This is a genomic window from Pseudoalteromonas sp. HF66 (genome assembly GCF_011806445.1).
Classification (GTDB): domain Bacteria; phylum Pseudomonadota; class Gammaproteobacteria; order Enterobacterales; family Alteromonadaceae; genus Pseudoalteromonas; species Pseudoalteromonas apostichopi.
Genome location: NZ_JAATOU010000007.1, coordinates 114919 through 172589 on the forward strand (window position 1 = coordinate 114919; position 57671 = coordinate 172589).

Consider the following 57671-nt stretch of genomic DNA (forward strand, 5'->3'; position numbering starts at 1 on the left):
GCTGATGATATGCGTGCCCCAGGCCGCCATATCGACCCACGTGTAATGATTGGTGATATGTCATCTAATCCTGCCGCTTATGCTGATGATCGCATGGAGCTTATCAATAAGTTATTTACTGAGCTTAAAGACAAAGCCACTGTTAATGGTGAGTCATACCAACAGCTTGTTACCTCCGCGAACATTTTATTTAGAAGCTACAGAACACAAGCCGGCGTAGTATCTCGTCAAATTGGTGGTGTTTATGTAGAACGTAATGTGGTGGGCGATGACAAAAATGGCGCACCATTTACGCCAGTGCCACTTGAGCGCCAGCAACATGCAATGCAAGTGTTAGCCGACAAAGTATTCTCGCCCAATGTACTTGCTAACATGCAACCGCTTTATAACTACCTGCTACAGCAACGTCGTGGTTTTAATCATTACGGTAAAAATGAAGACCCTAAACCACATGGCATGATTTTAGGCATGCAAAAGCTGGTACTAGCTCAGTTATTACACCCGGCTGTAATGCTGCGAATTTCAGACAGTGCAATGTATGGCAACGAGTACTCACTTAATCAATTTATGAATGACTTAACGGCAAGCGTTTTTGTAGATAGCAAAAAAGCAAATACTCTAAGTCACAATCTACAAGTTGAATATGTGAATCAGCTAATCGCGATTGCTGGTTTAGGTAAAGCGAGTAAGCACGACAACCTAGCCAAAGCTGCCGCGCTTTATCAGTTAAATCAAATTGCTGATATGAGCGTGCCATGGGGTGCAGACACCGCAGCAAAAGCGCATAAGCAATATATCGATCGCTTAATTAGTAAAGCCCTCGAAGCATAAGTAAAACAACACAAAAAAGGCTGCCAATTGGCAGCCTTTTGTTTTTAGGTAATTTAAGCCATTGCTGGGCGCGATTTATAATACTGAATACAACCTAATTGAGCGGCATTAGTTAGTAAAATCATTACAAAGGTCAGTATGTGAGACACGCTCGGTGTGGCCATTGAAAGCTCGGCAGCGAGGCCGCAGCTACCTGCAACAAATTGCAGACTAAAATAACGAGCACTTAAATTACTAATATTACCGCTTTTGATGGTTTTATAAGTTTGCGGCATAACACGAATAGAGCTCATCACTAAACCCACATAGGTTAGCCAGTTCAGCACCGTTGCTGTTTCATAATGAGGGTTAAGCAACAAACTAAAAGGCACGACCGACATGGCTAATAACCCGGCTAGTTGCATACGTTGCTTTCGCGCAGCATTGTAACGAACAAAGTAATAAAGAATCACACCACTTAGCATGCCTGTTACAACAAACGGCATGGCCATGTAAAAACGCTGGAAATACAGGTTAAAGGTGATGAAATACAAGCTTTGCGCGACACCAAAGCTCATCATTAACAGCGAAACGCCCGACACACTGCGATTTTTACGGATCTTATTTAAAAGCGGATAAAAGCTAAACGCCAAAATAAAGCATGAAATAATCGGCAAAAAGTGCGCCAAAACAGACCTCTCTCGTTACAATTTAGTTAATAAGTTAGCAGTTTATAAATCGCCCATAAAATCAAGGTAAACATTTGTTTTTTAAGCAATTTAAAAGAGTGCGGCATTGTAATGAGAGAATATTAGAATGCAATTAAGAATAAAAAATAAACAACAGTCTATTGGCAAGATATCCATACAGGCTGTTTAGAACTGATGACACTAATTACTAACTTGAATAATCAAAGTTAACTGGGTAAATTGATTAAATAGCACTCAATAGGGTAAAGCCATGAAGTCAGTTTTATATGCACTTGTTTTGAGTGCCTTTTTAGTTGGATGTAAGAGTACGAAACAACCTACGCCACCGCCTAGTGTGGGCAGCTTACTCAACGCCGCACATTTTACTCAAGTTGAACTAAGCGACCCTGAGCTATTTACACTCCCTGCGGATGAGCAAAAACGTTTTCTTGATTATTTTACCAAACGTCAAGGTGGTGATTTTAGAGATGACCAAATCCTTTATCACTATTTAGAAAAGAAGCTCACCAATTTTAATTACTTTAGTGCCACACTCAATGCCCAGCAGACTCTTCAAGGTCATCAAGGTAACTGTATTAGCTTGGCAATTTTGACCCATGCATATGCTCAACTAGCAGGACTTCAAACGGGCTTTCAAGCGGTCTCAAGTGAGCCTGTTTATAGCAAACAAAATAACATAGTGTATGTGTCAGGGCACTTTCGCACCAAAGTCTACGCCCCTTTAAATGAGGACGATAATTACTTGGTGCCGCCAGGTACTGTCATTGATTACTTTCCTGCTCGCGGCAGTTTTTACTCTGGCCGAGCTGAGTTAAAAGACTTAATTAGCCGTTATTACAGCAACTTGGCTGCAAAAGCATTGGCCTTGCAACAATTCGATTTAAGCTACAGCTATATATTAAAAGCCAATGAATACACCCCAAATGCTGCATCACTTTATAATCTAGCTGCCGTATTACATCGCCAATCGGGTGATTTAGCTGGAGCAAAACATATTTATCAAACAGCAATGCAGTATGGCTTTAGCGATACGAATTTACTACATAATTACGCAGTTCTGGCCGAGCAACTTAATGATCAGGTTTTGGCAGAGCAACTCAATTCACAGTTAGCGATGCTTGAACAAGATCCATTCGAGTTACTGGCAACGGCAATTAACGCCCGTAACAATGGTAAGCTTTACAAGGCAAAACAACAGCTCGAAGACGCGATTGCATTAGCCCCTTATTTATCTGAACCCTATATAGAGTTAGCGATTATTAGTTATCAGCAAGGAAATGAACAAAGCAGTAAAGAATGGCTAGAAAAAGCCATTGAGATAGAAAATAAAGACGAAAAGCTAGCGCTATACCACGCCAAGCTTTTCGCCTTAAAAGACCAACACTAGGCTATAACGAGTAATAGAAGCTTAGCCAAGCCCGTAAATCATTTTCAAAGTCGTCGCCTTCTACCCGGGCGACGCCAAAATCAAGGTTTACATCGTTCAAACCTGCAGGCCCCATACCAAAGCTAAAGTCTCCTCGCCATTTTAGCCCGTAACTTTGTGCATAAACTCGGTTATCGACTTGATGCTGTTGGTAGTAAAGCCAAGGTAATGAATCTTTGTAACTAATACCCCCGCCATAGCCTTTATAGCGGTTACCTAATTGGCTAATAAACGGCAGCTCAGGGGCAACAACAAAGCCGCTTTGCGTGTCTTTATTAATTAAGTTTGACTCATATCCTCCAAGCGTAAGGTTACTGTCATCGCGATATTGCTGAGCAAAATTAACATAAACAGGAATATCAAAGGCATAACCGCTCAATACTGTGGCAAAGTTATAGCCCTGCCAATTATTCGAGTCAGCATCACCGGATAGCCACTCGGCACTTACAGACTGAGCAAAACCATATCGTTGTCTGTCATGTTGCCATTTTTGTTCAAGTCCAAACTTTAACCATTGATCATCACCTTTACTAAAATCACTGTAGTTATAGCTCAAACTCGGTGTAATACTGAGCTGCTGAAACTGCAACGGGTAGCTCATGGCAAAATGTGCCCCTGTATTACTTATGTTCAGCGACGTTTGTGAATGGTACTGTTTTGCTGATTCGAGGTCGTAATCAAATAGCAGCGCTTTAAATTTTAAATCAAACGCAGAATACTTAGCGGCCGCGAACATCCCTTCTAGTGCTTTGTCATGTAAATCAGCACTATAGCCGGCTTGTAAATCGAGCTGTTTCAAGAAATCACTACTTTTCAGGCCAAGGGTAAGAAGCGATGATGAAGCCGAATAATACTGAGATGCCAACGAAAAGGTTGGTTTTTGCTGCCATATATCATAATTGATTGGCTCAGTTGGGCTTTGCGGGTAGATTTTCGCCTCAGGTAATACTTCGCTCGTTACCTGTCCTCGCGGTGGCGCTGCACTTTTAGCAAATTCAACAACCTCTAATCCTTGTGGTTGCTCAGCAAAATGCTTGATATTCGGCCCTTGTGCAGTGATCGATAAATACAAAAGTTCACCATTATGCATTGCCATTGGGTGCGCAACAGCTTCTTGGCCTTGTGTTAATTGGCGTAGTGAATTGCTATTAAGATCATAATGATACAAATCGAGAGCTTTATTTTTACCCGCGACAAAATAAATCCCTTTGCCATCTGCTTGCCAATTAGGTTGTGACACATATTGATAGCCTGCGGGCATAGGCACAGCGAGTGATTGCTGAGAGCTCACATCTTGTATATACAACTGCCAATTGGCATTCAATGTCGCTTTTAAATAAGCAAGTTGAGTTTTATTAGGGCTTAGTAATGGGTAGTCATAAACCGTTTCTAGGCTTTTCTCAAATAAAGGCGTAGCGACACCCGTATTGAGGTCAAGGCGCACTAGCTCAGAGAAGCCATGCTTAGTTTGCTCAGCATAAACAGTTTGTCCGTTATCACTGATACTAAAGCGGCGAAGCCCTGCATGATGCGTCAATGCGCTCACTTTTCCTGTGTCGATATCATAGCGGTATAGATCAGAAATACCTTGAATGGAGCCTTTAGCAACGGTTGTTGTGGCTGTGAAAAACAGTGTATTTTCATCTAACCACTGCGGGTTTTTTATACCCTGCCTATTAATTTGGTGAAGCACGTGTTTTTGCTTACGCTTAAAAACACTGGGGGCTTGATCAGCAATATCGACGGGATCATCATCAAGTAACGCTTGTTGCTGCTTTGCAAAATCATCGGCAGCCTGTTGATTGTCACCAGTACTGTAAATAACTAAACGCGTTTCACCATCTTTGTTTCGCTCAACGATGGCAAGCTTACTGTTATCTAAACTTAAAACAGGGTTCGAAGCATATAATTCAAGCTCTAACCAAAGCTTGCTTGTAAGTGCTTGCTCACTTACTTCTTTAGCCATTGCTTTATAGGTATACTCGGCAATAAAACGACGATAGAGACGCTCAGGAGAATTACCAAATACACCGCTGAAGGCTTCATTAAAATCACGCGATTTAACTGCTTGCATACGCGTCCAAACTGCATCAAGGGTTTGCGGTGAATGATTCTCTTCAAGCCAAGCAAGAAAGCGAGAGCCTATTAAATAAGCCATTGAGCCAGCTAAAAAACCGCCTTCGGTACTATTTAACTGGCTATATCGGGGCAATGCACCCTGCTGTGCAAATTCAACTAGTATTGCCTCTGATAGATTATCGTATAAACGGCCTCGGCCTGTCATTTTCGATTCAAGTAAGGTTGCATATCCTTCTGCAGCCCAGCGCGGCATGTCACTTTCGATTAAATCATAAATATCCCAACTATCGCGAATAGCTTGGCGCAAATCGCTACGAGTCGGTTGAGCAAGGTGCACTAAATGAATATATTCGTGCAAAATCAATAACTGCTGCCAGCTATCGGTGTTAGAAATCACGGTGTCAGATTGCGGAGGCGTTGTAAACAAGGCCATTAAAGGCTTATTCGTCACCGGCAAAGCGAACCCATTAGAAGCATTAAACGGGTCGAAAACCAGCACATCGACTACTTCATCAAGGGCACGGTTTTGCTGCTTTAATACCTTATCGCGAACAATTTCAAGCTCTGTAGCAGCAGAGCGTGCCCATTGTTGATTCTCAGTACTAAAATGCACGTTAAAGTGTTCAGTATGAATAGTTTGCCAAGTCTCTTGGCTTGAGACATGGCCAGCGGCAAGTAACGCCACTGATAACAGAGCTTTTTTCATCACAATCCTTGATTAGCAAGTTGCTTAATTTAAGAATTAGTATGCGATGCTTTTTTAAAAGGCTGAAGTTAAAAAGTGTAAGAAATTACTCGATTTTAATCGGGCGAACCAAGTCTAACAATTGATAAATAATAAAAATAGTCACGGCAAACATCAGGCTGCTTCTTAATGCACCGATCCCCGCGATGACTAAAGCTGCGGTTACAAGTAACGCTATTACTGTAACAGCGACACTCACACACAAGCCTTTACACTCTTGCTGAGAACGTGCATAACACAGTAAGGCAACAACACCTGAAATAGCTAAAATAGGTAGAAAATAAATCATTGAGCACCGTAGTTATTAACGTTGCGTTAGTATACCTCAATAACAATACGAATCAACGGTATTGATAATTATTTTCATTTAGAACCAGTTACGCTCGACACCTTCGATTTCATATAGCGCAAAATCAGTAAACCGCTCAGCCAACTCAGCATTTAAGTAAGGCATTGATACCGAACCAGAAGCCAGTTGTATATACAAGCTCTTAAGCTGCGATCTTCGCATTAAGTAAGTACTAGTTGTTGTGACGCTTTGCGCTTTGTAGATTTCAAAAACACGATATTGAACACCCAACATGCCCGTTTTAAATACAGCGAAGAAACGACCGTCGTGTTGATACATTGCCATACCGGTTTTTTGATAACTTAAAAACACACCGAGCATCAAAGTTAGTCCAACCGCAACACTCCAAAGCATCGTAGCAGCATCAAATAAGCTATTGAGAATTAGTGCTGAAAGTATGGTTGGCAACATAACATATAAAAGCGTATTTTTATAAAGTAAAGCCCGCTCAGGCTTAATAAAGTTAAGCGCCGTTAAATCAACAAACCAAGGAAATAACCAACGACACACAACTTGTATTTGCTCTTTAGTTAATACCGGCATTACTAAAGTTTGTTTACTTTTATGTGCGGCAACCCCTGCAGCCATACCGCCACTACTCACTTGCGGGCAAATTAAGGTAAAGCGATTAAGTAGCCGAGCAATAATATTTTGTTTAATTTGCACACTTTGAATTTTCGAAACACTTATCGAGAGTTGCTGACGCTCAAATAAACCAGCTACACGCTTAAATTTATCATCCTGAAAATAGAGCTGAAAATTAAAAAAGCGCACTAAAGCCATAACAACAGACAGTAAAATGGCACACAAAACAATTGTGATAACCATAATTAACACGGCTATTGCAGCAGCACTACCAACAAAGGCAGCTTGCTCATTCAGTATGGCCTCTAGGCGATTTATAATGGTTTTTTCGAGATACTCAAAAATCACATTCATAAATGGGGCAAGTGCAGCCAATGCTAAAATTGCCATGTTCGACATCAAACCAAATTTAGCAATTTCACCATTGCTGATCGTTAAGCTTTGCTGCTTGTCTGTTGCTTCACTCTGCTCAATAGGCTGCAGATCTTCTTGTTGTAACTGAGCTTTAAATGCCATGACTTGTTCGCGCACTTGCTCGGCATAGCTAAGCTTTACTCCCGGGATCACAGCTTCTTGAGCACTACTCCCAGCTGCATCAAAAATACAATTAACTAAATTAACCGGCTGAAAATAAAAAGGCTCAGCAATATTTACGTTTTGCACTCGAGCAAACTTTAAGGTTAATCGCTCTTTTTTAAACACCCCTTTATTTAGCAGTATTTCGTTGTCATCAGTAATTCGGTATTTAAAATTACGGTAATAAGCAAAGGCATACAGCACTAAAACTACAGAGGCTGCGGCAACTGCTATTTGCCCCCAAAACAGCTTTTGCTCAACTTGCGTGACAAATAACACTAAAATTGGCAGTAAGTTAAGTAAGCCATCTTTTATAAAGCGCAGTGCAAAATGAACAATAAAATACAGTAGTGCCCATGGCGACACGCGTTGCCATTGTTGATTATTCATCGGCAAGCTCATTATCTTGAGTTGTTGTATTATCACCATAACTTTGCACGAACTGTCGGACATCATTACATTGTTCGTCAGTTAAACCACTGATATGTAAATCAGCACTCATGCCACCGGCACTGTAGAGTCTAAGTGTTGCCAAGCCTAACTTTCGTTCAATTGGACCGCGATGAATTTCGGTGTGTTGCACGCGAGAAATAGGTAATAAGGTGATTTGTTGCCAAATTAAACCTCGCTTAAAAGCGATATCGTGCTCTCTTACTGCAACTCCTTTGGCGCGTATACTGTAGAGGTTGTAAACCATTGATAGGATTACCAGCAATGGCAAAACCAGCAGCCAAGGTGTAGCAATAGCTTCGCTAACGGCTGGATTAAAATGCCGTACAGCTATAATCACAGCCATGAGAGGCACATAAAACAGCAACCAATTTAGTTGTACATGCCATATCGCATTATCTGCAAGTGGTTGGAATTGAATAGTTTGATGCTTTGGAAGGGTTTCTATTTGTTGATTACTAAACACGGTAATTCCTTGTAAAGGCCAGCGGTGCCGGCCTTACGTGCTAACACTGAGTTGTTATATGTTATAAATTATACCCAGCGTAGTTTTGTTGCAAGTGTGTGGCTTGCTCCAGGTGCAAGTTCAACACTGTCATCAAGGACATTAGCCGCTTCTAAACACAGCATTACGTGGTATTCGTCATCAGCAAAATTAGAAAGGCGTTTTGATTTATCAATCCAAGGATTCCAAAGCACACACGATGTTGAGTTTTCGCGTCCCACTTCAATAATGCCATCAGGTGTGATGATACGCTGAGTATCTTTCGCTTCGGTGTAAACCATGTCTGTTTCACGAGCGAACGACACTAATTCATTCTGCTCAAATGGACCTTCAGCAAATTCAATGTATTTCGCACCTTGCAAACCATCTACTTTTGTTTCTTCAATTGCAGGTGTTGGGAAATACGTGTGCAGTGCTTGAGTAAACTGTACAGTTTGATTATCTAAGTTAGTGGTTGTTAAACGCAGTTCTAAACTAGAGGTTAATATAAACTCAGCTAACAACTTAGTTTTGTAAGGCCAATACTTTTCATCAACTTGCGTCATCGGCAGCGACAAACTGATATAAATAGAATCGTCTTGCTCTTTCACTTCTTCTGCGCGCCACAAACTTGTGCGAGCAACACCATGAGCAGGCCATCCTTCATTTTGGCTTACCCCGAACCATGGCCAACAAATCGGAATACCACCTCGCACACCTTTGCCTTCTTGGTAATCTTCTAGTTCAGAGACCCATAATAATGGCTTTTTATTGGTTGGCGTGAACTCAGTGATCTGCGCACCTTGCAGAAAAATAGTTGCGCTACAAAACTCACTAGCAACTTTAATAAATTCAAGCCCGGTTTCACTTTGCTCAATCGTAACTGATGGCGATAACTTCATAATTCGTCCCATTTAATGAAAGAAAAATCCACCATACCCAATGCAGTGGCTATTAGTAAATAATATTTAGTTATTTGTATAAATTGTTTTACTACAAAGTGATGATGTCACCTCGAGTAGCATTTTAAGTATTAACAACAATTACTCCATCTAATTTTTAAACTTTACCTTTTAATTTCTACTCTAATTAATCACCAAACACGATAATAAGCATTATCGCCGAAAATTATAAGCTACATAGTTATTATTTATTTGAACTCAATTTATTAGATGTGTAATATTTCGCGATTGCGGTTGCCTCATGCCGCCTTTTTTAAGAGACAGAAACATGCAAAAGTATGACGAGTTATTAGTGTCGCTGCGTAAAGTGATCAGAGCCATCGACCTTCATTCAAAACAGCTCAACAAAACCTCAGGCCTAACCGGCCCACAATTACTTATCATGAATGAGGTTGCACAAACCGATGGTATTACCGCCAGCCGCATCGCACAAAATGTAAACTTAAGCCCGGCTACGGTTACCAATATATTAGATCGTATAGAAAACCGTAATCTGATCACTCGTGTGCGTAGCCAATTAGACAAGCGTCGAGTTAGTTTGCATCTAACAGAAGCGGGAGAACAGCTACTAGAGCAAGCACCTCAGCCATTGCAAGAGCACTTCATCGAAAAGTTCTCAGCACTAGAAGAGTGGGAGCAAAGTTTACTACTATCATCAATGCAACGCATTGCTGCAATGATGGATGCGGATCAACTCGATGCTTCACCGCTGCTTGAGGTTGGCGCAATCACCAAGACATTAGAAGCACAGTAAAAATTAAAACTGATTGATTAATATTAATTTTCTGTGTCTAGGCTTGGGTTCGGCCTGAATATCAACTATTCTTAACAGTACCCATTCCAACACTAGCGAAAATTCATGCTTAAACTATCAAAGTTAGCCCTTGCTATAGCCTTGGGCACAACTTCAAGTCTTAGTCAGGCATCTGAAATTGATGACCTTCAAGAACAGCTGCAATTACTGAAACAGCAAATGCAGCAACTGCAAAGCAAACTTGATGCTGCCGAAGCAAAATCGCAGCAACAAGCCGAGAAACAAGCGCAAATTGATGCACAAGTAGCAAAACAACAAAAGCAACTTGAGCAGCAAACAGCGGCCGTAGAAGCACCTAAAAAAGAATCTGGCATTAAAGTCGGTGGGGCTGTACGTACCAACTTCAGCCATACGTCGTATAACGATGGCAATAAAAACCGCGGTGGTGACTTCGATTTTGACATCTTCAGGCTAAATTTTGCAGGCGATGTCGGTGATGTGCAGCTTAACGCTGAGATCCGTTTTTTCGATTACATGACCGCAGTTAAGTATGCCTATGCAGCCTATGACTTTGCCGAAGACTGGCAGGTGCAGGCAGGTATTACCAAAGTGCCTTTTGGTAACTGGCCTTATAACTCACACAACTACTTCTTTGGCACCACTTATTATATTGGTCTTGAAGATGACCATGACCTGGGTGTGCTATTCAAACGCAAAATTGCTGACAACTGGCAAATTGACCTTGGCTTTTTCAAAAATGATGAACTAGGTGGCGTTGACGGCTATGTGGACGACAGAAGCGACCGTTACTCATACGACGTAGTGGGTTTCCGCTCTGCAGGTGAAGGTGTATACGCCGAACCAACCAATGCGATTGGTGAATACAACACCTTCTCTGGTCGTTATGGTTATCACTTTGAGCATGATGGCGGCACCACCGAGCTAGGTGTTTCAGCCTTATCTGGCGGCTTACATGATGGTGAAGATAAAGCTGGCGACTACTACGCTTGGGCTGTGCACTTAAACAGCACAATTGGTCCATGGAATTTCCAACTTCAGCATGGTGAATATAACTACGATATCGACAACGTCGACCGTATGGCCGTGGGTGCTTATGCGTTTTACGATAGTATTGCCGCAGAAGCGACCATGACTAATGCTAATATCGCTTACAGCCTTCCTGTAGAATGGGGTCCGGTAACAAACCTACAGTTTTACAATGACTACGGCATTATTTATGACAAGTCAGACAACAGCGAAGATACATGGATGAATGTAACCGGTGTATCTGTTGCTGCAGGCGGCTTATTCACTTACTTTGATTTTGTACAAGCGAAAAACCAACCATTCGTTGGTGGTTCAATTGCTGGCGACAGCGATGAGACTGAAACCCGCTTCAATATCAATATAGGTTATTATTTCTAATAGTAATATACCCGCTTAATTTAGCGAGCTATTTAGAGGCAAGGAGATGTTCTCCTTGCCTTTCTTTACTTTACTCAAAAACTCACAATAATTTCACGATCTTCTTAGCTTGAGTAATAACTAGCTTAATTTATACCTTACTCCTTGATAGCCACTATGCTCATATTTCAGGTCCGTTCTGTACCTTTGCAAGCACGTTTTTCTGGCTATACAAATGTAAATCATTATTATATTTCGCCATTCTAAACATGGTTTATTGACAAAAGCTGTATGTAATTGAAGGATCGCAATTTTCTGCAGCTACATTAGGCAAAGAAGTTGAAGCTGAGCTAAAGTTAAATAATCAATGTGGTGCAAGCTACCTTGCTAAAGCCAGTGTGTACAAAAAGGGCTGTCAACTAAGTCATCTTATTGATAGCCTTGAGCTCTGTGAACAGCAACAAGCCACTTTGATAGAGGGTGCCGAGCAAGCACTGCAACGATTTAAGTTTTATCAGGCCCAACTTTATTGATGAATGTGAAAGCGGCGTTTACCGCCTATAAAAATGGCTGCTATCAATTACTCGGGTTATTGATGGTGGGTTTAGGTATCATAGGTATTGCATTACCTGTGATGCCTACAACTATCTTTTTTATACTAGCATTGGCGTGCTTTAGCCGCTCATCACCTAAGCTCTCTGCCTGGCTGCTACACCATCCAAAGTACGGCCAGCCTTTAAGGTTTTGGCAAGAATATAAGGTCGTTCCTACTCGCGCTAAGTTCTTAGCAGGTTTGGGCATGGCTATCGGGTATGCTTTTTTACTACAAAGTGCCGCGCCAATTTGGGTTATGTATTTGGTGGCGGTGATTGAATTAAGCGTTTTAGCCTATTTAATTAACCGCCCATCAGCGCCAAATAAACCAACCCTAATTCAAGTTAATATAACCACACACACCCGCTTAATGTTGCTTGCTTGTTTTCTCAGCTCGCAACTTGCGGTAATGGCTTATCTTGCTATTCATTTCTAACGCAAAGAAATGTAAAGAACGTAAACTTGCTTGTTATCACTAATGCAAATCATTATCATATGCGTATAACAAACAAATACACCTAATTATGTTTTCTTTAAATAAACGCAGCTTTTATAGTGTAAGCCGCGCCTTACACATATACCTTTCAACGGCCTTATTCTTTTTACTTATTTTATTTTGTGTCAGCGGCATCATTCTTAATCACATTAGTTGGCTCGAAAATGATAAACATAATGGTCAGAACCAACTACTTGTTTCTGCAAAGTTATTCGAAAAAGCACAAGCTAATCTCGACACGTTACCGAGCCTATACCCTGAAATAGAACAGTACATGCAGCAGCAATTTTCACTTAGTAATGTAAAAAGTATTGAGTGGGAAAAAGAAGATGCTTTGGTGATGCTCGACTATCCGCTGCCAGCAGGCTTTGCTTACGCCGAAATCGATTTTCAAACGGGCGAGCTCAATATTGATTATCAAACCGGCGGCTTTATGAGTCTGATTGGCGACCTACACAAAGGCCGCCATACAGGTAAAGCATGGAGCTGGGTCATTGATATCTCAGCTGTTTTGATGATTCTGTTTGCCATCACCGGATTAATTATTCTCTTTCAAAACCGTAAAAAACGGGCCGCAGGCCTTTGGTTAACGCTTCTTGGTGTTGCCACGCCTTTGGTCATTTATCTAGTTTGGGTGCCTCAACTTAAAGGAGTATCTTAATGAAACAAGCCCACTTAATCGCAGCTCTACTAATTGGCTGTTTATTCAGCCCACTGAGCTTTGCAAAAGATCCCAATCTAACCATTGAGTTCACTTTACCTGAGCTAGATGTTTCCCCATACCACCGCCCTTATGTGGCGCTATGGCTAGAAACACCTGAGCGTAAACACGTCACCACTATTGCGCTTTGGGTCGAAAAAGCTGAATGGTTTAAAGACTTACGTCAGTGGTGGCGAAAAGCAGGTCGTAGCAACGACAGCTTTGATGGTGTAACAGGTGCAACAAAACGCCCAGGCACTTACACCATTGAGTGGCAAGGTAAAGATTTAAAAGGTAATCCAGTTAAACCTGGTAGCTACCTGCTTAATGTTGAAGTTGTACGTGAGGAAGGTGGCCGAGATTACACCCGCGTTGAAATCGACTTAACGAAAGACGGCAAAGTCACAATTAAAGGCGAAAAAGAGTTCGCGACTAGCTTTGTTACCATTACCAGTAATTAAGGACAAACAATGAAATTAAAATTATTAAAAACGGCGCTGATCGGCGCAGTAACCTTCACAGCACTTGCCTCTGGCTATGCACAAGCACACGCCCGTTGGTTAATGCCATCTCACACTTCTTTATCTGGTGAGAAAACTCACTATGTGATGATCGATGCCAGTATTTCGAATGAGTTGTTTAGCCCAGATAAAGCATACCGCCCGAAAGAAAAAGGCGCAGAGTATGACGACAACTTATTAATTGCCCTTGCTCCAAATGGTAAGCCGGTTGAAGAAACTATCCGCGCATACTACTTAAAACGCAAAAACTCAGCGGCAGTGAGCTTAACGCAAGACGGTACTTACCATATTGCTATGCAGCAAAAACCAATGCTAATGACTTTCTATAAAGACAAAGATGGCAACCGTGGCCGTGTGTTCGCAGGTAAAAAAGAAGCAGACCTACCAGCAGGCGCAACCGATGTACGCACTGTAAAATCAATCGCAACGGTTGATACTTTTGTAAGCCGTAATGGTACTTCTAAGCCAACATTGCTTGGTCAAGGTTTAGAAATTTCAGGCCCAACTCACCCGAACGATCTATTTGCTGGTGAAGAAGCTAAGTTCCAATTATTAATGGATGGCAAACCAGCCGCTGACGTTGAGCTTGCTATTGTTCGTGGTAGTGCACGCTATCGCAATGAGCGTGACGAAGTGAAAGTAACAACCGATAAAAAAGGCTTCTTTATTGTGACATTCGCTCATGCCGATATGTATCTGATTGAAGCATCTGTTGATCAAAAACCAACAGAGGCCGATATCGATAATGTACGCTACTCATTATTCACAACGCTTGAAGTGGCGCCTGAGTAGTTTGCTAATTAGGCCTTAAAATTGGCCTAATTCGACTTTCGAGGAAGGCGGTAGTCAACAGTGTGATCGCAGCTACCGTCTTTCTCGCAATCATTAACCCCATCACCATCGACATCCCAGCTTGGGTGCATGCCTTTTAATGTACTTTTTACAACGCTAATATCGGCAGTAAATTCACTTTGCTCATCACGGCGCGCGGCATTGCGCATCAAAAAGACCCGAATCACATAATCGCCATCATCAGAGATTTTAATCTCAGCATGATCACCTTTTACCGGGCCAACAAACAAAGCAGTTGGGTTGCCTTTTGGTAAAATATTAAAGTAGTTGCTTGAATTTGATGGAGCAAAATCAACCGTTAAGGTAGTGCCTTTATTAAGGTTAATTTGATATTCCAGCATCTCATAACCTTTAATTGTGTCTTTAACTTGCCAGCTTTGCTGCACCGCAATATCTGAAGCTAGCAACTCATAATGACGACTATTTGGTAAATTTTGTTCAGCAAACACCAAGCTACTTGTAGCCACCGAAAAACAAAACCCTATCAATAACAACAACTTCATATTCAACCTCTTTTTGGATTCTTTTTTAGAGAATGGTAAATGCTGATTTTACAATTTTTAATTCTTTTAAAGTGAACTTATAGTTACTCCATCGCAGACACACTGCTTAACGAAACAGGATACCTACTATGAAACTTTTTACTTTAATCTCAGCTCAACCACACTTACAAAATATTAGCACTTTATTGGCACGTATTGGTTTATCGGCCATCTTTTTACTAACCGGCTTTAGCAAAATAGAGTTTTTCGATGCTACAGCGCAATATATGAGTAGTGTCGGTTTACCAGAGTTCTTACTGCCGTTTGTGATTGCCTTTGAAATTGTTGGCGGATTATTTATTTTACTAGGCTTTTTAACACAACTAACCGCTGTCGCTTTTGCTGGTTTCAGCCTAGTTAGTGCTTTGTTATTCCACTTTCAACTTGATGATCAAATGCAATTTTTAATGTTCTACAAAAACATTGCAATGGCAGGCGGCTTTTTAGCATTAGCCAGTGTTGGTGCAGGCAAAATCAGCCTAGATCAACTAGTGTTAAAACGTAGTCAGGCTTAATATTTATCCCAGCCAATAACCTAGGTTGTTGGCTGAATTTGTTTTTAAGAGGGCGCGAATATGGCAACGTTATTAACAGCAACCAGCCATGATATTGGTGGGCTCGATGTAAAACGCATCTTGCCTCATTTTGACAAAAAAATGGTTGGCCCATTTATCTTTTTTGACCACATGGGACCAAATCACTTTCCTCGCGGTGAGGGCATAAATGTGAAGCCTCACCCTCATATTGGCCTATCAACGCTCACTTATTTATTTACGGGCAGTATTTACCATCGCGATTCGCTAGGTAATAGCCTGCAAATAGAACCCGGCGATGTTAACTGGATGACCGCAGGTCGCGGGATAGTGCACTCAGAAAGAGAAAGCCTTGAAGTGCGGGCGAGCGAGCACGACATCAATGGTCTGCAATGCTGGGTTGCTTTACCTGAGAGTATAACCGAAATAGCACCGCGTTTTGAACATATCAAAAAACTGCAATTGCCTGAGAAAATCGAAAAAGGCGTGCTGATGAGACTCATTGTCGGTGATGCCTATGGCTTAAGCTCCCCTGTGAAAAGCTACTCACCGATGTTTTATGTCGATACGGTAGCAGAGCAAGGTAGCCATATAACTAAACCGCATCCTCATCATGAAACCGCAGTGTATGTTATTTATGGTGAAATTAGTGTGGGTGATACGCGCTATACCCAAGGCGACTTTGTACTACTTGATGACAGCGAACACGAAATAACGACTCTGGTGCACAGCCGCTTTATTTTACTCGGTGGCAGTAAATTCAATAAAGTCCCGTATTTACACTGGAATTTTGTTGCTTACAGCAAAGAGCGCATCGAGCAAGCAAAACAAGATTGGCAAGCACAGCGTTTTGCTAAAATCCCCGGTGATGAGCTTGAGTATATTGAGTTGCCCTCACCTAAAAAGTAAACTTTTTCAGTATTTACAGGTACTATTAGGTAGTTAAGTAAGCAAAGGAACATCATGCTAAGAATTACGCTAGAACAGTGGCGCATGTTTCGTGCTGTTGTTGAATTTGGAGGCTTTAACCAAGCCTCACAAGGTATTCATAAAAGCCAATCGAGTATTCATAATGCAGTTGGCAAAATTGAATCTGCACTCGATGTAAAGTTATTCAGCATTCAAGGCCGCAAAACCGTGCTCACTGAAGCTGGCGAAATGATGCTGCGCCGTGCTAATTACTTACTCGATGAAGCCGCAAAAGTTGAGGCAATAGGCCAGACGTTAGGTGAAGGCATCGAAAGCAAATTACGAATTGCTGTTGATGCTATTTTCCCACAGCAATTGCTTTATAAAGTGCTTAACGATACCTCGTCACAATACCCGCAACTGCGTATTGAACTCCATGAGTCTGTGCTGATGGGGGGGAATGAACTGCTCGAAAACGATCAGGTTGATATTGCTATTACCGGCTTTCCAATTGCGGCAAACTTTCACGAAGAATTATGTGATATTGAGTTTATTGCCGTTGCACACCCAGATCACCCTTTGCATGCAATAGAACGTGAAATAACCCTCGAAGATTTAAAATCACACCGCCAAATTGTTGTCCGCGATTCAGCCAATAAACACAAGCAAGATGGTGGATGGTTAGGTGCCGATCAGCGCTGGACGGTAACTCATTTGCGCACTTCTATTGATATGATCAGTAATGGACTTGGCTTTGCGTGGTTGCCAAAAATAGCAATAGAAAAACACCTTGCGGCGAGGCAAATGAAAGCACTTAATTTAACCCATAACAGTAGTCGCAGCGCTAAGTTACACTTGCTCTTTAAAGATGGTGATAAGCTTGGTCCAGCAGCACGCGCTTTCCTTGGAGAATTGCGTTACCAAGTGATGGAGAACCTATAGTTTCAGGGGCGTTTCAGCAATGCCTTTAACGCCCGGCTCGAGAATAAACACGCCACCACTGTGCGGGTAATCAGCGAGAACTGAGTCCTCCAGACCCACTGCAGCGGTAGTCACAGCTAAATGCATTAGCTCCTCGCCAACAAATGCGACACTCGTAACACGCGGTGCGGGCAAGCGAATAAACTGCACCTGCTCGCCGCTTGGTGAAAAACGATAAACGCCATAGCCATTCCAAGCGGCAACCCATAAATGGTCTTCGTTATCAACGGTCATGCCATCTGGAAAGCCCATACTTTCACTAAAGCGAATAAACTCTTGTTTATCAGAAAGCTCGCCCTGCTTATTCAGAACAAAACGATAGATAGTTTGTTTATCTGAGTCAGTAGAATATAGAAAATAGCCATTTTTACTCACCGCAGGGCCATTGCTGATGGTGTAGTTATGATCAACAGAAATCGGAGCTTGCCCATGTCCAAAACGATATAACTTACCACTATTGGTTTGCTCTTGAGAGTCCATAGAGCCAAAAAAACCAAAGCCTTGGCGAGACGTTTTGCCATCGTTTAAACGATTTTGTGAGGGTTCATGGTCTATTGAATAAAGTAGTTCGCGGCTGAAATTTTCACTACAAAGTTTATAAATACCTTTGGCAAAGCCTGCAACTAGTTCACCCTGCTCGGTTTCCATAACCCAGCAAATAGGCTCTGGCATGGTAAACTGGCTAACTCGCATTGATTGGCAATCTAAGCGAAACAAGCGCTGCCCTAAAATATCTACCCAAAATAAGCAGTTATGTGCTTTTGCAAAATAGGCCCCTTCGCCTAATTGGCACTGGCTAGAAATAATCATTTTGATGGTGTCATCGAGCATTGGCTTCACTACACGAACAGCTGAACTATTCTCATTCTATCTATGTATGAAAATAAGTGCTAGGCCAGACAACCCCGCAACGAGTAAGATTATGCCGCGAATGGCCTTCTCGTTGAGGTTATTGTTAATCACAAACGACAAGCCCCAGCCAATTAAAATTGCTGGCAAACAAAAAAAGAATAGCTTTACATCAGTCATATCGGCGGAACCTGTAAGCATCAATACGATAATGCCAAACAGGTTTATAAACACGAAAAATGCACTCAAGTTAGCTTTAATTTTTTCTTTATCTTCAGCTTGGTAGAGTAGCCCCATTGGTGCACCTCCTGCAGAAGTTGTGGTACCCAAAAAGCCCGACGACATTGATGCTAGTAAACTAGTAATTGTTGAGATTTTCGGTTTCATACCTATGATAGACAAAGCCACCACCACCAAAATACTCACCCCTAGCAGAAGCTGATACTGCTTCGCATTGACATACCACATCACGACAGCAGCTAAAATGACACCTATAGCACCGCCAATAATAGATATACCAGTTTGCTTCATGTCTATCGCGCCACGGTGCTTAATCATTAATACCGACGTTAAAAACAGCGCATTCAAAATCATTGGCCCAGGCACCAGATCTGGCATTAGCCAGTAAAGCACAGGCACACATAACATTCCTAAACCAAAGCCAATAACACTTTGTAGGCAAGCACCAATAATCAGAATTAAATAAACAAGTACAAAGTCGGTCAAACTTTCTTACCACCTTCCTAAGTATGAGCTCTGCTGAGCCTAAATCGTATATTTTATTATTATAGTATCATTTTAATTATGTAAAATTTTTATTTCACGCTAGTCATTTTGTTATCGTTTCGCAAGATTATGTCCAACCCGCATCCACTATCAATGATTGTGCAGTCATCATACAGCTGTCATCTGCGGCCAAAAATAGCGCGGCATTCACTACATGGTCTGGTTGAATAGTTTCGTTAATACACTGACTTAAACGAACATCTTCAATCATTTCTGGGGTTAGCCAATGCGTAATCTGGCGCTCTGTCATCACCCAACCCGGAACCAGTGAGTTCACACGAATATTATCTTTACCATATGAAGCAGCTAATGAACGGGTTAAACCTTCAATACCCGCTTTTGCGGTTGTGTAGGCTGGCATGCCGGTCTGCTTAATACGCCAGCTTACCGACCCCATATTGATAATGCTACCACCGCCTAAACGCTGCATCTGCTCAACCACTGCTTGAGATGAAAAGAAACACGGGCGTAAGTTAACTGCAAACTTGTCTTCCCAATATTTCACATCCATATTCTCTGCAGCATGACGAGTGTCATCGGCTGCGTTATTAATTAACACACCAATATCACCTTGCTGCTGGCGAGTTTGCTCAATGGCCGCTTTTAAAGCTTCAACATCACGTATATCACAATGGATAAATTGTGGGTCAAATTCATATTTACCAGCTAATTTTGCGCACAACGCATCGCTTTGCTCAGTTGCAATATCAACAAAGGTGACTTTCGCGCCCTGCTCGCAGAACCGCCTTACCATTACTTCACCAATTCCCGATGCACCGCCAGTAATAAACACACTCTTACCAGCAAGGCTTGGGTAAACTGTTTTTAGCTCGTTTGAATTTGGCATGATAACCTTATGTTTTAAAAGTCATTACAACGTAAAGAAGCGATACTTATTGAGCCGCTTCTTTATCAGCGATTTCTTTTTCAATAAACGCCATTGCTTCATCAATCATGTACGTCATCATGTTTTTAGCACGCTCAGGATCGCCGCTCGCAATTGCGTTATACACTTTAAAGTGCTCCTCAGCGATGGCCTTTTTATTGCCTTTAGCTGGCGTAGTATGCTGAATACTCACGTGCAGCGCTGTGCGAATAAAATCACGTAATTGGTAGAAAAAACGGTTACCACTGGCATGTAAAATTGCCGTGTGAAATGCAAGATCAGGCTCATGCATCACACCTTCAGGCTCTTCTGCCGCTGCTTGCATTTTATCTAGTGCCATTTTAATTTCTGCAATTGCCGCTTGGTCGCCTTTTCTTGCTGCAAGTGCTGCTGCTTGAGGTTCGATAGCCAAGCGCACTTGTAAGAATTCTTTAAGTACGTAAAGTGAAGGGCTGCTTTCTAGTAACCATTTTAATACGCTTGTGTCGTATAAGTTCCAGTTCTCCGCCGATTCAACACGAATACCTTGTCGTGGACGAGAAGAAATCAGTCCTTTTGCAGCAAGCATTTTCACTGCTTCACGGACAGCTGTGCGGCTAATACCATACACTTCACATAGTTGTGCTTCAGTTGGTAGCCCCGTTTCAGTGTTATAATCACCAACAATAATTGCTTTACCGAGCTCATTGGTAACTTGTTGTGATAAGTTTAAATTTTCTAAACGCGCCATGTGTGTTCCTCAAAAGATCTGAGTAATATGATACATCTATAAAGCTATTCCGTCATCCTGCAAATAATCTATTAAAATCAATAGCAAACAAAAAACAACCTAATACAAGTGTCTAAAATTCACACAGTATAGTCACCATTTAGAATACAGACTGTCACCTTATTTTAACAAATCTCTTTCACTCGGCCTATTTATAATATAATATTTTTATTCAACAATTATAAAGCTAAACTCTCTTTTCAAAATTAGGTGGAACACACGATGGTCGAACTAAGTACCTTAGACTGGGCAGTGCTAGCAGGATTTTTTGTCCTGTTACTTGGCGTTGTCGTGATGTCTATGCGACAAAAAGAAGAAGACACCGCTGATTACTTTTTAGCGGGTCGTAATGCAAGTTGGTTAGTGATTGGTGCCTCTATTTTCGCATCAAACATTGGCTCAGAACATTTAGTGGGTCTTTCAGGTTCAGGTGCACAATCGGGTATGGCACTAGCTCACTGGGAGATGCAATCGTGGATCATTCTACTACTCGGTTGGATTTTCGTGCCTTTCTATTGGAGTAGTAAAGTCTACACCATGCCTGAATTCTTAGAGCGCCGCTTTAACTCTAAATCACGTACTTTCTTATCTGTAATCTCATTGATTAGCTATGTATTAACCAAGGTCGCAGTAACGGTTTATGCCGGCGGTATCGCATTTAAAACAATCTTAGGTATTGAGAGTATTTGGGGTATCGATTTCTTCTGGATCTCAGCCATTGGCCTTGTAGTGATCACGGGTATTTATACGGTGCTTGGTGGTATGAAAGCCATTATGTGGACCTCTGTGTTGCAAACTCCGGTGCTCATTATTGGCTCCTTAGTCATACTCGTTGTTGGTCTAGATAAAGTAGGTGGCTGGGCTGAAGTTGAGCGTATCAACGATGCTAATATGCACCTTATTCGTAGTGCTTCAGATGCTGAATTCCCATGGCCTGGCATTGTATTTGGTTCATTCATTATTGGTTTTTGGTATTGGTGTACTGACCAATACATCGTACAACGTGTTTTATCTGCAAAAGGCATTAAAGAAGCACGTCGCGGTACCATGTTCGCCGGTTACTTAAAATTACTTCCTGTATTTATCTTCTTAGTGCCGGGCATGATTGCATACGCATTGAATGTTAAAGGTATTATTAGCTATGACAGTGCTGACCAAGCATTCCCAACTCTCGTTGCTGAGCTATTACCAGCTGGTGTTAAGGGGATTGTAATTGGTGGTTTAGTAGCAGCCCTTATGAGTTCTTTAGCATCATTATTTAATTCGTCAGCGACCTTGTTCACGATTGATTTCTATAAAAAATTCAAACCTGAATCATCTGAGAGGCATCTTCTTAAAGTAGGCCGTATTGCCACTATCGTTATTGTTATATTAGGCTTGCTGTGGATACCCGTCATGAGTTTAATAGCCGATGTGCTTTATGAATACTTGCAAAGTGTGCAGTCTCTTATTGCACCGGGAATTGCAGCAGTATTCTTACTAGGTTTATGCAGTAAACGCATCACTCCAACTGCTGGTTTTGTGGGTTTAGTATCAGGTTTTGTGCTTGGTATGATCCGCTTAGTGTTGCTGCCATTTAAAGATGATTTAACAGGTTCATCATTTGCGTGGATCACCACGATGAACTGGTTATATTACTGTATTCTGCTATTTGTCGTGGTCGTTGCGATTATGATTGTGGTGAGTATTTTCACCAAGCAAGCAGACGAAGAACAATTGAAAGGTCTTACTTTCTCAAGCCTAGATAAAGCAACGATGAAAGAAGTAGCTGCCGGCTTAGATAAGTGGGATTACATTCATACCGCGGGTATTATTGGTATTACTGCCTTTATTTACTACCGCTTCTGGTAATCGTTCGTTCCCAAAGTTGTAGGGCGCCAATTGGCGCCCTTTTTTTAAAAGTTGTTAATCGGCGAGTTCTGGTGAGAACACTGGAAAACCATTTTTATCCCACGTAATAATGCGTGCTCGCGCATGGCGATTTGGGTCTGTCAGTGGTGTGCCTTTCAGCTCTTTATAGTCACGACTGTGATAAATCATTAAATCGGTTACACCATCTTCAGCTTTTACAAAACTGTTGTGCCCAGGGCCAAAACGACCTAGCTCAGCATTGGTGGTGAACACCGGCTCAGCCTTTTTATGCCAACTAGCAGGATCAAGCAAATCAGCATTCACATCTGCCCATAGCAAGCCCATCGCATATCGATGATCGGTGGCACTGGCTGAATACGTGACAAATATTTTATCACCATGGGTGATGACTGCAGCACCTTCGTTTACCTTGTAGCCTTGCACTTCCCAATCAAGGGTTGGCTCTGTAATCGCGATAATGGGTTCTTTAATTGATGTTGGTGAGTCCATTTCAGCTAACCATAAAGCAGAGTTATAAGTTGCAGGCTGGTTCTGCTGCGCCCAAATCATATAACGCTTACCCTTGTGCGTGAAACTTGTGGCATCAAGCGAAAAACTATCAAGGTGGCTGGTTACTTGCCCCATTTCTTGCCACTCACCTTGCATCGGATTAGCACTGTCGTTTTTAAGCGCATACATACGAATACTGAACGGCTTTTCGATATCACCTGCAGCGAAGTAGATATACCAACTGCCATCAATCTGATGTAGCTCAGGGGCCCAAATATTGACACTCATTGGGCCTTTATCGCGCTTTTGCCAAATAACTTTCGGCTCTGCTAATTTTAAATCGTTTAAACGACAAGCTTGGCGCAGCTCAATTTCATCAAATTTCGGCGAACTACCAATAAACGTGTAACAACCACTTTTATCATCACGAACTAACCATGGATCAGCACGTTTGAGTACAATGGGGTTATCAATTGGCGCAAGAGTCTTGCTACTATTAGCATCAGCAAAGGCTGACAATGACGAGGCGCTTAACGCACTAACAAGCGTTAGCCGAGATATTTTTTTGAGCATAATGTGTCCTGTATTTCGTCTCGATTTTATTGTTAATATTGTATTACATATTATATAGTAGCTGAATGAACACAAGAGTTAAAACAACAAAAGGTATTCAAGCATGAGACTCGTAAGTAACGTGACACAAGCGATGAAGTGGCTTTCAACAGGGCTACTTTTTTCTGCCGCAGCCGTATCTGCAAAGCAAGTTGAAGTACACGATCCGGTCATGGCCAAAGAAGGCGACACGTATTATGTATTTAGCACAGGCCCTGGCATTACCTATTATGAATCGAAAGATTTAACCAACTGGAAACTCACAGGTCGCGTTTTTAAAGATGAGCCAAGTTGGGCAAAGCGTGTTTCCCCTAATTTCGGGGGCCACTTATGGGCACCCGATGTATACGAGAAAAATGGTAAATTTTACCTTTATTATTCAGTCTCTGCATTTGGCAAAAATACCTCTGCAATTGGTGTAACGGTTAACGAAACCCTTGACCCATCATCACCTGATTACAAGTGGATTGACTACGGTATTGTGGTTGAATCAGTGCCAGAGCGTGACGATTGGAACGCTATCGACCCTGCGATTATCTTAGATGAAAAGGGTACACCGTGGATGAGCTTCGGTTCGTTTTGGGGGGGCTTAAAGCTAGTACAACTTGATGATGACATGGTTCGCTTAGCAAAGCCTGAAAAATGGCACCACATTGCGAGTCGTCCAAACACGGAGCATGGTCCGATTGAAGCACCTTATATCTTTAAAAAGAACGGCTATTACTACCTATTTGTATCATTTGATAAGTGCTGCCAAGGTGTAAAAAGTACTTACAATGTTCGCGTAGGTCGCAGCAAAAATGTTGAAGGCCCATATTTAGATAAGCAAGGTCGCTCAATGATTGATGGTGGTGGTAGCTTAGTTATTGAAGGTAATAAAGACTGGGCAGCCCTTGGTCATAATGCTGCATATACCTTTGATGATAAAGACTATTTAGTATTACACGCCTACGAAACAGCAGATAATGGCGTGCAAAAGCTACGTATTTTACCTATGAGTTGGAAAAACGATTGGCCTGTTGTTAACCCAGCCGACCTAAATAAGCTTACAACCAAGCTTAAAAAGTAATTATCCAAACGTAAAAAACCTGCAAAATTGCAGGTTTTTTATTTACTTAAGTGACCTAGTTTGAGGTTCCAAGAAGGTACTATTAATTAAAATCAAGCAAAGTAATATCAACTAGCATGGGGCTTTGACAGCCTTGCTGATGCTTCTTGTCAATAAACGAACTATACACATCACGTGCAAGGTGCGCAGGTATTAAAATCTCAAAGTGACTGCCTTTATTCATTAATTGCAGCGCCTCTTGTAAGCCCACTATCGCCTCTGCAATTTCGTACTCTACAGCAGCACCTTGCTTGCGAGTATCGAATAACACCCGACCATTTTTAAGTGTAACCCGTTGATGCACAACCACTGTGGCATCCCAACTAGGTTTATCCCCCTGACCTTGCTCAATTATTCGATAACCAAGCCCTGTGGGTGTGTGATAAAAACTGTGTTGCTCAGCGTTGTTATCTATAAGCGACGGTAAGATTTGCTCTTTAGCCGTCGCAAACACATTGTTGCTTAACATAGCCAACTCTTTATTGTGTGTTGATTAAACGAATACCATAGATACCACCAGCAACAGAGTCTTTGTCGGCAGCAAAACGTAAGGTAAGCGTTTTCGACTTTTTCATTGCCTCTGTTAATGGGTAATCAATGGTGTAGAACTCATCAGTTGGCTTGCCTACGGGCAAACTGACTGCAGCTAATTGCTCACCATTTAAATTAATAGAGAAATGACGGTCCACATCGCCAATAAAATAGCGAACACGCAAAGCAACCGCTTTTTGTTCTGGGTTACTAAGCTGATACTCAAACCAACCTGTCGCATCGCGCCAGTGATGACCATTATTGACACCTGCACGGGTTCCTTCACCTTTAAAGTCGTGTTCAACTTCAGGTTGTTGCTCACCCGGCGTAATTTGATCAACGGTTAATAAACGAAGTTGCTCTTTCGCTTGTTCAACAGCTTTTGCATTGGCAACAAATTGCGTGAACTGAGCTTTGCTTTGCTGCGGCCAATACACTTGATAGCGGCTATCGTGTAAACGGAAGAACGGAATTAACTCCGTGCTCTTGGTATTATCAATTCCTTGTTTAGCAATCGCCACATTTTTATCGGCGATAAATGCAAGCTCTTGGCTCGGTTTACGAGTGAGATCGGCAATAAATTTTTCAGGCTCACTCAGCATGATTGGCAGAGCCTCTGGCGGACAAGTTGGCCCTGCAGCGATGTGGCCCATGCGGCTATTGTCAGCAACAAAGTTAAGCTTTTCATTTGCAAAAGCGTGTACTTTAGTAGCCATTACAACAGGTCCGTACATCACAGAATAATAATGCTGACCATCAGGTAGCTGCTCAGTATAAAGCTTAGGGCTAAGTTCAAAAGCAAGCTTATCACCGCTTTGCCATGCATGGCTGATACTGTAATAACCGTCTTTTTCGGTTGCGCTTACAGCCTGTCCATTTAAAGTAAAGCTCAGCTCACCCTGCTGCCAAGACGGTTTACGAATATGAATTACCGACTCAGAGCTTTGCTCTTCAGACAAGCGATTCACAGTAAGTGAGACCTTGTTATCATCTGGGAATTGGCTGTCTTGCGTGATCTGTAAACCCTGCTGCTGCCAATTTAACGTGCTTGGAATAAACAAGTTTACCCATAACTCTTTACCGGTATTGCTATAAATCAGCTCACCATATTTGCTGTGATTTTCAATACCTGAGCCTACGCAACACCACATAGAATCTTGCACTGACGAATACATGCGGTAATGCCCAGGGCGCATTGAGGTAAAGTAAACAAGACCACCATGCTCTGGGTGTTGTGACGATAAAATATGGTTATATGTGGCGCGCTCATAATAGTCTAAATAGCGCGTATCACCGGTTTTTAAGAACAATAATTTACTCAGTTTCATCATGTTGTAAGTGTTGCAGGTTTCTGGGCCTTCAACATCTTCAACCATTGGCGTGAAGTCACTTTTATCATGAAAATGCTCACGTACCGAGTTACCGCCAATAGATACTGAGCGCTCTTGGCTTACTGTTTTCCAGAAAAAGTCAGCACCTTGCTGCCATGCTTTATCATCGCTGGCATTAGCCACTTTCAACATACCAATAATTTTTGGTATTTGTGTATTGGCATGCAGGCCAGTTAACTTATCTTCTTTATGTAACAACGGTTCAATAATGATGTTATGAGAGAACTGTCGGGCTAGTTTTAAGTAGCGCTCATCGTCACTGATAAAATACATATCAGCAAAAACATCATTTAAGCCACCATGCTCTGAATACAGCATTTGTTGAACTTGCTCATCAGTTAGCTTAGCAGTGGTCGCTAAGAACCATTCGCCTAACTTAAATAGCATTTGTTTGGCTTTATCACAGCCTGCCACGTCGTATGCATCACGCAAGCCATGGAAAATTTTATCGATGTTATAAAGTGGTACCCAGCGGTCGTTTAAGCTGAATAAGTCGGCTTTGATTTCACCTCTTTCAATCTGCTGCCACATTTCATCGCCATTTGGGATACCGCCTAAGTAACCACCTGTGGCTTGTTGAGCGCGATCCAGCTCACTCAGCATATAATCTAAACGCTGCTTTAATTCTTCATCACCTGTGGCAGCCCACGCAAGGCTCAAGGCAGAAAGATAATGACCGCCAATATGACCATCAAGGCCTGTACTTTCCCAGTTGCCATAGTTTGGCGCTTTTGGCTCAAGGCCTGCTTCACGCAGATAAGGAGCAAGCAGCTGATCAGGATGAAGTGCTAATAAATAACGCACATTAGTTTGTTGTGCATGTAAAAACGGGCTGGCACTTAAACTTATTTGCTTGAGGGCAAATAAATGTTGTTCGCTGGTATGTTCAGCATGCTCAACAGAAGCAGCTTGTTTACTGTCAGTTGGCATTTCACTGCAACCGCTCACAGTTAATATTGCAGCGCAAACGCTTGCCAAATAGCTAACTTTGAATGTGTTCATACTGTTGTCTCCCAGCGAATTGTTATTTTAAAGAGCAAAGCGCACACACTTTTTAAGTGTGTGCGTTTAAAGAGTAGTTATTTTGGTAGGCGTTTATGAATAACCATATCCGTATAGTACTCATCGGTAATTTTGTATTTTTTCAAGATCAGACCTAGCAAGGCGTGGAATACACCAGGAATGATAGTTAGCATCAGTGCTAAGCCCATTAGGGTAAATTCGGTTTGCTCAACGTTAGGCTTGTACTCAAAAAATGCCAGTAATAAACCACCCGCTAAGCCAGCTAAACCGCCCCCTGCTTTTTGGCAGAATGAAATACCACCAAACGATAGACCCGATGCACGGACGCCGTCTTTAATTTCACCGTAATCTACGGCTTCAGCAATAGCAGACCAGAACACAGGTGCATGTAAATCAACCACAAATGACAAGATGATATAAAGCACAAACGCCATCATTACATCGCCCGGTTGCACCACAAAGTACATTAGCAATGAGATGAATAGCACGGCAATTTGTGATTGACGGAATAGCTTCATTTTACAGTAACGCTGGGTGATCCACGTACTTGCCACCATTGAGACAATAGATGCTGCAATACCCGCACTCGTAAAGGCCCCCGCTAAATCTGGTACACCTAAATAATACGTTGCGTAATACATAGCAACACTGCCACGGATCGCATAGCCAAGCGTACCAAGCACACATGCTGCACACAGTAGTAACCATTGGTCATTTTTAATAAGTACTTTTAATTGCGTAAGTACACCTTCGGTTTGTGGCTCATGAGTAATACGTTCGCGAGTAGTAAAGAAGCAAAACAAAAATAGTGCTACGGCACATGCCGATACCAATGCCATTGCCAGTTTATAACCATACGACAAGCTGCCATCACCCCAATATGAGGCAAGTAGCGGCACTGAAAATACGATTATTACATTAGCAATTTTAGCGAAGAACATACGGTAGCCGTTGGCTGACAAACGTTCTTTAGGATCAGCGGTTAATACACCAATGTAAGAAATATAAGGAATGGCAACACCGGTAAACATCAAGGTTGCAAACAGGTAAGTGGCATAAGCCCAAGCCAACTTCATGTTGTAGTCGAAATCAGGCGTAGTAAATAACAGTACGACCGACAAACCATATGGCACAGATAAAAATAAGAACCAGTGACGGAACTGACCCCAACGAGTTTTCACTTTGTCGGTGATAACTCCCATTAATGGATCGGTAAAGGCATCAACAAAACGCGCCACTAAAAACAACACCCCCATATCAACCGGATCAAGCCCGTAGATATCGGTGTAAAAGAAAGACATAAAATAGAATAACGCTGCAACCATGACATTCACTGCCATGTCACCGGCACCAAAGCCGACCTTTTCTACAACGGATAACTTTTGAGATTCCATACAACAACACCCTAATTGGTCAATAATGAGTCGCAACTCACTATTTCAAGCAATGTCGAAAACCATCAACATTGCGCATCAAATAAATTTACAGCCTTAGATATTACACAGCTTGGCCATAGCGTTCGTTATTTTTGTAAATTTAATGCTAATCTTATTAATAGTATTATCATACTTATTAAATCGCAACTCTTTTCGACCGATAGTTTGGTTTATAAAAACCAATAAAAAACCCCAGCAAAGCCGGGGTTTTGGGTCTATTTTAGAAATTTAGAAAGAATAACGTGCGCCAAGTGCAAACGTTCGTGAGTAGATACCATTACCAAAGTTAAATAGGTTGTCGTTACCTTCACCATAGTAGTTTTGATATACGTCATCTAGGATGTTCGTTGCATCAAAAGTAACCACTAAATCATCATTCACATTGTAGCTAAATTGGAAGTCTAAGCTTTGCTCAGGACGACTCCAAAACTGAATTGGATTAGCAAAGATTGCCGCTTCGTTACCTGTGTAGAACTCAGAACGCCACACATAAGATAAACGCATGTCGAATGAATCACGCTCGTAGATACCTACGATACTGTACGATTCATCAGAAACACCGGCCATTTGCGAATCAACATAACCAGAGATTTCACCTAGCTCATTGAATTCAGGTGTATCCTGTTCTGAATCAAGCATCGTGTAGCTTGCTTGCACACCAAAACCGTTTAAGTAATCTGGTAAATTTTCAGGGAAGTAAACTAAACCAATTTCTAAACCAGACAACTCACCGTTTGAAGCATTCACTGGTGCGCTTAATACATATGGACGTGTTACGCCGTCATCACCTTCGCGGACAACTTGCTTACGACCCGCAACAACTAAGCCTTCAATTTCACGTTTAAAATAAGCAGCATAAAGTGAGCTTGTATCTGCGAAGTACCACTCAAGTGATACGTCGTAGTTCTTTGATTCTGTAGGTTTAAGCTCTGGGTTACCACCATTACCTGTACCGTATGTTGCACCTTCTGTTAGAGGATCGTACCAGTATTGCAGCGCGTTTAAGTCAGCAAAGTTAGGCATACGTAATGTTTCTGTGTACGCAACACGACCCACTACATCATCTGTGATGTTCCAGTTAAGCACAAAGCTTGGTAGTAACGCGCTGCTATCAGCACTTGCTGAGCTTTCTTCAAAAACGTTTGAGTTCATTCCGCCAGATTCAGCGACAAAGTCCATATCTTGCTCGTAGCTTACATAACGTAAGCCAAATTCACCGCTAATATCTTCCGTTAAGAAGAAGTTAGTTGTTGCATAAAGCGCGTATGAATTTTCTTCGATATCAAATGTTTTGTATACGTCCTCAGCTTCAATGCCATAAACACTACGAACAGCATCGCCGTTATCTAGCATGTATCCACCATCAGCAGTTATAAAGCTGTTGAATACGTCAGCGCGGCCATCGAAATAATCATCAACCTGGAATACAACGCCTGTACCATCGCCGGATGCACCCGCAGCTGCTAGCTGTTCAATAAAACTTGCTAAAGAAGTGTTAGCAATGCCAGCATCTTGACCACGTGTGTATTCTTGCGCTGTACGTTTTTCGTAACGACCACCAAACTTCACTTTATCGAAGATAGCGCCGCCAATAAGATATTCTGCATCAAATGTGAAGGTTAGTGCATCACCGGCATTACCGCCGCCATTGTCATAAATAGTGCCGGCATTCCAGTTTTCGATAGCAGCCATATCTGCTTCGTTTACCGCTGTATTTGGGTTATCCCAAAACGCTATACCTGGTACACCGTCTTTATCGTTAAAGTCAACGTCTAAGCCATAAGCTCTACGGTCAAAGCGCATTGCAAAAAAATCTGTTTCGTACTCACTGTCTTGGTAAACAACTTCAGTGTTGATGGTGAGATAATCGCTTGCTTGCCACTCGGCTCCTAGAGCATATAAGTAGCTATCTGTTTTACCGTATGAAAAATCGCCACTTTGGAAGCCACCTGCTCCAATTGCTTGCTTTTCTTTAATTACGTTAGTGCCATCGAACACGGTTGGCGTTTCAATAAAGCCGTTGCCGTTTTCAAAGGTATTTGAGAACCACATCGCATTTTGCGATTCGTTTTCGTAACCTGTATAGAAACCTTCTGCTGTAATTTCGAGGGTTTCATCTGGTGCCCACTGTAAAGATACAGACGCCGCAGGACGTTTACGAAGACCTGTGTATGAAGCACCAAAAATTGCATCACGCGCTAGTAAATATTCAGTTGGCTCACCATTTACATCTAAAGTAGAACCTGATGCAGTAGGTAGGCCTAACTCAGTACCTTGAGTCCAAAATTCATTCGGTATACGTGAATACGGCGAATAATTAGCCTGCGGTTTATCAGTAAAGAATGGAAATGCAGCGCCCGCAGTCATAGAATCATCGCGGTAATGTGTTTCAGCGTATGAAATATTAACTAACGCACCAAACTCACCAGCACCGTCGATTTCCCAACGGTTAGAGAGTAATGCACTGATATTTGGATCAACTTCATCGGGTTGATCAGAGTAAATCGCACGTGCCGCTAAAACAACTTTTTCACCTTCGAAGTTGAAAGGACGGTGAGTTTTAATATCAATCGCACCTGCGATACCACGTTCGATTTGATCCGCCGAACGGGTTTTATAAACTGTTACGCCTGAAAGTAAACTTGCAGGAATGTCTTGCAGTGCCACATCACGACCCGCACCTGTAAAGATAGCACGACCATTAACTGTGGTATTAACATCAGTAAGACCACGGATTGAAACCGCGCTTACTTCACCTGCACCACGGCCCGTTGTTTGTACACCTGTTACACGTTGTAGTGCTTCAACTACGTTGTTATCAGGGAACTTGCCAATATCTTCAGCAACAATTGCATCCACGATTTGAACGCTTGCACGTTTTTCATCTAGCGCTTTGTTTAAACTGCCGCGAATACCTGATACTTGAATGACTTCCATCTCATCGACGTTATTATCAGGAGTTTTTGGTGTTTCCTCCTGCGCAAAAGCAAATTGACAGGTAAATGCCATAACTACAGCACTGGCTATGTGTGTTCTTTTAAACATAAGCGGTGTTCTCCAAATTATAGTTATATCGGTCCGCTGAACTTTCCCCATTCAGTTACCGAAGAGTGACCACTGCATTGTGCATCGTGTGTTGTCAAAACGGTGCGCGAGTGTGTCTATATTTTTTATGTTAATACATTGCTGCCTGAACTTTAATCATATTGTATGATTATTTAACAGTCAACTCAAAAAGCCAAATTAAAATAACTGTCATTATGTTTACAAAAAACGTTGCAATTATAACATGTTACAAACTCAAAGCGTGCTGCGTTTTTGTTTTGGGAATTTATTAAGGCCCATTATTATCAGTAGCTTAGCGTTTACTGGTTTGCTTATTTAATTTGTCTTTCACTCATCTAGAGCAACAAAAAAGGGCTAACAAGTTATTTACTCGGCGTATTTTGGTGCTACTATGATTAAAATACAATAATACAATATAGAGCTATTTTTTGCTGCACTTTTGCTGATTTGTTTTGATGTAAACAATCAGTTACTCAGTATAATCAGGCGTACACTGTGTATTATCTGGTCACTTAGAGCGAGCCTTAAGCACAAAAGCAGCAGTTCGAACAACAATTATTAATCACAGAGGACACTCATGAAGAAATTGAAAGCGTTAGCGCTGCCATTGCTTTTTTCGAGCAGCTTAACCGTTGCACAAAACCCATTATTCACCGATGTATTTACTGCAGATCCTGCAGCACTTGTTCATAACGACACCGTATACCTTTATACAGGTCATGATGAAGCACCTAATAATGACGTATTTTTTGAAATGCATGACTGGTTAGCCTTTTCATCAACAGATATGGTTAACTGGAAAAAACACGGTCCAATCATGAAAGCAACAGACTTTAAATGGGCAAAAGGTGAAGCATGGGCTTCACATATGATCGAGCGTGATGGCACTTTCTACTTCTTTACAACTGTTCGCCACAACGATACAAAACCAGGTTTTGCAATTGGTGTTGCTACTTCTAAATCACCAACGGGTCCATTTAAAGACGCGATTGGTCACGCGCTTGTTACTGATGACATGACCAAGCACACACCAAATGATTGGGACGACATTGACCCAGCTATTTTCACTGAAGAAAACGGTGATACTTACATGTTCTTTGGTAATTTAATGCCAAAATACGTAAAGCTAAGCGACGACTTACTGTCTCTAGATGGTGAAATTAAAACGCTAGACTTGCCTAACTTTACCGAAGCATTATGGGTTCATAAGAAAAACGACAACTACTATGTATCTTACGCATGTGAGTTCCCTGAGAAGATCTGTTATGCCATGAGTAAAAGCATTCATGGGCCATGGGAATATAAAGGTATCTTGAATGAGATCGCAGGTAACAGCGAAACCAACCACCAATCAATCATCGAATACAAAGGTAAAGACTACTTTATTTACCATACTGGCGCTGTACCACCGATTGATGGCAAACCAAGTGGCGGGCGTTTTCGCCGCTCAGTGGCGATTGAGCCGCTATATTACAATGAAGATGGCACACTTAAACGTATTATCATGACCACTGAAGGTCTAAGTAAACAAGACAACTAATCTCAAAAAGGGCTCTTTAAGAGCCCTTTTTAGTGGTCAAATGTAATACAAATAAACATATTTATCTGAAACCCCTCACTTTAAGCTAAGCAAAAAACTTCTCCGAAAAGAGCAAAAACAGCGAAAAAACGCCAAAATTGACAGCTTGAAAAAATTAAAACCCCGCTGTACACATTGTAAACACTGACACTTCGTGTTTACATATCAATTACCTTTGCAAAAGTATTTGCACATTTTAAATCGTACTATAAAATTACAATACTACGTTCTTATTAGTTTGATATAGGCACGCGGCATTTTTATTGACAACAATCGAATAAAAAAATGAATCCCAGTTTCAAGAGGACACATAAAATGAAATTAAATAAATTAGCCATGGTCATAGCCTGCTCTTTGGCTGTTACAGGTTGTGGCAAAGAAGATGGTACTAAGTTTGACACAGCACCAGCGGTTGCCGACCCACAAAGTGCAAAACCGACAGTAAGCAGCAGTGTTGAATACACTGAATCAGGTAGCGTAATGGTTACCAATGTAAGCGTGCATGATCCTTCTGTCGTTAAAGTTGACGACACTTATTATATTTTTGGTTCACACCTTGCTGCCGCTAAATCAACTGATCTCTTGAACTGGGAAATGATTTCGAGTCTTTCAGCTAACGAAGCTGTTAATGAAAGTCCGCTATTTGATTACAACTACACAGCTGAAATTGCCGAAGGCATCGAATGGACAGACGGTTTCACTGGAAACTGGGCTGCTGATGTTATTCAGGCACCAAATGGCAAGTTTTGGTTCTACTATAACCACTGTGCACAAGACAACCCAGATACACCGGATGTTGTTGATGAAGTGTGCTGGAATCGCTCTTACCTTGGTTTAGCTGAAGCGGACAATATTGAAGGCCCGTATAAAAACAAAGGCATTTTCTTACGCAGCGGTTATCGCTCAGAAGCAGAATTTACAGCATACCCACTTGATAACGGCCAAACAACATGGAACGGTGCCGTTGATCCTAATGCCATTGATCCTGCTGCCTTCTACGATGCTGACGGCAAACTTTGGATGGTTTACGGCTCTTACTCTGGCGGTATTTTCGTGCTAGCAATGGACGAAGAAACGGGTATGCCAGAAGCAGGCCAAGGGTATGGTAAAAAGCTAGTAGGCGGTGACTTCCGCGCAATGGAAGGGGCATTTGTAATGTACAGCCCAGAAAGTGAATACTACTACCTATTCTTCTCAGTTGCAGGGTTTGATCTTAACGGTGGTTACAACATCCGTGTTGCTCGCTCTAAAACACCTGATGGCCCTTACTTAGATAACGCAGGTAATGACATTGCAGCTATAGGCGGCCTTGAGGTCGGCGAAAAACTAATGGGCGGCTTTGAGTACACGCAAGAACTTGGCGAAACAGCACCAGCGTGGGGCTACCAATCACCAGGCCATAACTCTGCTTACTATGATGAAGCGACAGGTCGTCATATCTTAGTAACGCATACACGTTTCCCACAAACGTCTACTGAGTTCCCTGAAAATACTGCAGCGCACCAAGTTCGTGTACATGAAATGTTTATTAACTCATTAGGTTGGCCGATGGCTTCACCGCAACGTTATGTGCCGCTTGAAGGCGACAACATGGTTGTTGCTGATGAACTTTATGGTTACTACAAATTTATCAACCATGGTAACGATGTAAACACAGATGCTATTCGTTCAATGCATATTGCTTTAAACGAAGATCACTCAGTAACGGGTGATGACCCAGGTATCTGGTACATGATTGATGACTCAAATATTAAACTTGAGTTAGATTCTGGTACTTACTTTGGTGTGGCTAAATGGCAATGGGATGATGCAACTAATGCGATGGCGGTCACTGTATCGGCCACATCAAGCGAAGGTGCTACCATTTGGGCAAGTAAACGTGATGAAATTACGGATACTGCAAACGTGCTGGGCACTGTTCAAGAAGCACTTGATATCAAAACTGAATTATCAATTGCTGACGAAGGCTATTCATTACCAACAAAAGGTAAAGACGGTGCTGCAATTAACTGGGAAAGTAGTGATGAATACTACATCACCAGTGAAGGCTCTGTATTTATTCCAACACCAGACCGCGGCGATAAAGCGGTTACTTTAACGGCTAATATCTCTTTAAATGGCGAGAGCACAACCAAGACTTTTAATGTAAACCTTGAGGCGCGCCCTGAGTTTAAAAATGCGATTGCACACTATGCGTTTGAAGATTCGTTAAGTGATGGCTTAGGTAACCTTGATGATGCTGGTGTAACAGATAACAACCTGTTAAATGTGGGTGCTGGTACAGCTGCATACGCAGAAGGTCAAACAGGTAAAGCCTTTAACTTTGATGGTGCAACCGGCGTACGCTTACCTGATGAAATCATTAACTCTGACAGTTTTACCGTTTCTTTTTGGTCAAAACCAGACACACTCACTCCTTACACACCACTATTCTTTGCAGCAGAAAATGCCAATCGTTGGATTAGCTACATACCTGGTGGAGCTGCTCATTTTACCGAAAACCCATTAATTTGGAGTTTTTATCTTGGTGATAATGGTGAAGAGCTATGGAATCAAATAGTTCATACGCAAAAAGCAACTCAAAGCGAATGGACTCATGTGGCCATTAGCTATGATGAAGGGATTATGAACTATTACTCGGATGGGGTCTTAGTTGGCTCTATGCCTCGCCCAGATATGTTCAGCCATGAATCTAGTAACTTTGCTCTGGGTGTGAACTACGGCTGGGATTTACCTTTCCAAGGTCAAATTGATGAATTCATTGTATATGACTATGCCCTTAATAGTTTTAATATTAATGCTGCAGCAATGACAAACCAAACCAACCCAGATAACTTCCCTGCATTCATTAAGAGTGCACTTGATTTAGGTGACTTATCTGCAGTACGTGAAAGCTTTGAGCTACCACGTGTAGGTCCATTCGTGTCTGGTATTAGCTGGACGTCAAACAACGAAGAGTACTTAAAACCTGTTAATGGCACTGCTGTTGTGACACAACCTAGCGCGTCTGCTGGCGACCAAGTTGTGACATTAACTGCAACCATTAAGTACAAAGACTTTACTGATACTAAGTCATTCGATGTAACCTTAAAATCACTTGCGCCTGCTGAATACAGCTTTGAAGGTGACCTAAGTGCATTAAACGGCGCATACGCGGCAGGTAAATCAACCGGTGGTTTCATCAATAATACAGGCGGTAGCGTGAGCTATGTTGACGGTATTATTGGCCAAGCAGTATTCCTTGAAGGTTCAGGTGTTCGTCTACCGGATAACCTAATCACTACCAATGACTACTCTGTATCTATGTGGCTTAAACCTGAAAGCTTCACAGATTACACATCCGTATTTTTTGCCGGAGCAAGTGCTAACGCTTGGTTAAGTTATGTGCCATCTATGGCTGGTACAGGCCTAACTCGTTTATGGGCAAATAACGGGGCCTTCTTCGATAATGCAGAACTAGATAGCCGTATTCCTGCAAAAGAGTGGACTCACGTTGCATTCACTGTTGATGGTACCAATGGTGACGTGTTGAAGATGTATGTTAACGGTGAACTACAGCTAGAAACCGGTGGCTTCCCGCGCGTATTCACGGTTCCTGGTGAAACAAATGAGTTTGCACTCGGTGTTAACTACTGGGATACACCTTATAACGGTGCTATCGATGAACTGAAAATTTTCAACGGTGCGATTAGTGCTGAAGAAATAAAAGCACTCTACGATGCAGCTGCTGCACAAGAGTAACAAAGTGAGGTGAGCTGCCTCACCTCAACTATTTGTTGTCTGGAAAGGCCGGGTGAAAACCCGGCTTTTTTCTAAAGCTTTAGTACCCCTTGCCGATACGTACATATCATTCACTTTCATCGCTATCATTATGGCTATTAACTCATTAGCAAGTGCGTTAACTATCTCGAACGCAGATACAGCAAGCGGTAATACCAACCCAAAAGTAGGCTACAAACTCAGCAACCTAGAGATAAATAAACTCTCTGGTCGTGAAACAGAGCCCGCTCAAAAAGAAGAAATAACTAGCGAACTCCCTGCTCATATTCGCAAAATGGTTGAACAGCTAGAAAAGCTTAAAGAGCAACTTGAACTTGCCAAAGAGCAATTAGCCAAACTGCGAGCACTTAAAAACCAAGAAGATGAAGCTGTAAAAGTGCAAGTTGAAACGCAGACCAAAATGGTCATGGAAATTCAAACGCAAATAATGACTCTTAGCCAATCAATTAGCGACGCGCTAAAAGAAGCAGGTATTAGCGACCCAGGAGTGCTAATGAGTGTGCTGGTTTGATGGAAGCTGTAAGTTTTGAGCTATAAGCTTTACTCTTGTCGCTTTCCCCTCGCTTATTTCTCCCATAAAACCCAAAAAAGGGTCAAAAACCCAGTAACTATGCGGGCTCTGAAATATCGAGCACGCAAATACGAAACTTCCTTAGCAGTAAAAATAAGCGTTATTTATGGTCATTGTCGTTACATTTAGCAGCTGTTAACACGACTTTTTTTGCTCAACAAATCAACAGTATAAACTTAATAATTTAATCTACATCGCCACTGTGAGGACTCAGTTGTAAAGATCGTTCAAATAAAAAACAACACTTAAATCTCACCAAAACACCTTTACTAACACTTTTTTAGTATAGAAATTAACCAACTCATTCGTATTATGAATTCACCCTATGAACGAAGTGAGGGCGTCTTATGCGTCAAATTTTATTACTTTCTGTAAATGGATTTACGCTACAAAAACTATTTTTACTGACATCATTATTGGTTTGTTTATTTGCCAATGCTGAAGAGGAAAACCCTATTGCAACTGCCAGAGCATGGTTAAACTTGGTTGATTCGGGTGAGTACCACGAGAGCTGGCAGCAAGCTGATCAGGTCTTTCAAAGCACCACGCCCAAAGCTCGCTGGCAAACGGCCTTAAATCAAATACGCGTTCCTTTAGGCCGAGTTATGTCTCGCACCTATTTTGGCACAGCAAAATATGACTCATTACCCGGCCTGCCAAATGGTGAGTATTTAGTGGTCAAGTTTCAAACCGAGTTCATGAATAAAGAAGCTGTGATTGAAACGCTAAGTCTTAGTAAAGCTGCTGACGGCTGGCATCCGCTGGGTTACTTGATCAATTAGTTTAAAACAGTACAAAGCACCTTGAGCTATGTGCTGTAAGATTTATCGGCAGTCAAAATGCTTATCTGCGGGAAAATAAACCGCACAATTGATGAATAGTATTTATTGTTCGTCGCCGTAACATAAAAACACTTCAAGACGAATTCAATAAACAACAAGTAAATGGAATTGCTATGAGAAAAACGCTCTTATTGATCACTTTTTTAAGCTGCTTTTGTGCAAACGCTGAAGAACTCGAGGTTATAAATCGCGCTAAAAGCTGGCTCGTATTAATTGATAATGGTCAGTATCAGCAAAGCTGGCAGCAAACAGACTCATTGTTTAAACAAGCAATGCCGCAAAGTAACTGGAGTAACGTGTTAAAACAAGTTCGTGTCCCACTTGGCAAAGTGATTTTACGTAAGAATTTAAGCCTGATGAAGTACGATTCTTTACCCGGAACACCTGATGGCGAATACGTGATCATTCAATTTCAAAGCCAGTTTATAAATAAAGAGCACACCATTGAAACAATTAGCCTAAGTAAAAATAGTGGCCAGTGGCAACCTTTGGGTTATTTTATTAATTAAAAGATTTGCAGAGGCTTAGATGGGGTATGTTGGGTTTCGCTTCGCTCAAACCAACCTACCCGAAGAATGAGCAAGGCAAGTAGTGTGGTAGGCGTCACGCTTGCTTGGCGCGTCATGAAATCAACACCCATCAAGCAGACAAACATATCACCAACATACAACATCGCTCGGCTAAAAACTGACAGCTGAAGGCTGACAGCCACAAAAAAAGCCACTCATAAATGAAGTGGCTTTGGTTGAGTCGATTTTTTACTTATAACTTAATTTGGTTCACGCAGATGGAACACTTGGCACTTGTTACCTAAATCAGGTTGTTGTGCGAAGTTAGTGTTTTCAGCTAAACCACAGTTACTTAAACCAAGCGCTTGTTTTGTGTAGCGGTTGATTAGCATCACGCCACCGCCTTCTACCGGAGCAATACGCCACTGTGCTGTTTTCGCCGTACAAGAAGCCATTTCTACGTTGGCACCAGGTACTAAGGCGTTATCAGCTACCGCAGCACAGAACTCGCTGTCAGCGCTTTGTTTAAGGCTCACATAACCTGTATCTGTTGGTGTGAAGAACCATTGTTGTGCATCTTTATGCGTATAGGCTTGTTGCTCAACATTGGTACCCACTTTATCCGTACCGGCCACACTAAGTGCTTTACCGCTTTGTTGGCTTAATACTACAACACTACCCATAGGGCGTAATTGCCAGTCGCCACACGCTGTTGCGTCGCTTTGCTGTAAAACTGCTTGGTTTTGTGCAGCAGAACAGCCCGCAACCGCTAATGGCTTGCCTGTGTAACGGTTAGTAATAGATACATTACCATCTGTGCCTGGTGCTACTTTCCATTGCTGGCAGAAGTTATTGCGCCATGCTGCAGATTGCACTTTAGCGTTATCGGCATCATTACAGTTTTCAAGCTCTAAAAACTTGCTATCTTCACGGTTAGCTAAACGAACAAAACCATCTGTTGTTGCATCAATAACCCATTGACCATTGGTGCTCGCACACTGACGTTGCACAGCACGTGCATCTTGTGGATCAGCTGCAATATCTAAACATAAGCCGCTTGTTGCATTCACTAATTGGTAGCGCTGACCTTGCACTCGTGTTACCAGTGGACCGTATTCACCTGATGGCGGTGCTACTTCAACGCCTGGTGTTAATGGTTTACCAAAGCTTGGCGTGCCATCGTCATTCCAAGTAAATTTTTGTGCGCGTAATGAGCGAGTCGCACTACAACCGTGCTCTACCGAATCATTACCGTGATAAACTAACCAATCTTCTGTGCCGTCTGGCGATGTGAAAAAGCCGTTGTGGCCAGGGCCAAACACTTCTTCTGTACGCTCAAATACTGGCTTGTCGTATTTTTTCCAGCTGCTCGCTTTAAGCGGATCGTCACCAACAAGTTCAAGCATGCCTAGTTTGTAATCTGGCGTATTACAGAAGCTTGCTGAGTACGTCATAAACGTACGGCCATTGTGCTGTAAAATTTCAGCGCCTTCAGTTACTTTACGACCACTGATTTCCCAATCTAGCTCAGGACGCGTGATCACCGTATGCGGTGAGTTCTCTTTCAATGTCCACGGGTTTTCCATTTCAGCAATAATGTTTAATTGCTGATCGCCTTGCCATTGTGAGTAGATCACATATAGCTTGTCTTTATACGTTAGGTAGTTACCGTCGATGTTCCATACGTTAGGCATTAATGCGCCCTTGTATTCATATGGGCCCATAGGATCATCACCAGCACTTTCTAATACATTTAAGTGTTGGTTATCTAGAGTGCCATCAGTACCAGCTGTGTACATCATGTACCAACGGTAACCGTTTGGCCCTTTTAGACGATGGAATTCAAACGCCCAGAAGTTACAACAACGCTCAGGGTTTGAATCAGACCAAACATTGACAGGGGTTGCATCAGCAAGGCCAGCTAGTGTTGGTGATTTACGCATCACTAACTCAGATGTCCATGTTGTTGTGGTCAGGTAATAGTTACCATCCCAGTACTCAAGCCATGGATCGGCGCCATTTGGAAAAAGTGGATTGGTAAAAATACCATTATCTTGGATTGGTGCTTTTGCTGCGGCTGCGACATCTGCTTTGGCTGTGTTGTCTTCAGCCGTAGTCTGACAGCCCGTCAGAGCACCAAACGACAAGGCAAATAGGCTAGCTAAACCAGCCTTTTGCATTGCGCTTTTAAGCTTTGTTGTTTTCACGATTGTGTTCCTTTATTTTGTACCAAATTCGTACACGATGCGTGTTGAATACACTTCACCCGGTAATAATGTTGTGCTTGGGAACGTTGGCTGATTTGGTGCATCAGGGAAATGCTGTGGCTCTAAACAAAAACCACTTCTAAAATTATGCACTAAGCCAGACGCTTGCACAGTACTACCGTCTAAGAAGTTACCTGAATAAAACTGTACTGCAGGCTCTTCTGTGTAAACTGTTAACGTACGGCCAGAGTTTGCTTCGTAAACCGTAGCAGCTTCAATAAGCTCATTGCTTGGCGTGTCTTTAAGCACAAAGTTATGGTCATAACCTTTACCAAGTTTCAGTTGTTCGTTGCTTGCTTTGATATCTTGACCGATTGCTTTAGCTGTACGGAAGTCAAACGGTGTGCCAGCCACATCCATCACCTCACCAGTTGGGATCAAGCCGCCATCCACAGGCGTAATTGCTTTTGCGTTAATTTGCATTTGGTGATCAAGAATGTCGCCTTTACCCGCTAGGTTGAAGTAGCTGTGCTGTGTCATATTGATGATAGTAGGCTTGCTTGTTGTAGCAATAAACTGCATATCTAGCGTGTTGTTGTTCGTTAGCGTGTAAGTCACTTCTGTCGTCACTTCACCCGGGTAGCCTTGGTCACCATCAGGGCTCACTAAGCTTAAGGTAACACCTGCGCTGTTTTGCGTCGTGAACGGTGTCATGTTCCACACTTTTTTATCGAAACCTTGCACACCACCGTGTAAATGGTTGTCACCATCGTTGGTTGCTAATTGGTATTCAGTGCCATTTAACGTGAATTTACCGTTTGCAATACGGTTACCAAAACGACCGATGATTGCACCGTAGTAAGTTGTCGCTTTTGTGTACGCTTCTAGGTTATCTAAACCGAGAACAATATTACCCATTTCACCTTTTGCATCAGGTGTTTCAATACGCGTGATAATGCCGCCGTAGTTGATTACATCAACACTAATACCATTGCTGTTAGTCAGCGTTACTTGATTAACTGGCGTTTGATCAGCGAGTACGCCATAGGCCGTCATTGATGCTGAAGGGGAAGTAGTCATATTGTCTCCTTTATGGGCACAAGCTGGTGTAAGGGCAATCCCACATGTCACCAACAATGCATAAAGCCCGCGCGACTTTTTCGTGTTCGAACTGGCTGTTTGATGAGTTATTTTTAAACCTTGGAAAACACATTGCAATGACATATGAATAACCTTTTTGTAATTGTATTTATAGTTTTATAATACAATTAAGGGTGCCATTGCAAATTTAATCGCTAAAGTTGAATTTTTCCGTCTTTCACCATGATGCAATCCATTCCCGCACTTTTGGCAGCTTGATAGCCAATTTGCGTGTCTTCAAACACCACACACAGGCTTGGCTCAACACCTAATTGCTCTGCCACTTTTAAGAAAGTTTCAGGGTTTGGCTTGCCTTTACTTACATCACTGGCAGTCACTAACGCTCCAATTTTATTTATTAAATTAGTATCAGTTAAATGATCAATTGCATGTTCGCGGTCAGCACCTGTGCCCACACCCATCGGTAATACACCATGGTACTTTTCAAGTACTGCGACGGTTTCGTCAATCACTAGCGGTTGGTGCTGTAAATCAACCCAAAATTGGTGTTTATCTTTTGCCACAACTAGAGGGTCATGATCTAAGCCAAATTTTTCATTAAGCATTTCAATTGTTTTAACGGTCGGAATGCCACCTAAGCTGTACATGTAGTCGTAATCGAATGGATAGCCATAGGCTTCGCAAGCTTTCTGCCATGCCTGTAAGTGACTGCCCATTGAGTCAATTAAGGTGCCATCCATATCAAAAATAATGCCTTGGTAGGCGCTTAAATCGATCATATCTACTCCTAAAAAGTTTCGCTTCACAATAGCATAAGCCAGCGAAGAGCGTGGCTCATCACTGGCTTAATCGACAACAAAATTTGGGGTGAACGTGCTCACACACAGCACGTTCTAGTACATAAAGTACTAATTCTTACAGGCCACGTTTTAGCATGTAGTAAGCTGCGTTATGACGAAGCTCTGTTTTGAAACCACGGATCGTCGTATCATTATCGATGATCATCGTTTCAACGCCAGCCATTTCAGCAAAATCGACAATCATATCGGTTGTTACTGCTTGGCTGTATGCAGTGTGGTGTGCACCACCGGCGTGGATCCATGCAGCTGATGCTACAGATAGATTTGGTTTTGGTTCCCAAAGCGCTGAAGCAACCGGTAAGTGAGGTAAATCAGCTGGCGGAGCCACTGTATCTACTTCGTTAATTAGAATACGGAAACGGTTACCCATATCAATTGGTGATACGTTAATTGCTGCACCCGGTTTTGCAGTAAACAATAAACGACCTACATCACATTTCACACCGATCGTGTGCTGGTGAACTTCAAGGCGTGGTTTTTGCGCTGCAATTGAAGGACACACTTCTAACATGTGCGCGCCAAGTACTTGGTCAGTCTCACCCATGTTGTAAGTGTAATCTTCCATGAATGAACAACCGCCGTCACTGCCTTCACCCATTACTTTCATGATGCGAACCATAGCAGCTGTTTTCCAGTCACCCTCACCACCGTAACCATAGCCTTTCGACATTAGGCGCTGTGTAGCAAGACCCGGAAGACCAGAAAGACCTGATAAGTCTTCAAAACAGTTTGTGAATGCTTTAAAGCCGCCTTTCTCTAAGAAGCGCTCCATACCAAGCTCTAAACGCGCTTCGTTGCGTAGCATTTTCACTGCGTAATCGTCTTGTAGCGTTTCGTCAGCAATTACGTAGTCTTGCTTATAAAGCTCTAACTGTGCATCAACTTCTTCTTCAGTGATAGTATCAACCACTTTCACAAGCTCAGCGACACCAAACGCGTGTACTTCATAACCAAAAGTAATTTGCGCTGAAACTTTGTTACCTTCAGTCACCGCAACTTGACGCATGTTGTCGCCAAAACGCGCAACTTTTAGTGTTTGGCTTTCTGCCCAACCTTTCGCCGCACGACACCAGTCATCTAACTGCTGTTGTACATCAGCACGTTGCCAGTGACCCGCAACAACTTTACGCTCTTTACGCATGACAGTACCGATGAAACCGAACTCACGGTCACCGTGTGCACTTTGGTGCGTATTCATGTAATTCATGTTGATGTCAGACCAAGGAAGGGCTGCATTGAACTGAGTATGAAGGTGTAACCAAGGCTTACGTAATTCGCTTAGGCCAGCAATCCACATTTTCGCAGGTGAGAAAGTGTGCATCCATAATACTAAACCAACACAGTTAGGATCCGTATTTGCCGCCTGGCAAACAGCATGAATTTCTTCAGGTGACTTAACGGTAGGCTTACATACCAAGTTTACCGGTAGATTCGCTTCGCTGTTTAAGCCCGCTACAATTGCTTCGCTGTCTTTGGCAACCGTTTCTAACACCTTAGGACCATAAAGATGTTGTGAGCCGGTAACAAACCAGACTTCTTTCGTCATCGTCGTCATGTTAATAATCCTCTAAATTCTTGCTATTTGCTCTGACCGTAATACGCGTTTTTACCGTGCTTACGTAGATAATGTTTATCCATCACTGCTTTTTTAAGTTCAGCTGCGTGTGGATCTAAAGTGCGTGTTAAATACGCCATGCGTGCAATCTCTTCGAGTAGCGCTGCATGGTATACAGACTGAGCGGCATCTTTACCCCACGTGAAAGGCGCATGACCCGCAACAATCACCATAGGTGCAGCTTTCGGATCGCGGTCTTGATACGCATCAGTAATTTGAATACCGGTTTCTAATTCATAATCGCCATTCACTTGCTCATCAGTTAGCTCACGAGTACAGGTGATGTCACCGTGTACATAGTCAGCGTGAGTTGTGCCAAGGCAAGGAATGCTTTGTTTTGCTTGCGCCCATGCAGTTGCATAGGTCGAATGCGTGTGTGTTACACCGCCAATTGCATCGAAGTGACGATATAAATGAACATGTGTTTTTGTGTCAGAAGACGGACGCATAGACCCTTCAACAATGTTGTTTTCAAGGTCGACGATCACCATGTCGTCGGCCTTCATTTGGTCGTACGATACACCACTTGGTTTAATCGCAATCACGCCTTTGTCTCGGTCGATTTGCGATACGTTACCAAAGGTATAAATTACTAAGCCACGACGTTGCAGCTCCATGTTCGCTTCATAGACTTCACGTTTTAGTTCAGTAAAACTCATGCTTTGTCTCCGTTTACATAGCTTGCAAGTGCTTGGTAGTTAGCATAAAGCTCGTCATACACAGCAACGCGCTCAGGGTTTGGTAAGTACTGATGACATACTGACGACGCCATCACTTTTTGAGCATCTGCCACTGTTGCGTGCTCACCCGCAGCAACCGCAGCCATAATTGCCGCACCTAATGCACAACTTTGCTCACTTTCTAAAACGTCAATTGGGCAGTTCCAAACATCAGCACAGGTTTGCATTACGTAGTCTGATTTTTTAGAAATACCGCCGATAACAACTACTGACTCGATTGGCACGCCCTCGCTACGAAAGCGCTCAGTGATAGCACGTGCGCCAAAGGCTGTTGCTTCAACAAGCGCTTTGAAGAATTTAGGTGCATCAGTGCCCATTTTTAAGCCTGTTAATGCCATGGCAACGCTTTGGTCAGCATCTGGCGTACGACGACCATTTACCCAATCAAGCGCAGTTACGTCGCTGCTTGATACAGGCAGTGCTGCCGCCGCTTTTGATAAATCAACTAAGATTGAGTCTTCTAGCTTGTTAACTAACGCTTGCTCAGCGTCAGATAGATTTGTAAGTTGGCGAGTTGGCCAAAGTACTAAGTTCTTGAACCATGCGTATAAATCACCAAATGCAGATTGACCAGCTTCTAAGCCAATTAACCCTGGGATCACCGAGCCATCAACTTGACCACAAATACCCTTAACACAAGTATCACCTAGCTGCTCTTGAGACGTTACTGTGATGTCACACGTTGAGGTACCCATTACTTTGGTTAGCACACCAGGGCGAACATTGGCTGCTACTGCCCCCATGTGACAATCAAATGCACCGTAACCAACAACGATACCTTGTGGTAAACCAAGCTTCTCGGCCCACTCAGCAGTTAAGTTGCCAGCAACTTGGTCGCTTGGCTCTGTCGTTGTATTTAAAGTATCAACAACACCATCTAATAGTGGATCGATATTGCTGAAGAAACTGTTTGGTGGGAAACCGCCCCACTGCTCGTTCCACATTTGTTTGTGGCCGGTAGCGCAACGCCCTAGCTTTAATGCTTCAGGGTGTGTTGTGCCGCACATTAGCGCGGTCATCCAATCGCAGTGTTCAACCCATGAATAAGTGGCTGCTTTAACACTGCTATCAATGCGGAAAATATGTAATGCTTTGGCCCAGTACCACTCAGAAGAGTAGATACCGCCCATGTGTGAAAGGTAGTTCACATCGTTGTTAGTTGCAGCTGCAGTGATTTCATTTGCTTCTTTAATAGACGTATGGTCTTTCCACAAAATGAACATTGCATTTGGGTTTTCTGCAAATTCTTCAGTTAATGCCAGTGGTGTACCTTGGCTATTAATTGCTACAGGTGTTGAGCCAGTCGTATCAAAGCTCATACCCACTACTTTGTCTGCAGTACCTGCTGGAACTTGTGACCAAAGACCATTTACTACTTCTACAAGGCTATCGATATAGTCTTGTGGATGCTGACGAAACTGATCTTTACTTGGGTCACAATATAAACCTTGTGCCCAGCGCGGGTAGTTTACTAAATGGCTGGCAAGTTCTTCACCAGTCGCAACATCAACGAGTAATGCTCTTACCGAGTCCGACCCGTAGTCTAATCCCAACGTATAACGAGACATAATTACCTTTCACTAATTACTTACTAACATTGTTAGTCATTATCTTTATTTGTATGATAATATCAACAATACCAGATTGTAAAGGTATTATAAAAATATTATTAACAGGATTATTTGCTGCTGGCGGGCGATTTTTTGCGCAGTTTCTCTGGAAAATTAGATTGTTTTTTCAGCACAAATAATAGGTTAAAGCCACTACATTAACTTTTGTATGATAAGAATGGGATAACTATGTCTAGTCAATTAGAACAACTTAAAGCAGTGACAACCGTTGTTGCTGACACGGGTGACTTTGAAGCAATCAACGAATATAAACCGCAAGATGCAACAACAAACCCATCACTCATCTTAAACGCGATTCAAATTGAGAAATATCGCCCACTCGCTGCAGAAGCCGTATCATGGGCAAAAGCACAAAGCAGTGACGCAGCTGAAGTTGTAACAAAAGCAGCTGACAAACTAGCGGTATTAATTGGCTCTAAATTAATGGAGCAAGTGCCAGGTTTAGTTTCAACAGAAGTGGATGCGCGTTTATCGTTTGATACTCAAGCAACTGTTGATAAAGCACTTGAGCTTGTTGCTCTATATAAAGAGCAAGGCATCGACACATCGCGCGTGTTAATTAAAATTGCTTCAACATGGGAAGGTATTCAAGCGGCTAAAGCACTTGAAGCAAAAGGTATTCGTTGTAACCTAACGCTGGTATTTGCATTTGCTCAAGCACGTGCTTGTGCCGAGGTGGGCGCTTACCTAATTTCACCATTCGTTGGCCGTATTCTTGATTGGTACAAAGCACAAGATGCAAGCGCTGATTTCGACGGTGCTAACGATCCGGGCGTTAAGTCAGTCACGCATATCTACAACTACTTCAAAAAGCACGGCTACGACACGATTGTAATGGGCGCGAGCTTCCGTAACATCGGTGAAATCCAACAATTAGCAGGTTGTGACCGTTTAACTATCAGCCCTAAGCTACTTGCTGAACTAGCTGCAACTGACGCACCATTAACTCAAAAACTATTACCAGCAACAGAAAAAGCAGAAGCGCCAGCAGCAATGACTGAGCAGGCTTTCCGCTGGGAAATGAATGAAGATGCCATGGCAACTGAAAAACTAAGCCAAGGTATTCGTCAATTCGCAATTGACCAAGAGAAACTAGAGTCAATTTTAAGCGAACTAGTTTAAACCGATTGTTTAAGCAGCAAAAAGCCCGCAAACCAAGGTTTGCGGGCTTTTTATTGCCTGCCTTTTAGTAAAAGCAGGCTTATCGTGTTGCGATTACGATAATTTTTTCGCCTGTCACATTATTCAGCAAGTAATGCGTTTGCTTTTGCAACTAGGTTTGCCACTGTGAAACCAAAATGCTCAAGCAATACGGCACCAGGCGCTGACTCACCAAATGTATCCATGCCTAGTACATCACCATCTTGGCCAACATACTTAAACCAGAAGTCACGGTGCGCAGCTTCAACAGCAATCTTTGGTGTACCAGTTGGTAGCACGCTTTGACGGTATGCTTTGTCTTGGCTGTCAAACTGATTCGTTGATGGCATAGATACCACGCGAACTTGCTTGCCTTGTGCTGTTAATTCAGCAGCGGCATTCACAGCTAGTTCAACCTCAGAACCCGTTGCAATAAGAATAAGCTCTGCAGCTTGTTCGCTATCAACAAGTACATAACCCCCTTTTGCAATGTCAGCAACTTGCCGTGCATCACGAGCCATTGCTTTTGTACCCTGACGGCTGAAGATCAGTGAACTTGGGCCGGTTTCTTTTAATAACGCTTGGCGCCAAGCTACCGCTGTTTCAGTTTCATCACATGGACGCCATGCAGTCATATTTGGTGTCATGCGAAGGTTAGCGATTTGCTCGATTGGTTGGTGAGTTGGACCATCTTCACCTTGACCGATTGAGTCATGGGTATACACAAAAATGCTCTGTGCTTTCATTAATGCAGCCATGCGTACTGCATTACGTGCGTATTCCATAAACATTAAGAAGGTTGCGCCAAATGGGATAAAGCCACCATGTAATGCAATACCATTCATGATTGCGCTCATACCAAACTCACGTACGCCATAGAATACGTAGTTACCATCAGCTGCATCTTGTAAGCCTTTTGCTTCTGGCCATAAGGTCAAGTTAGAACCTGCAAGGTCAGCAGAGCCACCCATTAGTTCAGGAAGCTGGTTAGCAAAGAAAGTGATCGCATTTTGTGATGCTTTACGTGTCGCAATGTTTTGCATGTCAGCTTGGCATTTAGCAATGTACTCATCAGCTAATTCAGCAAAGTTAGCTGGTAATGCTTTTTCCAAGACACGACGAGTATATTCTTTTGCAAGTTCAGGATGTGCTTTGCTATAAGCTGCAAACTTTTGCTGCCATGCACCTTCAAGCTCTTGTCCTTTCGCTTGATAATTCCACTCGTTATAAACCTCTTGTGGAACTTCAAATGCTGGGTGTGGCCAGTTTAGCTGTTCACGTACTGCGGCAATTTCGTCGTGACCAAGTGGTGCGCCGTGACAGTCGTGGCTACCTGATTTATTTGGCGAGCCAAAACCTATCACTGTTTTACAACAGATTAGTGTTGGTTGCGTGGTGTTGCTTTGTGCCGCTTCGATTGCACCAGCAATCGCATGCATATCGTGGCCATCAACATCACGAATAACTTGCCAACCGTAAGATTCAAAACGTGCAGGTGTATCGTCAGTGAACCAACCTTCTACTTCACCATCGATAGAGATGCCATTGTCATCCCAGAATGCGATTAGCTTGCCAAGACCTAATGTACCTGCCAGCGAACATGCTTCGTGCGAGATACCTTCCATTAAACAACCATCACCCATAAAGCAGTAAGTGAAGTGATCAACAATATCAAACTGTGGCTTATTAAATTGCGCTGCTAAGGTTTTTTCAGCGATGGCCATACCAACCGCGTTAGCAATACCTGAACCTAATGGACCTGTAGTTGTCTCAACACCTGGTGTGTAACCATATTCTGGGTGACCCGGTGTTTTAGAATGAAGCTGACGGAATTGCTTAATATCTTCGATGCTTACGTCGTAACCGCTTAGGTGTAACAATGCATATTGAAGCATTGAACCATGGCCATTTGATAACACAAAGCGGTCACGGTTAGACCAATCTGGATTTAGTGGATTATGACGGTGAAAGTTTTGCCACAATACCGCTGCAATATCAGCCATACCCATAGGCGCACCTGGGTGGCCAGAGTTAGCTTGTTGAACGGCATCGACAGCAAGTATGCGAATAGCATTTGCAGATTGAGAACTAGGCAGAGTCATCTAATTAGCTTCCTGTTAATATTATAATATAATTAATATCGCAAAAACTCACCCAAATAGCAACTTAATAAACCGCTATGCCAGTAATGACGTGTACTTAAGCCCGCTCTATAGCGCTAAACACAGGTTTTAACACCATTTACTTTTAACAACTTTTCCTAAGTAAATTCATTGCAGCTCTACCAAAAAAGCTAAGAAAAAAAGTAGAGTGTACATAAATATCAAACCAATTTACCTATCTAACTTAAATTACAAAAACCAGAGCTTGCTACAATTTGGTACATTATTTCATTGTTCAAGCAGTTAATAAAAACTTAATGTTAACAAGATTTTTCATTAAGGTTTTTTATTTGTGACTATTCTGGATGGTTGCTCACTGGGGCTGCGAGTTCTATTTCTAATCAGTGCTACTTGCCTTTCATCAATGGTAAATAGTACTGACTCTGCCTATTTGGCTGATGAGGGAGTAAGTCTTGGTTTAAGCTTAGGTTATGGTCAACTCGACAACCCCGTATATAAAAAAGAAGACATAGCTCTGTTTGCTTTACCACGCATTGAGATATTCGCTGGTGACTTCTCATTTGCGAACACTCAGTTTGCTTGGACACCTATCTGGGGTGACAATTATCAAGTGTCATTTTTCACCCAACTCAATGAAGACGGGCTTTATTTTGCTAAACACTCAGCAGTACTGACTGCAATTAGAACAACCAGTGGTCGCCCTTCAATGACACCGCGACCACCTGGTTCAAGTTTTGAAGAACCTTTGGTGATAAAGCGCCGCGGTGATATTACTAAAATATCAAAACGTAAACTGTCTGCCATGAGCGGTATTGAAGCTATTGTTGACTGGCAAAGCTGGCGATTTAGCGCGTATTGGTCAATGGAGCTCACCAACTATCACAAAGGGTTACAAGGCGCATTATCTGCACAGCGCTTGTTTTTGTTTGATCAGCATCTGGTTTTGCTCGGCGCAGAAATACAACATTTAAGTGCTGGTTTGGTGGATTACTACTATGGCAGTGCTTTACAAGAGATAGGAGCAGGGTTTAGCCCTTTTTTAGGCCACTCCAGTCAAAAGTACAATCTAAAAGCCAGTTACCAATACCAATTTAATGAACAATGGAAATTTATAAGCGATGTAAAATACCAACGCTTATCATCGGGTATAGCCAATAGCCCCCTTATTGATGACAGCAACTTACTGTCGTTTTATGCTGGCTTTGCATGGAATTACTGATGATGTTGCGCACCAAGCTCTTTTCAATCTTATTCATTTTTAGCATTGCGTTTGTTAGCAGCACATTCGCACAAGCAGCCTATATCGAAGCAACTCCCGAGAACTGCGTAACAGTAGAGCAAGACTGCATAATGGATGTCTCGATTAATTGGTATACCGAGGTAAGCGAGACTGTGTGTATACGCGTTACTGATCAACAAATTAGGTTATTTTGCCAAAAACCGAATAAAGGACAGAACTTTGCAATCACAGTACAAAACAATCGCAACATTGTGTTAGAGCTACTCAGCGAACAGCTCGAACCATTAGAAAGTACCGAAATTAGTTTATTCCACCAGCATGTTAAAAAACGCCGTCGTGATATCGCATGGAGTATTTTTTGATGAGCCAGCATACTATTTTATACATTGAAGATGATTTTAAACTTGCCCAACTAGTCTCTAATTATTTAAGTAGTCATGGCTATACCCTTGACCACTTTGATAGTGGTTGCCATGCCTGTTACCAAGCGAGCAGTAAAAAATACGACTTAATTTTGCTGGATGTTGGATTAGGATCAGAAGATGGGTTTGAGGTATTTAAAGAGCTTAAACAATACCAAGATACGCCAATTATTTTTATGACTGCAAGGCAGAGCCAAGTCGATCATATTACTGGCCTTGAACTAGGCGCCGATGATTACCTAACCAAACCGGTTTCCCCATCTATATTATTAGCGCGAATTAATAATACCATTCGCCGCAGCCAAGCCGTCAAACCAATAAGTAACACCCATAATGCGTATAATATTCGCTTTGGTTCTTTAAGTATTAATACGATTCAGCGCGAGGCTTACCTGCATAGCCAGCCACTTGAACTGACCAGTGCTGAGTTCGAGATACTGGTCCAGCTTGCTAAATCACCAGGCCAGTTGGTCAGTCGAGACCAATTATTTGATGGCACCATAGGCCGTAAATACGATGGTCAAAGCCGCACCATCGATGGCCGCATTAGCCGCTTACGTAAAAAGCTAGGTGATGAAGCTGTACCTGCACAAAAAATCGTCACCGTATGGGGCAAAGGATATATTTTCTCTCCACAAGCGTGGGGGTGATGAAGTTTGTTGCGGCTGTTTTGTTATTTGTATTTAACGCTGGCAGTTTGTCTAGGAAGTGCTGCTTGGTTACTAGAAACCTATTTTCCAAACCCACCGAGCCACAGCACTGAGCAGCAATTGGCAGAAAAAATCCTGAGCCTTGCGCCTAATAACTCAGGCATTAGTCAAACTCCTCTAGCGAACTTTTACCTTGGTGAGGAGTTACAGGCTTCGCTTTTAGCTGGACAAGTGATTAGCGTTAACGACGCGGACAACAACGTTTACTTTCATAAGCTTGCAGATGATAGAAACATCTTATTAAGCATTGGCCCCTATAGCCAACCGGCTGATTTGGGTTATCAATCTTTAGTTAGCCTTCTGTTTTATAGTAGCTTAGCCTTAGCTGTGGTGATTTTTACAGGCCCACTCCTGTTTGATTTAAATAAGCTACGTAAAGCCAGCAGTAAAATCTCCAATGCTGATTTTACAGCACAAGTGCACTTCACGCGCTTTAGCTTACTAAAAAGTATTGGTGATACCTTTGATAATATGGCTTTAGCGCTGCACAATCGTAATCAAAGCCAACGCGAATTAATCAATGCTGTCTCCCATGACTTTTTGACGCCTATTTCACGAGCTAAATTCGCCCTAGAAGCGGTTGTTGATAACAACAGTTATCGCCACAGTGTTTTGCAAGACATAATTGAACTTGAGCTATTAGTTGAAGAATTCTTAACCTATGCCGAACTTGAACAATGCGAACCCACCTTGTTGGTGAAAGACTACTGCCCAGACGAGCTATTACAGCCCTGCATTACTAAGTTTCAAAGCTATAGCCCTTTGGCTATTCGTCTTGACTGCGAATTAAAAGCTATTTGCGTTGATAAGCAAAGCTTTCAACGCTTATTACAAAACTTACTCGGAAACGCGGTTCGCTTTGCTAATACGCAAATTCATATCAGGGTTTCGCAATGCAAAGACGGCACTTTGTTAGCAATTGAAGATGATGGTCCGGGGATCCCAGAAAAAATGCGTGCCAGCCTTATGCAGCCATTTTCTAAAACTGCCTCGGTGCACCAAACAGGCTATCAGGGTGTTGGTCTGGGCTTATCAATCGTTAAGCAACTGTGCCTGTGGAATAACGCAAAGTTTAGCTTAGATAACGCACAGACCTTAAGTGGTGCAAGAGCAAGCATCTTGTTTCGATAAGCAGTTTTTCGGTAAAAATGTACCAAGCTGTAACAGTGTGTGCCAATTGTTTACATTTCATTGATGTTATAGTCACAACTCAACACTATCCCTACTGATTACAACCGTTCGCGTCTAGCGTGAGCTCATAATTATAATCCTTCGAGGGAAGTTAGATCACATGTTCAATATGAAAAAAGTATCAGTGATGGTCGCATCTGCACTTTACTTAGGTGTAGGTACGTCTGCTGCTGCGCTAAATGATCAAGCATGGCCAGAACAGCCAGCTGGTTATGCGCCAAAGCAAACAGTTACAAATGAATTTGTGTGGGAAGACAAGGTTAATAACACAGTTAAAAAACAAAGCCGAGTTTTCACACCAGAGAAAGATATTAGTGGTATTCAAACTTACATCGTGCAACTAGACGATGCACCAATTTCGACTTATCAAGGCGGTGTTAAGGGGCTTGCGAGCACAAAAGACGTTGTGATGCAAAGTCAACAAGCAGCAGTGCGCTCGACCTTGAATATGACACAACCTGCCATTGCAACTTACGCTAATCACCTAGCAAATAAACGTCAGTCAGTGCTAAACACAGCGATGAGTCAGCAAGGCTTAAATCTGAACGTTGAGCGTACATTCAGTGTGGCATTAAACGGTTTCACCACCAAAATGACACAAGATGAAGCGAAGCGACTTGCCAAAGTTGCAGGTGTTAAGAAAATCACCCGCTCAAAAATCTACAGCCTAAATACCTTTAATACTATTGAGCAAACAGGTGCTTCTGCACTATGGAGCGCCAGTTCTAGCAACCCTAGCAGCAACAAAGGTGAAGGTACGGTTGTGGGTATCATAGATACAGGTATCAACACCGATCACCCATCATTCGCGGCAGTAGGCGGCGATGGTTACACTCACACGAATCCTTTAGGCGAAAAATACTTAGGTGACTGTGCAACTGCTGAATTTGCTGACCTTTGTAACGACAAGCTAATTGGTGTGTACTCTTACCCTGAGATCACCGCAGCTTATGTCGACTCTGTATTTGAAGAGACTCGCCCAGAAAATGGTGAAGACTATCATAGTCATGGCTCACACGTTGCAGGTACCGCTGCAGGTAATATCCTTTACGATATTCCTTACAAGCTGACTGAGTATGAAAACCAATCTTCTGGTTTAGAAACCAATGTGATTTTCCCACAAGTTTCAGGTATGGCACCCCATGCCAATATCATCTCATACCAAGTATGTTGGCCAGGTGGTTCAGGTGATCCATATGCAGGCTGTCCAACTAGCGCAATCTTAGCCGCTGTTGAGCAAGCAGCAATTGATAACGTTGATGTATTAAATGCTTCATTAGGTGGTCTTGAAGAAGATCCTTGGAGCGACCCAATTGAACAAGCATTTATGAATGCAGCCGAAACAGGTGTTTTTGTTGCAGTAGCTGCTGGTAATAATGGTCCAGAATATTCGACGGCTGATCACTCATCACCTTGGGTAACCACAGTTGCAGCACATACTCCGTCAACTACAGTAAACTTTGGTAACAAGCAACTTAAGGACTTAACTGGTGGTGATACATCAGCACCGGGTCCATTTACAGGTGCAGGTGTTAACTTTAACGAGCTATCAGGCTTAATCGTTGCTGCGACTGATTTTGAAAACCCGAATGAAAGCTCAAGCTATGCTCTGGCTAACTGTGACAAGCCATTCCCTGAAGGCACATTTGATTTAGTTGATGATCCAGCTACAGCTATCGATGAAAGCACGCAAAATGTTATTGTGGTTTGTAAACGTAGTTCGTACCCACTGTATTCTAAATCGTTAAATGTACAAGCAGGTGGTGCAGAAGGTTTAATTATTTATAACCACGTATCATTCTACGATCGTTATACAATTCCATCCGTTACGTACCCAATCCCTACTGTTCACATTAAAAACGTGGATGGTGTAAGCTTGCTTGATTGGCTAAGCACAGGCGACAGCCACATGGGGACGATTGAATCAACCGAAGGCACCGTTGAAGCGGTTGATAAAGACCGTATTGCTTTCTTCTCTGGTCGTGGTCCATCATACTTTGGCTTTGACACCTTGCTTGTAGATGTAGCGGCACCAGGTGTTGATATCTACGCGCCGTCATCAGACGATCAGCCATTTACAAGCAATCCAGCCACCTCTGACTGGCAAACGATGTCTGGGACATCAATGGCAAGTCCTCATGTTGCAGGTGCTGCAGCATTGTTAAAACAGTCTCATCCTGATTGGACCCCAATGCAAATTCAATCAGCATTGATGTTAACTGCAAACAATCAAGTAGCTTTAGCACAATACTTAAACAACTATACCGATGATGGCTTTGATGCAGCTCTTGCTGAAATGGGTTCAGGTAAAATGCAAGTTGAGCGTGCTGACAAAGCAGGCCTACTTCTTGATGAAAGCATTGCGAACATGAATGCTGCCAACCCAAGCCTAGGTGGCCGCGAAAAAGCACTAAACACGGCTTACATGGTTGATAATGACTGTGGCTTTAAGTGTACGTTTATCAGAACCTTTACAGCGACAGAAGACGCAAGCTGGACACTTCATACAGAAAACTGGATTGGTAATAGCAAAATTAGTGTTGAGCCAAGCAGTTTTGATATCAAAGCAGGTGAGACACAAAGCATTGTGGTTACTGTTGAAGCAAGGCAACAAGCAACACCACAAGAAATTGTTGATTACACAGGTAACCAAGGTCAAATAGTAATGACCTCTAGCAATCCTGAATCACCAATTCTAGAAATGCCTGTATGGACTTTCGCTGGTGATACTGGTTTACCTGAGTATATTCAAATTGATGCACACCGCCGCTCTGCGACGATGAAAGTGGGCCCATTTAATACTGATGAAATCAGCAACCTAACCACACAATCTTACGGCTTAACAAAAGGTCAGGTTGAAACAGTACATCTATTCAACGACACTACACCAGGCGACCCATTCGATAGCGTAGATGTTGAAGGTGAAGGCGACGCCGTAAACAATAACCACATTCAGTGGACGACAGTGCCAGAAGACGCAAAAATGCTTAGTGCAAGCGTAATGAACGACACTTCACGTGTGCTTGTCTTCATGGGTAAAGATAGTAACGGTGATGGCATCGCTTCATTCGAAGAAACACTTTGTATGTCAACTAGCTACACCCTAACTAACTTCTGTAACATTGTAGAT

Annotated in this window: 47 protein-coding genes and 1 pseudogene (2 of these 48 only partly in view); 24 read left to right on the top strand and 24 right to left on the bottom strand. The window is 42.4% G+C overall.

The annotated features are described in order from the left end of the window. Positions 1-831: the 3' portion of a zinc-dependent metalloprotease gene (locus tag HCZ11_RS09200; protein WP_167658264.1), read on the top strand. Its footprint begins 1680 nt before the window's first position; 831 of the gene's 2511 nt are visible here — the last part of the coding sequence; the start codon falls outside the window, past its left edge; its stop codon occupies positions 829-831. Positions 832-884: 53 nt separating this feature from the next. Here HCZ11_RS09200 and HCZ11_RS09205 read toward each other — a convergent pair whose 3' ends face one another. Further along, a complete protein-coding gene (locus tag HCZ11_RS09205) occupies positions 885-1499 on the bottom strand; it encodes a PQ-loop domain-containing transporter (RefSeq protein WP_130050202.1) in 615 nt (204 codons plus the stop codon). A 271-nt stretch (positions 1500-1770) separates the two neighbouring features. Between HCZ11_RS09205 and HCZ11_RS09210 the strand changes: the two genes are divergently transcribed. Continuing rightward, positions 1771-2907 carry a lipopolysaccharide assembly protein LapB gene (locus HCZ11_RS09210; protein ID WP_130050201.1) on the top strand — a complete coding sequence of 379 codons (1137 nt, stop codon included), beginning with the start codon at positions 1771-1773 and terminating at the stop codon, positions 2905-2907. Position 2908: 1 nt separating this feature from the next. Here the strand turns inward: HCZ11_RS09210 and HCZ11_RS09215 are convergent, their stop codons facing one another. The 5 genes from HCZ11_RS09215 to HCZ11_RS09235 all read right to left on the bottom strand — a co-directional run bounded on the left by HCZ11_RS09215 (position 2909) and on the right by HCZ11_RS09235 (position 9116). Next, positions 2909-5731 carry a hypothetical protein gene (locus HCZ11_RS09215; protein ID WP_167658265.1) on the bottom strand — a complete coding sequence of 941 codons (2823 nt, stop codon included), beginning with the start codon at positions 5729-5731 and terminating at the stop codon, positions 2909-2911. A gap of 85 nt (positions 5732-5816) precedes the next feature. Beyond that, positions 5817-6059, bottom strand: a complete 243-nt coding sequence (locus HCZ11_RS09220; RefSeq protein ID WP_130050199.1) for a hypothetical protein — start codon at positions 6057-6059, stop codon at positions 5817-5819. A gap of 78 nt (positions 6060-6137) precedes the next feature. Then, on the bottom strand, positions 6138-7670 hold the full coding sequence (locus HCZ11_RS09225) for a PH domain-containing protein (RefSeq protein ID WP_167658266.1): 1533 nt from the start codon (positions 7668-7670) through the stop codon (positions 6138-6140). After that, positions 7663-8196 (bottom strand): PH domain-containing protein, encoded by a 534-nt coding sequence (locus HCZ11_RS09230; protein WP_130050197.1) that lies wholly within the window; start codon positions 8194-8196, stop codon positions 7663-7665. Before HCZ11_RS09230 ends, HCZ11_RS09225 begins: the two co-directional genes overlap by 8 nt. 68 nt (positions 8197-8264) lie before the next feature. Next, the gene (locus HCZ11_RS09235; RefSeq protein WP_167658267.1) at positions 8265-9116 is read right to left on the bottom strand and encodes a D-hexose-6-phosphate mutarotase; all 852 of its coding nucleotides are present in this window, start codon (positions 9114-9116) and stop codon (positions 8265-8267) included. A 328-nt stretch (positions 9117-9444) separates the two neighbouring features. Here HCZ11_RS09235 and HCZ11_RS09240 point away from each other — a divergent pair, with 328 nt between their 5' ends. The 6 genes and pseudogenes from HCZ11_RS09240 (at position 9445) to HCZ11_RS09265 (ending at position 14437) form a co-directional block, all read left to right on the top strand. Further along, positions 9445-9930 carry a MarR family winged helix-turn-helix transcriptional regulator gene (locus HCZ11_RS09240; RefSeq protein ID WP_130050195.1) on the top strand — a complete coding sequence of 162 codons (486 nt, stop codon included), beginning with the start codon at positions 9445-9447 and terminating at the stop codon, positions 9928-9930. Positions 9931-10035: 105 nt separating this feature from the next. Further along, complete coding sequence (locus HCZ11_RS09245; RefSeq protein WP_130050194.1) at positions 10036-11355, top strand: porin; 1320 nt, start codon at positions 10036-10038, stop codon at positions 11353-11355. Positions 11356-11866: 511 nt separating this feature from the next. After that, a pseudogene (locus tag HCZ11_RS09250) lies at positions 11867-12256 on the top strand (YbaN family protein); the annotation flags it as partial. Positions 12257-12452: 196 nt separating this feature from the next. Next, entirely contained in the window at positions 12453-13085 is a 633-nt protein-coding gene (locus HCZ11_RS09255; RefSeq protein ID WP_167658268.1) for a PepSY-associated TM helix domain-containing protein, read from the top strand. Then, entirely contained in the window at positions 13085-13585 is a 501-nt protein-coding gene (locus tag HCZ11_RS09260) for a DUF2271 domain-containing protein (protein WP_167658269.1), read from the top strand. The genes HCZ11_RS09255 and HCZ11_RS09260 overlap by 1 nt, the downstream gene beginning before the upstream one ends. A gap of 9 nt (positions 13586-13594) precedes the next feature. Next, on the top strand, positions 13595-14437 hold the full coding sequence (locus tag HCZ11_RS09265; protein WP_167658270.1) for a DUF4198 domain-containing protein: 843 nt from the start codon (positions 13595-13597) through the stop codon (positions 14435-14437). Positions 14438-14463: 26 nt separating this feature from the next. Here the strand turns inward: HCZ11_RS09265 and HCZ11_RS09270 are convergent, their stop codons facing one another. Beyond that, a complete protein-coding gene (locus HCZ11_RS09270) occupies positions 14464-15000 on the bottom strand; it encodes a hypothetical protein (protein ID WP_130050190.1) in 537 nt (178 codons plus the stop codon). Positions 15001-15128: 128 nt separating this feature from the next. On the opposite strand from HCZ11_RS09270, the gene HCZ11_RS09275 reads away from it, so the two are divergent. The 3 genes from HCZ11_RS09275 to HCZ11_RS09285 are packed head-to-tail and all read left to right on the top strand — an operon-like array spanning position 15129 to position 17423. Further along, entirely contained in the window at positions 15129-15554 is a 426-nt protein-coding gene (locus tag HCZ11_RS09275; RefSeq protein WP_105173868.1) for a DoxX family protein, read from the top strand. A 60-nt stretch (positions 15555-15614) separates the two neighbouring features. Then, positions 15615-16481, top strand: coding sequence for a pirin family protein (locus HCZ11_RS09280; RefSeq protein ID WP_167658271.1), 867 nt, complete (start codon positions 15615-15617; stop codon positions 16479-16481). Between the two features lie 54 nt (positions 16482-16535). Further along, positions 16536-17423, top strand: a complete 888-nt coding sequence (locus HCZ11_RS09285; RefSeq protein WP_130050188.1) for a LysR family transcriptional regulator — start codon at positions 16536-16538, stop codon at positions 17421-17423. On the opposite strand, the gene HCZ11_RS09290 is transcribed toward HCZ11_RS09285, so the two are convergent. The 4 genes from HCZ11_RS09290 to HCZ11_RS09305 form a co-directional block, all read right to left on the bottom strand. After that, positions 17418-18293, bottom strand: coding sequence for an SMP-30/gluconolactonase/LRE family protein (locus tag HCZ11_RS09290; protein ID WP_167658314.1), 876 nt, complete (start codon positions 18291-18293; stop codon positions 17418-17420). The two genes, HCZ11_RS09285 and HCZ11_RS09290, sit on opposite strands and share 6 nt — an antisense overlap. Positions 18294-18329: 36 nt before the next feature. Beyond that, positions 18330-19037: a sulfite exporter TauE/SafE family protein gene (locus HCZ11_RS09295; RefSeq protein ID WP_130050187.1), complete on the bottom strand. Its 708-nt coding sequence runs from the start codon at positions 19035-19037 to the stop codon at positions 18330-18332. Between the two features lie 127 nt (positions 19038-19164). Beyond that, positions 19165-19944: an SDR family NAD(P)-dependent oxidoreductase gene (locus tag HCZ11_RS09300; RefSeq protein ID WP_167658272.1), complete on the bottom strand. Its 780-nt coding sequence runs from the start codon at positions 19942-19944 to the stop codon at positions 19165-19167. A gap of 46 nt (positions 19945-19990) precedes the next feature. After that, positions 19991-20713 (bottom strand): FadR/GntR family transcriptional regulator, encoded by a 723-nt coding sequence (locus HCZ11_RS09305; protein ID WP_054552285.1) that lies wholly within the window; start codon positions 20711-20713, stop codon positions 19991-19993. Positions 20714-20974: 261 nt separating this feature from the next. Here HCZ11_RS09305 and HCZ11_RS09310 point away from each other — a divergent pair, with 261 nt between their 5' ends. Next, positions 20975-22603: a sodium:solute symporter gene (locus HCZ11_RS09310; RefSeq protein ID WP_167658273.1), complete on the top strand. Its 1629-nt coding sequence runs from the start codon at positions 20975-20977 to the stop codon at positions 22601-22603. A 54-nt stretch (positions 22604-22657) separates the two neighbouring features. Here the strand turns inward: HCZ11_RS09310 and HCZ11_RS09315 are convergent, their stop codons facing one another. Next, positions 22658-23686, bottom strand: a complete 1029-nt coding sequence (locus HCZ11_RS09315) for a family 43 glycosylhydrolase (protein WP_167658274.1) — start codon at positions 23684-23686, stop codon at positions 22658-22660. Between the two features lie 133 nt (positions 23687-23819). Here HCZ11_RS09315 and HCZ11_RS09320 point away from each other — a divergent pair, with 133 nt between their 5' ends. After that, entirely contained in the window at positions 23820-24794 is a 975-nt protein-coding gene (locus HCZ11_RS09320) for an arabinan endo-1,5-alpha-L-arabinosidase (protein WP_254869135.1), read from the top strand. 82 nt (positions 24795-24876) lie between these two features. Here the strand turns inward: HCZ11_RS09320 and HCZ11_RS09325 are convergent, their stop codons facing one another. The 4 genes from HCZ11_RS09325 to HCZ11_RS09340 all read right to left on the bottom strand — a co-directional run bounded on the left by HCZ11_RS09325 (position 24877) and on the right by HCZ11_RS09340 (position 32259). After that, positions 24877-25302 (bottom strand): FKBP-type peptidyl-prolyl cis-trans isomerase, encoded by a 426-nt coding sequence (locus HCZ11_RS09325; protein ID WP_167658276.1) that lies wholly within the window; start codon positions 25300-25302, stop codon positions 24877-24879. Between the two features lie 10 nt (positions 25303-25312). Then, on the bottom strand, positions 25313-27757 hold the full coding sequence (locus tag HCZ11_RS09330; RefSeq protein ID WP_167658277.1) for a glycoside hydrolase family 127 protein: 2445 nt from the start codon (positions 27755-27757) through the stop codon (positions 25313-25315). 77 nt (positions 27758-27834) lie between these two features. Beyond that, positions 27835-29172, bottom strand: coding sequence for an MFS transporter (locus HCZ11_RS09335; RefSeq protein ID WP_130050180.1), 1338 nt, complete (start codon positions 29170-29172; stop codon positions 27835-27837). 270 nt (positions 29173-29442) lie between these two features. Beyond that, entirely contained in the window at positions 29443-32259 is a 2817-nt protein-coding gene (locus HCZ11_RS09340; RefSeq protein WP_130050179.1) for a TonB-dependent receptor, read from the bottom strand. Between the two features lie 598 nt (positions 32260-32857). Between HCZ11_RS09340 and HCZ11_RS09345 the strand changes: the two genes are divergently transcribed. From HCZ11_RS09345 to HCZ11_RS09365, 5 genes are all read left to right on the top strand, one after another. After that, a complete protein-coding gene (locus HCZ11_RS09345) occupies positions 32858-33820 on the top strand; it encodes a glycoside hydrolase family 43 protein (protein WP_167658278.1) in 963 nt (320 codons plus the stop codon). Positions 33821-34174: 354 nt separating this feature from the next. After that, a complete protein-coding gene (locus HCZ11_RS09350) occupies positions 34175-37600 on the top strand; it encodes a LamG-like jellyroll fold domain-containing protein (protein WP_167658279.1) in 3426 nt (1141 codons plus the stop codon). Positions 37601-37652: 52 nt separating this feature from the next. Further along, positions 37653-38150, top strand: a complete 498-nt coding sequence (locus tag HCZ11_RS09355; RefSeq protein ID WP_368484045.1) for a hypothetical protein — start codon at positions 37653-37655, stop codon at positions 38148-38150. A gap of 407 nt (positions 38151-38557) precedes the next feature. Continuing rightward, positions 38558-38992, top strand: coding sequence for a DUF4019 domain-containing protein (locus HCZ11_RS09360; protein ID WP_130050177.1), 435 nt, complete (start codon positions 38558-38560; stop codon positions 38990-38992). 173 nt (positions 38993-39165) lie between these two features. Next, complete coding sequence (locus HCZ11_RS09365; protein ID WP_167658280.1) at positions 39166-39561, top strand: DUF4019 domain-containing protein; 396 nt, start codon at positions 39166-39168, stop codon at positions 39559-39561. Here the strand turns inward: HCZ11_RS09365 and HCZ11_RS09370 are convergent. The 7 genes from HCZ11_RS09370 to HCZ11_RS09400 form a co-directional block, all read right to left on the bottom strand. Then, positions 39558-39764 carry a hypothetical protein gene (locus tag HCZ11_RS09370; RefSeq protein ID WP_130050175.1) on the bottom strand — a complete coding sequence of 69 codons (207 nt, stop codon included), beginning with the start codon at positions 39762-39764 and terminating at the stop codon, positions 39558-39560. The genes HCZ11_RS09365 and HCZ11_RS09370 overlap by 4 nt on opposite strands. A gap of 57 nt (positions 39765-39821) precedes the next feature. Beyond that, the gene (locus HCZ11_RS09375) at positions 39822-41768 is read right to left on the bottom strand and encodes an RICIN domain-containing protein (RefSeq protein WP_368484046.1); all 1947 of its coding nucleotides are present in this window, start codon (positions 41766-41768) and stop codon (positions 39822-39824) included. Positions 41769-41780: 12 nt separating this feature from the next. After that, a complete protein-coding gene (locus tag HCZ11_RS09380) occupies positions 41781-42848 on the bottom strand; it encodes an aldose epimerase family protein (protein WP_254869131.1) in 1068 nt (355 codons plus the stop codon). A 215-nt stretch (positions 42849-43063) separates the two neighbouring features. Beyond that, on the bottom strand, positions 43064-43648 hold the full coding sequence (locus HCZ11_RS09385; RefSeq protein WP_130050173.1) for an HAD family phosphatase: 585 nt from the start codon (positions 43646-43648) through the stop codon (positions 43064-43066). A gap of 136 nt (positions 43649-43784) precedes the next feature. Further along, on the bottom strand, positions 43785-45284 hold the full coding sequence (araA, locus tag HCZ11_RS09390) for an L-arabinose isomerase (RefSeq protein ID WP_167658282.1): 1500 nt from the start codon (positions 45282-45284) through the stop codon (positions 43785-43787). Positions 45285-45307: 23 nt separating this feature from the next. Continuing rightward, complete coding sequence (locus tag HCZ11_RS09395) at positions 45308-46003, bottom strand: L-ribulose-5-phosphate 4-epimerase (protein ID WP_054552270.1); 696 nt, start codon at positions 46001-46003, stop codon at positions 45308-45310. Beyond that, a complete protein-coding gene (locus HCZ11_RS09400) occupies positions 46000-47652 on the bottom strand; it encodes a ribulokinase (RefSeq protein WP_167658283.1) in 1653 nt (550 codons plus the stop codon). The genes HCZ11_RS09395 and HCZ11_RS09400 overlap by 4 nt, the downstream gene beginning before the upstream one ends. A 231-nt stretch (positions 47653-47883) precedes the next feature. Here HCZ11_RS09400 and tal point away from each other — a divergent pair, with 231 nt between their 5' ends. After that, positions 47884-48837 (top strand): transaldolase, encoded by a 954-nt coding sequence (tal, locus tag HCZ11_RS09405; RefSeq protein WP_167658284.1) that lies wholly within the window; start codon positions 47884-47886, stop codon positions 48835-48837. 119 nt (positions 48838-48956) lie between these two features. Here tal and tkt read toward each other — a convergent pair whose 3' ends face one another. Continuing rightward, on the bottom strand, positions 48957-50957 hold the full coding sequence (gene tkt, locus HCZ11_RS09410; RefSeq protein WP_167658285.1) for a transketolase: 2001 nt from the start codon (positions 50955-50957) through the stop codon (positions 48957-48959). Between the two features lie 352 nt (positions 50958-51309). On the opposite strand from tkt, the gene HCZ11_RS09415 reads away from it, so the two are divergent. From HCZ11_RS09415 to HCZ11_RS19720, 5 genes are all read left to right on the top strand, one after another. Next, positions 51310-52197: a MipA/OmpV family protein gene (locus HCZ11_RS09415; protein ID WP_167658286.1), complete on the top strand. Its 888-nt coding sequence runs from the start codon at positions 51310-51312 to the stop codon at positions 52195-52197. Next, the gene (locus tag HCZ11_RS09420) at positions 52197-52580 is read left to right on the top strand and encodes a DUF3019 domain-containing protein (protein ID WP_167658287.1); all 384 of its coding nucleotides are present in this window, start codon (positions 52197-52199) and stop codon (positions 52578-52580) included. The genes HCZ11_RS09415 and HCZ11_RS09420 overlap by 1 nt, the downstream gene beginning before the upstream one ends. Then, positions 52580-53290, top strand: coding sequence for a response regulator transcription factor (locus tag HCZ11_RS09425; RefSeq protein WP_167658288.1), 711 nt, complete (start codon positions 52580-52582; stop codon positions 53288-53290). Before HCZ11_RS09420 ends, HCZ11_RS09425 begins: the two co-directional genes overlap by 1 nt. Before the next feature lie 6 nt (positions 53291-53296). Then, complete coding sequence (locus tag HCZ11_RS09430) at positions 53297-54481, top strand: ATP-binding protein (RefSeq protein WP_167658289.1); 1185 nt, start codon at positions 53297-53299, stop codon at positions 54479-54481. Positions 54482-54641: 160 nt separating this feature from the next. Continuing rightward, positions 54642-57671, top strand: partial view of a S8 family serine peptidase gene (locus HCZ11_RS19720; protein ID WP_167658290.1) — the 5' portion only. 1917 nt of this gene lie beyond the right edge of the window; 3030 of the gene's 4947 nt are visible here — the first part of the coding sequence; its start codon is at positions 54642-54644; its stop codon lies off the right edge, out of view.

Bases quoted from the DNA above. Each gene is read 5' to 3' on its own strand.
- HCZ11_RS09285 (WP_130050188.1), top strand. From the start codon at position 16,536: ATGCTAAGAATTACGCTAGAACAGTGGCGCATGTTTCGTGCTGTTGTT.
- HCZ11_RS09290 (WP_167658314.1), bottom strand. From the start codon at position 18,293: ATGCTCGATGACACCATCAAAATGATTATTTCTAGCCAGTGCCAATTA.
- HCZ11_RS09225 (WP_167658266.1), bottom strand. From the start codon at position 7,670: ATGAATAATCAACAATGGCAACGCGTGTCGCCATGGGCACTACTGTAT.
- HCZ11_RS09400 (WP_167658283.1), bottom strand. From the start codon at position 47,652: ATGTCTCGTTATACGTTGGGATTAGACTACGGGTCGGACTCGGTAAGA.
- HCZ11_RS09275 (WP_105173868.1), top strand. From the start codon at position 15,129: ATGAAACTTTTTACTTTAATCTCAGCTCAACCACACTTACAAAATATT.
- HCZ11_RS09210 (WP_130050201.1), top strand. From the start codon at position 1,771: ATGAAGTCAGTTTTATATGCACTTGTTTTGAGTGCCTTTTTAGTTGGA.
- HCZ11_RS09350 (WP_167658279.1), top strand. From the start codon at position 34,175: ATGAAATTAAATAAATTAGCCATGGTCATAGCCTGCTCTTTGGCTGTT.
- HCZ11_RS09395 (WP_054552270.1), bottom strand. From the start codon at position 46,003: ATGAGTTTTACTGAACTAAAACGTGAAGTCTATGAAGCGAACATGGAG.
- HCZ11_RS09385 (WP_130050173.1), bottom strand. From the start codon at position 43,648: ATGATCGATTTAAGCGCCTACCAAGGCATTATTTTTGATATGGATGGC.
- HCZ11_RS09335 (WP_130050180.1), bottom strand. From the start codon at position 29,172: ATGGAATCTCAAAAGTTATCCGTTGTAGAAAAGGTCGGCTTTGGTGCC.
- HCZ11_RS09425 (WP_167658288.1), top strand. From the start codon at position 52,580: ATGAGCCAGCATACTATTTTATACATTGAAGATGATTTTAAACTTGCC.
- HCZ11_RS09360 (WP_130050177.1), top strand. From the start codon at position 38,558: ATGCGTCAAATTTTATTACTTTCTGTAAATGGATTTACGCTACAAAAA.
- HCZ11_RS09310 (WP_167658273.1), top strand. From the start codon at position 20,975: ATGGTCGAACTAAGTACCTTAGACTGGGCAGTGCTAGCAGGATTTTTT.
- HCZ11_RS09315 (WP_167658274.1), bottom strand. From the start codon at position 23,686: ATGCTCAAAAAAATATCTCGGCTAACGCTTGTTAGTGCGTTAAGCGCC.
- HCZ11_RS09380 (WP_254869131.1), bottom strand. From the start codon at position 42,848: ATGACTACTTCCCCTTCAGCATCAATGACGGCCTATGGCGTACTCGCT.
- araA (WP_167658282.1), bottom strand. From the start codon at position 45,284: ATGACGACGATGACGAAAGAAGTCTGGTTTGTTACCGGCTCACAACAT.
- tal (WP_167658284.1), top strand. From the start codon at position 47,884: ATGTCTAGTCAATTAGAACAACTTAAAGCAGTGACAACCGTTGTTGCT.
- HCZ11_RS09270 (WP_130050190.1), bottom strand. From the start codon at position 15,000: ATGAAGTTGTTGTTATTGATAGGGTTTTGTTTTTCGGTGGCTACAAGT.
- HCZ11_RS09340 (WP_130050179.1), bottom strand. From the start codon at position 32,259: ATGTTTAAAAGAACACACATAGCCAGTGCTGTAGTTATGGCATTTACC.
- HCZ11_RS09320 (WP_254869135.1), top strand. From the start codon at position 23,820: ATGAAGTGGCTTTCAACAGGGCTACTTTTTTCTGCCGCAGCCGTATCT.
- HCZ11_RS09300 (WP_167658272.1), bottom strand. From the start codon at position 19,944: ATGCCAAATTCAAACGAGCTAAAAACAGTTTACCCAAGCCTTGCTGGT.
- HCZ11_RS09245 (WP_130050194.1), top strand. From the start codon at position 10,036: ATGCTTAAACTATCAAAGTTAGCCCTTGCTATAGCCTTGGGCACAACT.
- HCZ11_RS09215 (WP_167658265.1), bottom strand. From the start codon at position 5,731: ATGAAAAAAGCTCTGTTATCAGTGGCGTTACTTGCCGCTGGCCATGTC.
- HCZ11_RS09235 (WP_167658267.1), bottom strand. From the start codon at position 9,116: ATGAAGTTATCGCCATCAGTTACGATTGAGCAAAGTGAAACCGGGCTT.
- HCZ11_RS09365 (WP_167658280.1), top strand. From the start codon at position 39,166: ATGAGAAAAACGCTCTTATTGATCACTTTTTTAAGCTGCTTTTGTGCA.
- HCZ11_RS09280 (WP_167658271.1), top strand. From the start codon at position 15,615: ATGGCAACGTTATTAACAGCAACCAGCCATGATATTGGTGGGCTCGAT.
- HCZ11_RS09260 (WP_167658269.1), top strand. From the start codon at position 13,085: ATGAAACAAGCCCACTTAATCGCAGCTCTACTAATTGGCTGTTTATTC.
- HCZ11_RS09255 (WP_167658268.1), top strand. From the start codon at position 12,453: ATGTTTTCTTTAAATAAACGCAGCTTTTATAGTGTAAGCCGCGCCTTA.
- HCZ11_RS09240 (WP_130050195.1), top strand. From the start codon at position 9,445: ATGCAAAAGTATGACGAGTTATTAGTGTCGCTGCGTAAAGTGATCAGA.
- tkt (WP_167658285.1), bottom strand. From the start codon at position 50,957: ATGACTCTGCCTAGTTCTCAATCTGCAAATGCTATTCGCATACTTGCT.
- HCZ11_RS09220 (WP_130050199.1), bottom strand. From the start codon at position 6,059: ATGATTTATTTTCTACCTATTTTAGCTATTTCAGGTGTTGTTGCCTTA.
- HCZ11_RS09265 (WP_167658270.1), top strand. From the start codon at position 13,595: ATGAAATTAAAATTATTAAAAACGGCGCTGATCGGCGCAGTAACCTTC.
- HCZ11_RS09325 (WP_167658276.1), bottom strand. From the start codon at position 25,302: ATGTTAAGCAACAATGTGTTTGCGACGGCTAAAGAGCAAATCTTACCG.
- HCZ11_RS09305 (WP_054552285.1), bottom strand. From the start codon at position 20,713: ATGGCGCGTTTAGAAAATTTAAACTTATCACAACAAGTTACCAATGAG.
- HCZ11_RS09330 (WP_167658277.1), bottom strand. From the start codon at position 27,757: ATGAACACATTCAAAGTTAGCTATTTGGCAAGCGTTTGCGCTGCAATA.
- HCZ11_RS09345 (WP_167658278.1), top strand. From the start codon at position 32,858: ATGAAGAAATTGAAAGCGTTAGCGCTGCCATTGCTTTTTTCGAGCAGC.
- HCZ11_RS09420 (WP_167658287.1), top strand. From the start codon at position 52,197: ATGATGTTGCGCACCAAGCTCTTTTCAATCTTATTCATTTTTAGCATT.